General features: G+C 65.2%; 54 protein-coding genes and 2 pseudogenes (2 of these 56 only partly in view). 25 read left to right on the top strand and 31 right to left on the bottom strand.

Annotated features, from left to right (window positions below):
• Window positions 1-402, top strand: the final stretch of a protein-coding gene (locus JQ566_RS01835) for a malate/lactate/ureidoglycolate dehydrogenase (RefSeq protein ID WP_212368907.1). The gene continues 672 nt to the left of window position 1, outside the view; only the last 402 of its 1,074 coding nucleotides appear in the window; its start codon lies off the left edge, out of view; it ends in the stop codon at window positions 400-402.
• A gap of 183 nt (window positions 403-585) precedes the next feature.
• Here JQ566_RS01835 and JQ566_RS01830 read toward each other — a convergent pair whose 3' ends face one another.
• Window positions 586-1,659, bottom strand: coding sequence for a tartrate dehydrogenase (locus JQ566_RS01830; protein ID WP_212368905.1), 1,074 nt, complete (start codon window positions 1,657-1,659; stop codon window positions 586-588).
• A gap of 155 nt (window positions 1,660-1,814) precedes the next feature.
• Between JQ566_RS01830 and JQ566_RS35015 the strand changes: the two are divergent.
• From JQ566_RS35015 to JQ566_RS01815, 3 genes and pseudogenes are all read left to right on the top strand, one after another.
• Window positions 1,815-1,898: pseudogene (locus JQ566_RS35015) on the top strand (short-chain dehydrogenase); the annotation flags it as partial.
• Between the two features lie 9 nt (window positions 1,899-1,907).
• Window positions 1,908-1,988: pseudogene (locus JQ566_RS01820) on the top strand (short-chain dehydrogenase); the annotation flags it as partial.
• 119 nt (window positions 1,989-2,107) lie between these two features.
• On the top strand, window positions 2,108-3,526 hold the full coding sequence (locus JQ566_RS01815) for an amidase (protein ID WP_249139159.1): 1,419 nt from the start codon (window positions 2,108-2,110) through the stop codon (window positions 3,524-3,526).
• A gap of 309 nt (window positions 3,527-3,835) precedes the next feature.
• Here the strand turns inward: JQ566_RS01815 and JQ566_RS01810 are convergent, their stop codons facing one another.
• The 3 genes from JQ566_RS01810 to JQ566_RS01800 all read right to left on the bottom strand — a co-directional run bounded on the left by JQ566_RS01810 (window position 3,836) and on the right by JQ566_RS01800 (window position 7,669).
• Entirely contained in the window at window positions 3,836-5,272 is a 1,437-nt protein-coding gene (locus tag JQ566_RS01810; protein ID WP_212368899.1) for an extracellular catalytic domain type 2 short-chain-length polyhydroxyalkanoate depolymerase, read from the bottom strand.
• Between the two features lie 100 nt (window positions 5,273-5,372).
• Complete coding sequence (locus JQ566_RS01805; protein ID WP_212368896.1) at window positions 5,373-6,482, bottom strand: amino acid ABC transporter permease; 1,110 nt, start codon at window positions 6,480-6,482, stop codon at window positions 5,373-5,375.
• 2 nt (window positions 6,483-6,484) lie between these two features.
• Window positions 6,485-7,669: an amino acid ABC transporter permease gene (locus tag JQ566_RS01800; RefSeq protein WP_212368893.1), complete on the bottom strand. Its 1,185-nt coding sequence runs from the start codon at window positions 7,667-7,669 to the stop codon at window positions 6,485-6,487.
• A gap of 87 nt (window positions 7,670-7,756) precedes the next feature.
• Here JQ566_RS01800 and JQ566_RS01795 point away from each other — a divergent pair, with 87 nt between their 5' ends.
• The 4 genes from JQ566_RS01795 to JQ566_RS01780 all read left to right on the top strand — a co-directional run bounded on the left by JQ566_RS01795 (window position 7,757) and on the right by JQ566_RS01780 (window position 11,789).
• A complete protein-coding gene (locus JQ566_RS01795; RefSeq protein WP_212368890.1) occupies window positions 7,757-8,629 on the top strand; it encodes a MurR/RpiR family transcriptional regulator in 873 nt (290 codons plus the stop codon).
• Between the two features lie 3 nt (window positions 8,630-8,632).
• Window positions 8,633-9,982 carry an aspartate aminotransferase family protein gene (locus tag JQ566_RS01790; RefSeq protein ID WP_212368887.1) on the top strand — a complete coding sequence of 450 codons (1,350 nt, stop codon included), beginning with the start codon at window positions 8,633-8,635 and terminating at the stop codon, window positions 9,980-9,982.
• 12 nt (window positions 9,983-9,994) lie between these two features.
• On the top strand, window positions 9,995-11,005 hold the full coding sequence (locus JQ566_RS01785; RefSeq protein ID WP_212368884.1) for an amino acid ABC transporter substrate-binding protein: 1,011 nt from the start codon (window positions 9,995-9,997) through the stop codon (window positions 11,003-11,005).
• Window positions 11,006-11,138: 133 nt separating this feature from the next.
• Window positions 11,139-11,789 carry an aspartate/glutamate racemase family protein gene (locus JQ566_RS01780; protein WP_212368881.1) on the top strand — a complete coding sequence of 217 codons (651 nt, stop codon included), beginning with the start codon at window positions 11,139-11,141 and terminating at the stop codon, window positions 11,787-11,789.
• Here the strand turns inward: JQ566_RS01780 and JQ566_RS01775 are convergent.
• Window positions 11,786-12,433: a TetR/AcrR family transcriptional regulator gene (locus JQ566_RS01775; protein ID WP_212368878.1), complete on the bottom strand. Its 648-nt coding sequence runs from the start codon at window positions 12,431-12,433 to the stop codon at window positions 11,786-11,788. The two genes, JQ566_RS01780 and JQ566_RS01775, sit on opposite strands and share 4 nt — an antisense overlap.
• Window positions 12,434-12,570: 137 nt before the next feature.
• Between JQ566_RS01775 and JQ566_RS01770 the strand changes: the two genes are divergently transcribed.
• The 4 genes from JQ566_RS01770 to JQ566_RS01755 all read left to right on the top strand — a co-directional run bounded on the left by JQ566_RS01770 (window position 12,571) and on the right by JQ566_RS01755 (window position 16,058).
• Window positions 12,571-12,780 carry a ferredoxin gene (locus tag JQ566_RS01770; RefSeq protein WP_212368875.1) on the top strand — a complete coding sequence of 70 codons (210 nt, stop codon included), beginning with the start codon at window positions 12,571-12,573 and terminating at the stop codon, window positions 12,778-12,780.
• Window positions 12,781-12,837: 57 nt separating this feature from the next.
• Window positions 12,838-14,061, top strand: coding sequence for a cytochrome P450 (locus JQ566_RS01765; protein WP_212368872.1), 1,224 nt, complete (start codon window positions 12,838-12,840; stop codon window positions 14,059-14,061).
• Window positions 14,062-14,149: 88 nt separating this feature from the next.
• Complete coding sequence (locus JQ566_RS01760; protein WP_212368857.1) at window positions 14,150-14,809, top strand: sulfite oxidase-like oxidoreductase; 660 nt, start codon at window positions 14,150-14,152, stop codon at window positions 14,807-14,809.
• Window positions 14,810-14,834: 25 nt separating this feature from the next.
• Window positions 14,835-16,058: a bifunctional alpha/beta hydrolase/OsmC family protein gene (locus JQ566_RS01755; protein ID WP_212368854.1), complete on the top strand. Its 1,224-nt coding sequence runs from the start codon at window positions 14,835-14,837 to the stop codon at window positions 16,056-16,058.
• A 1-nt stretch (window position 16,059) separates the two neighbouring features.
• Here JQ566_RS01755 and JQ566_RS01750 read toward each other — a convergent pair whose 3' ends face one another.
• The 16 genes from JQ566_RS01750 to JQ566_RS01675 form a co-directional block, all read right to left on the bottom strand.
• The gene (locus JQ566_RS01750; RefSeq protein WP_212368851.1) at window positions 16,060-17,136 is read right to left on the bottom strand and encodes a YeeE/YedE family protein; all 1,077 of its coding nucleotides are present in this window, start codon (window positions 17,134-17,136) and stop codon (window positions 16,060-16,062) included.
• 2 nt (window positions 17,137-17,138) lie between these two features.
• Window positions 17,139-18,143 (bottom strand): quinone oxidoreductase family protein, encoded by a 1,005-nt coding sequence (locus JQ566_RS01745; RefSeq protein WP_212368848.1) that lies wholly within the window; start codon window positions 18,141-18,143, stop codon window positions 17,139-17,141.
• A 77-nt stretch (window positions 18,144-18,220) separates the two neighbouring features.
• Window positions 18,221-19,552 carry a phenylacetate--CoA ligase PaaK gene (gene paaK / locus JQ566_RS01740; RefSeq protein WP_212368831.1) on the bottom strand — a complete coding sequence of 444 codons (1,332 nt, stop codon included), beginning with the start codon at window positions 19,550-19,552 and terminating at the stop codon, window positions 18,221-18,223.
• 40 nt (window positions 19,553-19,592) lie between these two features.
• Window positions 19,593-20,042, bottom strand: coding sequence for a hydroxyphenylacetyl-CoA thioesterase PaaI (gene paaI / locus JQ566_RS01735; protein ID WP_212368826.1), 450 nt, complete (start codon window positions 20,040-20,042; stop codon window positions 19,593-19,595).
• Window positions 20,043-20,143: 101 nt separating this feature from the next.
• Window positions 20,144-21,226 (bottom strand): 1,2-phenylacetyl-CoA epoxidase subunit PaaE, encoded by a 1,083-nt coding sequence (gene paaE, locus JQ566_RS01730; protein WP_212368821.1) that lies wholly within the window; start codon window positions 21,224-21,226, stop codon window positions 20,144-20,146.
• A gap of 2 nt (window positions 21,227-21,228) precedes the next feature.
• Complete coding sequence (gene paaD / locus JQ566_RS01725) at window positions 21,229-21,732, bottom strand: 1,2-phenylacetyl-CoA epoxidase subunit PaaD (RefSeq protein ID WP_212368817.1); 504 nt, start codon at window positions 21,730-21,732, stop codon at window positions 21,229-21,231.
• Window positions 21,726-22,502: a 1,2-phenylacetyl-CoA epoxidase subunit PaaC gene (paaC, locus tag JQ566_RS01720; RefSeq protein WP_212368812.1), complete on the bottom strand. Its 777-nt coding sequence runs from the start codon at window positions 22,500-22,502 to the stop codon at window positions 21,726-21,728. The genes paaD and paaC overlap by 7 nt, the downstream gene beginning before the upstream one ends.
• Window positions 22,502-22,789: a 1,2-phenylacetyl-CoA epoxidase subunit PaaB gene (paaB, locus tag JQ566_RS01715; protein WP_008136594.1), complete on the bottom strand. Its 288-nt coding sequence runs from the start codon at window positions 22,787-22,789 to the stop codon at window positions 22,502-22,504. Before paaB ends, paaC begins: the two co-directional genes overlap by 1 nt.
• A gap of 9 nt (window positions 22,790-22,798) precedes the next feature.
• On the bottom strand, window positions 22,799-23,791 hold the full coding sequence (gene paaA / locus JQ566_RS01710) for a 1,2-phenylacetyl-CoA epoxidase subunit PaaA (protein WP_212368797.1): 993 nt from the start codon (window positions 23,789-23,791) through the stop codon (window positions 22,799-22,801).
• A 76-nt stretch (window positions 23,792-23,867) separates the two neighbouring features.
• On the bottom strand, window positions 23,868-24,734 hold the full coding sequence (gene paaX / locus JQ566_RS01705; RefSeq protein ID WP_212368794.1) for a phenylacetic acid degradation operon negative regulatory protein PaaX: 867 nt from the start codon (window positions 24,732-24,734) through the stop codon (window positions 23,868-23,870).
• 107 nt (window positions 24,735-24,841) lie between these two features.
• Entirely contained in the window at window positions 24,842-25,612 is a 771-nt protein-coding gene (locus JQ566_RS01700; protein ID WP_212368791.1) for an esterase/lipase family protein, read from the bottom strand.
• Window positions 25,613-25,809: 197 nt separating this feature from the next.
• Complete coding sequence (locus tag JQ566_RS01695; protein ID WP_212368788.1) at window positions 25,810-27,096, bottom strand: DUF445 domain-containing protein; 1,287 nt, start codon at window positions 27,094-27,096, stop codon at window positions 25,810-25,812.
• Between the two features lie 266 nt (window positions 27,097-27,362).
• A complete protein-coding gene (locus JQ566_RS01690; RefSeq protein WP_212368785.1) occupies window positions 27,363-27,818 on the bottom strand; it encodes a phasin in 456 nt (151 codons plus the stop codon).
• A gap of 220 nt (window positions 27,819-28,038) precedes the next feature.
• Complete coding sequence (locus JQ566_RS01685; protein ID WP_212368782.1) at window positions 28,039-28,632, bottom strand: GNAT family N-acetyltransferase; 594 nt, start codon at window positions 28,630-28,632, stop codon at window positions 28,039-28,041.
• Entirely contained in the window at window positions 28,629-29,711 is a 1,083-nt protein-coding gene (locus JQ566_RS01680; protein ID WP_212368778.1) for a PHA/PHB synthase family protein, read from the bottom strand. The genes JQ566_RS01685 and JQ566_RS01680 overlap by 4 nt, the downstream gene beginning before the upstream one ends.
• The gene (locus JQ566_RS01675; protein ID WP_212368775.1) at window positions 29,708-30,088 is read right to left on the bottom strand and encodes a hypothetical protein; all 381 of its coding nucleotides are present in this window, start codon (window positions 30,086-30,088) and stop codon (window positions 29,708-29,710) included. Before JQ566_RS01675 ends, JQ566_RS01680 begins: the two co-directional genes overlap by 4 nt.
• 162 nt (window positions 30,089-30,250) lie before the next feature.
• On the opposite strand from JQ566_RS01675, the gene JQ566_RS01670 reads away from it, so the two are divergent.
• Complete coding sequence (locus JQ566_RS01670) at window positions 30,251-31,165, top strand: alpha/beta fold hydrolase (RefSeq protein ID WP_212368772.1); 915 nt, start codon at window positions 30,251-30,253, stop codon at window positions 31,163-31,165.
• Here JQ566_RS01670 and JQ566_RS01665 read toward each other — a convergent pair.
• The 6 genes from JQ566_RS01665 to JQ566_RS01640 all read right to left on the bottom strand — a co-directional run bounded on the left by JQ566_RS01665 (window position 31,162) and on the right by JQ566_RS01640 (window position 39,021).
• The gene (locus JQ566_RS01665; RefSeq protein ID WP_212368769.1) at window positions 31,162-31,836 is read right to left on the bottom strand and encodes a spermine/spermidine synthase domain-containing protein; all 675 of its coding nucleotides are present in this window, start codon (window positions 31,834-31,836) and stop codon (window positions 31,162-31,164) included. The genes JQ566_RS01670 and JQ566_RS01665 overlap by 4 nt on opposite strands.
• A gap of 129 nt (window positions 31,837-31,965) precedes the next feature.
• Window positions 31,966-35,205, bottom strand: coding sequence for a bifunctional cytochrome P450/NADPH--P450 reductase (locus JQ566_RS01660; protein WP_212368766.1), 3,240 nt, complete (start codon window positions 35,203-35,205; stop codon window positions 31,966-31,968).
• 156 nt (window positions 35,206-35,361) lie between these two features.
• Window positions 35,362-36,357 carry an alpha/beta fold hydrolase gene (locus JQ566_RS01655; protein WP_212368750.1) on the bottom strand — a complete coding sequence of 332 codons (996 nt, stop codon included), beginning with the start codon at window positions 36,355-36,357 and terminating at the stop codon, window positions 35,362-35,364.
• Between the two features lie 10 nt (window positions 36,358-36,367).
• Complete coding sequence (locus JQ566_RS01650) at window positions 36,368-37,918, bottom strand: WS/DGAT/MGAT family O-acyltransferase (protein WP_212368748.1); 1,551 nt, start codon at window positions 37,916-37,918, stop codon at window positions 36,368-36,370.
• Window positions 37,919-37,963: 45 nt separating this feature from the next.
• Window positions 37,964-38,764, bottom strand: a complete 801-nt coding sequence (locus JQ566_RS01645; protein ID WP_212368745.1) for an esterase/lipase family protein — start codon at window positions 38,762-38,764, stop codon at window positions 37,964-37,966.
• Window positions 38,764-39,021, bottom strand: coding sequence for a DUF6489 family protein (locus JQ566_RS01640; RefSeq protein ID WP_018648137.1), 258 nt, complete (start codon window positions 39,019-39,021; stop codon window positions 38,764-38,766). The genes JQ566_RS01645 and JQ566_RS01640 overlap by 1 nt, the downstream gene beginning before the upstream one ends.
• A 304-nt stretch (window positions 39,022-39,325) precedes the next feature.
• Here JQ566_RS01640 and JQ566_RS01635 point away from each other — a divergent pair, with 304 nt between their 5' ends.
• From JQ566_RS01635 to JQ566_RS01580, 12 genes are all read left to right on the top strand, one after another.
• On the top strand, window positions 39,326-40,921 hold the full coding sequence (locus JQ566_RS01635) for an ABC transporter substrate-binding protein (RefSeq protein WP_212368741.1): 1,596 nt from the start codon (window positions 39,326-39,328) through the stop codon (window positions 40,919-40,921).
• A gap of 104 nt (window positions 40,922-41,025) precedes the next feature.
• The gene (locus JQ566_RS01630) at window positions 41,026-42,006 is read left to right on the top strand and encodes an ABC transporter permease (RefSeq protein ID WP_212368738.1); all 981 of its coding nucleotides are present in this window, start codon (window positions 41,026-41,028) and stop codon (window positions 42,004-42,006) included.
• 10 nt (window positions 42,007-42,016) lie between these two features.
• On the top strand, window positions 42,017-42,988 hold the full coding sequence (locus JQ566_RS01625; protein ID WP_212368735.1) for an ABC transporter permease: 972 nt from the start codon (window positions 42,017-42,019) through the stop codon (window positions 42,986-42,988).
• Between the two features lie 13 nt (window positions 42,989-43,001).
• Window positions 43,002-43,988, top strand: coding sequence for an ABC transporter ATP-binding protein (locus JQ566_RS01620; protein WP_212368732.1), 987 nt, complete (start codon window positions 43,002-43,004; stop codon window positions 43,986-43,988).
• Window positions 43,985-44,974 (top strand): ABC transporter ATP-binding protein, encoded by a 990-nt coding sequence (locus JQ566_RS01615; protein WP_212368729.1) that lies wholly within the window; start codon window positions 43,985-43,987, stop codon window positions 44,972-44,974. The genes JQ566_RS01620 and JQ566_RS01615 overlap by 4 nt, the downstream gene beginning before the upstream one ends.
• 87 nt (window positions 44,975-45,061) lie before the next feature.
• On the top strand, window positions 45,062-46,867 hold the full coding sequence (locus JQ566_RS01610) for a gamma-glutamyltransferase family protein (RefSeq protein ID WP_212368726.1): 1,806 nt from the start codon (window positions 45,062-45,064) through the stop codon (window positions 46,865-46,867).
• Between the two features lie 9 nt (window positions 46,868-46,876).
• A complete protein-coding gene (locus tag JQ566_RS01605) occupies window positions 46,877-47,587 on the top strand; it encodes a DUF1028 domain-containing protein (protein WP_212368723.1) in 711 nt (236 codons plus the stop codon).
• Window positions 47,584-48,573, top strand: a complete 990-nt coding sequence (locus tag JQ566_RS01600) for an ABC transporter ATP-binding protein (protein ID WP_212368720.1) — start codon at window positions 47,584-47,586, stop codon at window positions 48,571-48,573. Before JQ566_RS01605 ends, JQ566_RS01600 begins: the two co-directional genes overlap by 4 nt.
• A 175-nt stretch (window positions 48,574-48,748) precedes the next feature.
• A complete protein-coding gene (locus JQ566_RS01595; RefSeq protein WP_212368717.1) occupies window positions 48,749-49,834 on the top strand; it encodes an ABC transporter ATP-binding protein in 1,086 nt (361 codons plus the stop codon).
• Window positions 49,835-49,877: 43 nt separating this feature from the next.
• A complete protein-coding gene (locus tag JQ566_RS01590; RefSeq protein ID WP_212368713.1) occupies window positions 49,878-51,389 on the top strand; it encodes an ABC transporter substrate-binding protein in 1,512 nt (503 codons plus the stop codon).
• Window positions 51,390-51,546: 157 nt separating this feature from the next.
• On the top strand, window positions 51,547-52,488 hold the full coding sequence (locus JQ566_RS01585; RefSeq protein WP_212368710.1) for an ABC transporter permease: 942 nt from the start codon (window positions 51,547-51,549) through the stop codon (window positions 52,486-52,488).
• Window positions 52,489-52,492: 4 nt separating this feature from the next.
• Window positions 52,493-53,383: an ABC transporter permease gene (locus JQ566_RS01580; RefSeq protein ID WP_212368708.1), complete on the top strand. Its 891-nt coding sequence runs from the start codon at window positions 52,493-52,495 to the stop codon at window positions 53,381-53,383.
• 208 nt (window positions 53,384-53,591) lie between these two features.
• Here JQ566_RS01580 and cnbZ read toward each other — a convergent pair whose 3' ends face one another.
• The 4 genes in view from cnbZ to JQ566_RS01560 are tightly spaced (at most 9 nt apart) and all read right to left on the bottom strand, a layout consistent with a single transcriptional unit that may run on beyond the window.
• The gene (gene cnbZ, locus JQ566_RS01575; protein WP_212368680.1) at window positions 53,592-54,338 is read right to left on the bottom strand and encodes a 2-amino-5-chloromuconate deaminase CnbZ; all 747 of its coding nucleotides are present in this window, start codon (window positions 54,336-54,338) and stop codon (window positions 53,592-53,594) included.
• A 9-nt stretch (window positions 54,339-54,347) separates the two neighbouring features.
• On the bottom strand, window positions 54,348-55,598 hold the full coding sequence (locus JQ566_RS01570) for an adenylate/guanylate cyclase domain-containing protein (protein ID WP_212368677.1): 1,251 nt from the start codon (window positions 55,596-55,598) through the stop codon (window positions 54,348-54,350).
• Window positions 55,595-55,984, bottom strand: a complete 390-nt coding sequence (locus JQ566_RS01565; RefSeq protein ID WP_212368674.1) for a response regulator — start codon at window positions 55,982-55,984, stop codon at window positions 55,595-55,597. The genes JQ566_RS01570 and JQ566_RS01565 overlap by 4 nt, the downstream gene beginning before the upstream one ends.
• A protein-coding gene (locus tag JQ566_RS01560; protein WP_212368671.1) for a sensor histidine kinase crosses the window boundary here: on the bottom strand, window positions 55,981-56,447 show its end. 1,579 nt of this gene lie beyond the right edge of the window; 467 of the gene's 2,046 nt are visible here — the last part of the coding sequence; its start codon lies beyond the right edge, outside the window; it ends in the stop codon at window positions 55,981-55,983. The genes JQ566_RS01565 and JQ566_RS01560 overlap by 4 nt, the downstream gene beginning before the upstream one ends.

Genomic DNA, 56,447 nt, shown 5'->3' with positions numbered 1-56,447 from the left:
TACGGCGCCATCCTGCCGTTCGGCGAGCATAAGGGGTCGGGCCTCGCGCTGGTCTGCGAAATCCTTGGCGGCGCCCTCTCCGGCGGACAGGCGGTCAAGGGCCCGTCCGACGGCAAGTACAATGTCCTCAACGGCATGCTGTCGATCATCATCGACCCGACCAAGCTCGGCACCGCCGAAAACCTCGCACGCGAAGTCGAGAGTTTTGTGGCCTGGCACACCGGCTCGCCACCCGCGCCTGGAGTCGACAAGGTCAAGATCGCCGGCGACCCCGAGCGCGAGACCAAGAAGAAGCGCCTCGCCGAAGGCATTCCGGTCGATCCGACCACCTGGCAGGAGATTCTGGAGGCGGGGAAGAAGTTCGGGTTGGATCAGGCGGCGATCGAGAAGATCGTGGGGTAGTTGCGACCGAATCTTATGTTTAGTCGTAGGGTGGGTTAGCCGAGCGGATGCGCGAAGCGCATCTGCTTGGCGTAACCCACCACTTCTGTCTCTGCGGATACGAACAGTGGCGGGTTACGCCCGGCGGACCACGCTTCGCGCGGTCGCAGGGCTAACCCACCCTACGCATTGTCGCGGCCCGCCTCAATCCACCATATCCGCAACCGCCTTGCCGCAGGCGGTCGTATCGGCGTTGCCGCCGAGATCCTTCGTGCGCAGCGTGCGCTCGGCCAGCGTGCGCTCGATTGCGTCGACGATCGACTTGCCGGCTTCCTTCTCGCCGAGATGCTCGAACATCATGGCACCCGACCAGATCATGCCGATCGGGTTGGCGATGCCCTGCCCCGCGATATCGGGCGCCGAGCCGTGAACCGGCTCGAACACCGAGGGGAAATCGCCCTCGGGATTGATGTTGCCTGACGGCGCGATGCCGATCGTGCCGGTGCAAGCCGGGCCGAGGTCGGAGAGAATGTCGCCGAACAGATTTGAGCCGACCACGACGTCGAACCAATCCGGATGCAGCACGAAATTCGCGGTGAGAATGTCGATGTGGTACTTGTCCCACTTCACGCCCGGAAATTTCTTCGCCATCGCCTCCACGCGCTCGTCCCAATAGGGCATGGTGATGGAGATGCCGTTGGACTTGGTCGCCGAGGTCAGGTGCTTCTTCGGCCGCGACTGTGCGAGCTCGAAGGCGAATTTCAGGATACGGTCGACGCCGGTGCGGGTCATCACCGTCTGCTGCGTCACGAACTCGCGGTCGGTGTCGGGGAACATGCGGCCGCCGACCGAGGAATATTCGCCTTCCGTGTTCTCGCGCACCACCCAGAAATCGATGTCGCCGGGCTTGCGGCCCGCCAGCGGCGACGGCACGCCGGGCATCAGCCGCACCGGGCGCAGGTTCACATACTGGTCGAACTCGCGGCGAAACTTGATCAGCGAGCCCCACAGCGAGACGTGATCCGGAATCTTGGCCGGCCAGCCGACCGCGCCGAAATAGATCGCGTCGTGCTTACCGATCTTCTCCTTCCAGTCATCAGGCATCATCTGGCCGTGCTTCTCGTAATAGTCGTAAGACGAGAAGTCGAAATGGTCGAAATGCACGGAGACGCCGTGCTTCTTCGCCGCCGCCTCCAGAACGCGCAGACCCTCCGGCATGACTTCCTTGCCGATGCCGTCGCCGGGAATGACCGCGATCCGGTATTGTTTCTTGCTCATCGAGAACGTCCTTGGTTGGTCCGGCAGCCGCCGCGTTTTAACCGCACTGCAATGGACCAAACGCGGCGGCAGTGCAACGCTGCACTGCAATGTTGACCATGGCGCGGCCGAGCGCCTACTGATTTGATCCTGTTCCCACGAACGAGTACCCCCTCATGGATCTGCATCTGCGTGGCAAGCGCGTCCTGATCGCCGGCGCGTCCAAGGGCATCGGCGCGGCCGCCGTCGAGGCGTTTGCCCGGCGACCGTTCCTGGCGTCAGATCGCGCCGGCTATACCTCGGGCGTGATATATACGGTGGACGGCGGCATCAGCGCGGGGTGGGGTTAACACTATCCTCGTCATTGCGAGCGCAGCGAAGCAATCCAGGAATGCATCCGCGGTGAGAGCCTGGATTGCTTCGCTGCGCTCGCAATGACGAACCAAGAATGGGCAGAGGAGTAAACCAATTGTCTCAAGACCTGATCCGCGAAACCGCATGCGCCGTCGTCGACAAGCTGCGCTCCGGCGACGTCTCGCCGCTCGAGCTGCTGGATGCGCTGGAGAAGCGCGTCAGTGAGGTTGACGGCAAGGTCAACGCGCTGCCGATACTCTGCTTCGATCGCGCACGGGATAGCGCCAAGGCGCTGATGCGGAAGCCGGCCGGCGCGCGCGGGCTGCTCGCCGGCTTGCCGGTCCCGATCAAGGATCTGACCGACGTCGCAGGCGTCTTGAACACGCAGGGCTCGCCAATCTTTAGGGATAACATCCCCGCGAAGTCCGACCTCATGGTCGAGAACCTCGAGGCCAACGGCGCGGTGGTCTACGCAAAATCCAACACGCCGGAGTTCGGCGCCGGCGCCAACACGTTCAACGAGGTGTTCGGCGCGACGCTCAATCCCTGGGACACGACCAAATCGGCAGCGGGCTCCTCCGGAGGCGCCGCGGTGGCGCTTGCGACCGGAATGGCCTGGCTCGCCCAGGGCTCCGATATGGGCGGGTCCTTGCGCAACCCCGCGGCGTTCTGCGGCGTCGTCGGCATGCGGCCGAGCATCGGCCGCGTCGCGCATACTCCCAAGTCAGGTATCGATCGCAATCTCGGCGTGGTCGGCCCGATGGCGCGCAACGTCGCGGATCTCGCGCTGCTGCTGGATGCCATGAGCGGCGACTATGCGGACGATCCGCTGTCGCTGCCAGCCCCCGCAACCTCGTTCCTGTCGGCGGCACAGGCGGGCAAGAAACCGAAGCGCGTCGCCTATTCGCCCGATCTCGGCATCACGCCGGTCGATCCCGAAGTGAAGGCGATCACGCGCAAGGCCGCCGAACGTTTCGCGGAGGCCGGAGCCATCGTGGAGGAGGCGCATCCCGACTGGCGCGAGGCGCATGAATGCTTCCACGTGCTGCGCGCCTTCGATTTCGCGATCACCAAGGCCAATCTGCTGCGCACCAAGCGCGACCTGCTCAAGCCCGAGGTGATCTGGAACATCGAGGAAGGCCTCAAGCTCACGGTCGACCAGCTGGCGCGCGCCGAGGCGCAACGCGTCGGCATGACCGCGCGGGCGGTCGAGTTCTTCAAGAGCTACGATCTCCTGCTGGTGCCGACCACGATCGTGCCGCCCTTCCCGATCGAACATCGCTACGTCGCCGAATGCGCCGGCAAGAGGTTCGAGAATTACGTCGAGTGGCTCGGCATCGTCTACGCCATCACGCTCGCCTGCTGCCCCTCGCTGTCGCTGCCGTGCGGCTTCACGGCGTCCGGCCTGCCTATCGGCGTGCAGGTGGTCGGCGCACCGCGGGCCGACGCCGAGGTGATCGCCGGCGCGAAGGTGCTGGAGGATATCCTAGGCCTGCGCGGCACGACGCCGATCGACCCGAGGGTGAAGGACTAGCCTCACTCTCGTGCCCCGGACGCAGCGCAGCGCTATCCCGGCGATGCGAAGCATCGTCCGGTCAGCGTTGCGCTGCAGAGCCGGGCCCATCTCTCCGCGATTTCCGGTGCTGCCCTGGGTCCCGGCTCTGCGGCGCAGCGCTAGCGCGCTGCCCCTTGTCCGGGACACGAGACCCCACCTCCCGCTGGTCGCCTCCAGGCTGCGACTGTAGCGCGACATCGCAAAGCAAAAGAAAGAGTAGATCGCGGCACGACCTCCCGTCGCACCCTGCCGGTCATCGCGCGGCACGCAGGACGGTTGCTCGGTTCGCTATTTGGCGATCGGGCAGGAGCCGGGATCATCGCAGCGAGGAGGCGTCGATCGCGTGGTGCCGGTCGCATCGTCGGAGCTGGGGCCCGCCGCCCCGTTCAGAATGACCGAGACGCGCCATCGATATGTTGCTTGCGGCGTCAGGCCGGAATCCCCAAAGCTCGCTCCTGTCACGTCGCCAATCGCCTGGAACGCGCCATCTGGCCCCGCACGCGAAACCCGGTAGGTTGTTCCGTCGTCCCCCGGAGACCAGGCCAGGTCAGCGCCGCTATCCGACGTATCGATCACCGTGAGCGACTGCGGTGCCGATAGCGATGGCGCAGTCGCGCCGGCGGGCGCCGCGGCCCCGGCCGTGACCGCATCCAGCATCGCCTTGATCGCCTTGATTTGCGATCCGGACTTCGTCACGTAGCTATCCTGATGGTCGACGTAGCTCCACCAATCCCAACAGGCCTGCGGATTGCTTGGCCAGTATGGGCTGGTCTTGGTCTGCGGATAGAGAATGATCAGGTGGTTCGTGTCCGCCCACTCATTGTAGCCGGCCTCATCCACGAATCTGCGTCCGATATCGGCGACGTCCTGCTTGCATCCGTGGAGCGCGACGTGGACGCGACACGGACTGCCCTGCTCGCAATCCTGAGGTACGAACACATAGCCGGTATCGCCCATGCTCAGCGCGTCGGGCAGATGCGGCGTGGTATAGATCGATTGATCAAAGCTCTTCACCGAGCCTGCAAGCTGCGCGGGACTGGGCGGATTCAGGCGGCCGTAAATATGCTGCAGGATGACGCCGGCCTGGTCATAGCCGCATTGGTCGATATAGGGCTGCGTGTTGGCCTTGCAGTCGTTGAGCCCGGGTACGCCCTGTTTCGTCACGACGAACGAGTGGCCCGCGCCGAGCGTGGCCTGATAGAACAAGTTGCCGCGATTGGCATCCCCCAGATAATGGCGATAGAAATCGGCGGCCGCATCGGTCGCGGCCTTGTCGACGACCGCGTCATTGTAGCCGTGAAAGAGATAGATCTTCTGCCTGCCGACATTGCTGAGGGGGTCGATCTCGCCCGCTGCGGCCTTCGCGTCGGCCTTTGCCGTAAAATCCTTCAGATCCAGATCCGACCCCGGCCCTTTCATGCATGCACCCGTGGCCCGCCAGATCGGCCCCCAGTACCAGGTGGCGGCGTCGAGCGCGTCCGCCTTCGCGCACCAATAAGGGCCGCCCGCGACCACGCCGACGCCCTTGATCACCGACGACCACGCCGTGCCGAACTGAACGGCCATGAACGCGCCCGACGAAATTCCCGAAATCGAACTCTCACCGATCGGCGCGCGATAGCCCCGCAACCCCTCGGCGGCACACGATGACGCGCCGAGAGTGGTTGTGAAGATCAGGACGCAGATCAGGGCGGCGGTGAATTGCCGCAAAACGGCCACGCACATGACAGCCTCGCCAAATCGACCGCAGGAGCAACCTCTGGTATTACAGCTCCAGATCGGCAATCGGTGCAAGCGCAAACAAGCGGCACCAAACGAGGAACCGTCACTTCGGCGTGGTCGGCGCCTCGAGGCTGCGGCTATAGCGCGACATCGCGAAACAGAAGACAAAGTAGATCGCGGCCACGAAGATGTAGACCTCGACCGAAAACTGCTGCCAGGCCGGATCGATGATCGCGGTCTTGGCCGTCGTCAGCAGGTCGAAGATGCCGATGATCAGGACGAGACTGGTGTCCTTGAAGAAGGCGATGAAGGTGTTGACCAGCGGCGGGATGACATGGCGGATCGCCTGCGGCAGGATGATCAGCCGGTGCTTGCGCCAGTAGGACAGGCCCAGCGCGTCGGCGGCTTCATATTGCCCGCGCGGCACGGCCTGAAGCCCGCCGCGGATCACTTCGGCGAGGTAGGCGCCGGCGAACAGGATGATTGCGATCTGTGCGCGCAGCAGCTTGTCGATATTGAATCCGGCGGGCATGAACAGCGGAAACATCACGCTCGCCATGAACAACAGGCTCACCAGCGGCACGCCACGGATCAGCTCGACATAGAGCACGCTGAGCGAGCGGATCGCCGGCAGCTTCGAGCGCCGGCCGAGCGCGACGAGGATGCCGAGCGGAAAGCCGAAGGCGAGACCGAACGTCGCCAGGATCAGCGTCACCGGCAGTCCGCCCCAGCGGTCCTGCGAGACGAAGGACAGGCCGAACACGCCGCCCCACATCAGGACGCTGATCAGCGCCAGCGCGCCGATCCAGAGATAGGCCAGCTCGCGCCGCCACAGCGCGCGGCGGGTCGAGAGGTAGTACAGCGCGATGAACAGCGCGACCGACAGCGCCGGCCGCCACTGCTCGTCGAACGGATAGGTGCCGAACAGGATGAAGCGGTACTTCTCGGGGACGATCGCCCAGCAGGCGCCGACGCCACGCACGGCGCGGCATGCGCTGGAATCGTTCGTCGGCGTCAGCCAGACCGCATTCGCCACGCCCCACTGCAGGAAGCTGAAGATGCCCTTGGCGAGCAACGCCAACAGCACGACCGTCAGGATGCCGTTGGGAATCGACGAGAACAGGTTCTTGCGCAGCCAGCGCAACACCGGATTGCCCGTCTGCGGTCGGCGAGCGGCGCGGGGGGCATCGGGGATGTCCGTGATCGCGGACATGCTCAGCGCTCCACCAGCGCGATGCGCGCATTGTACCAGTTCATGAAGAAGCTGATCGAAAGGCTGATGGTCAGGAACACCGCCATGATCAACGCGATCGCCTCGATCGCCTGCCCGGTCTGGTTCAGCGTGGTGTTGGCGATCGAGACCACGTCCTGGTAGCCGATCGCGACGGCGAGCGAGGAGTTCTTGGTCAGGTTGAGATACTGACTCGTCATCGGCGGCACGATCACGCGCAGCGCCTGCGGCAGGATGATCTGCCGCAGCATGAAGCTGCGGCGCAGGCCGAGTGCGTTGGCAGCATCCCACTGCCCGCGCGGCACCGACTGGATGCCGCTGCGGACGATCTCGGCGATGAAGGCCGAGGTGTAGGTCACGAGCGCGATCAGCAGCGCGAAATATTCCGGCGCGAGCGTCAGCCCACCGACGAAATTGAAGCCGCGCAGCTGCGGCCACTCGATCGTCCAGGACACGCCGAGCACCAGCGAGACCGCCGCCGGCACCACGACAATGAGGCCGAGCGCGAACGGCCAGGCCGGCCGCGGCTTGCCGTCGCGCATCTGCTGCGCGATCAGCCATCGCCGGATGAGATAGAACACCGCGCAACCCAGCACCGCAGTGCCGAGCACCGCGAGCTGCGACGGCCCGAACGGGATCGCCGGCAAAATCAGGCCGCGATTGGACAGGAACACACCCTCGATCGGCCGCCACGCCGCGCGTGCGGCCGGCAGAGCCTGCATCAGCACGTACCAGAACAGGAGTTGGAGCAGCAGCGGGATGTCGCGGAGCGTTTCGACATAGACGGCGGCAAGCCGTGACAACAGCCAGTTGGTCGACAGCCTGGAGATGCCGATCAGCGTACCCAAGATCGTCGCGAGAACGATGCCGATCACGGCGACGCGCAAGGTGTTGGCGACGCCGACGACGAACGCCCAGAAGTAGGTATCCCCAGGATTGTAGGCGAGCAGGCTGTCGGCAATCGGCATGCCGGCCTCACGGCCGAGAAAGGCGAAGCCGGTCGTGATGCGCCGGGCCGACAGGTTGGTGACGGTGTTGGACCAGAGGAAGGCGATTACTGCGACGGCGATTCCGACCACCAGGACCTGCCAGAACAGGCCCTTCAATTCGTTGCGCCCGAGCGCGAAGAGGCGGCGGCGCGGCGGCGGCCTGGGATGATCGGCGGTCACAGCGCAAAAATCCTTCTCAAATGCAGCGATTTCCGGCGGCGCACGTCAACTGTTGCACCAAACTCCAATTCATGCAACAAATGTTTCATGGCCGAGCCCGCGAAATCCTCGCCCCTGAGCGAACTGCGCATCGCATTGCCATCGCTCCCCCTGCGCTTGCAGGAGGTCGGCCGCTTCGTCGCTGCCAATGATTACGACGCCACCACCCGCTCGATGCGCGATCTCGCTGCCGAAGCCGGCGCCGATCCAGCCGCGTTCACGCGGCTTGCCAAGGCGATCGGCTATTCCGGCTGGGACGAACTGCGTGCGGCGCTGACCGAGGCGCGGCGGCCGTCGCAGACCGCGCCCTTCTCCGGCCGCACAAGAGGCCGGCGCCATGGCCCGAACGCCGATGTCGCTCTCGTCATCGACAAGCTCGAGGCCGAGGCCGCCGGCCTTCCGCGCATCCCGGCCCAGCCGATCGCGGAAGCGGCGCGCGCGCTGCACGATGCCAAGCGGATCTGGATCGCCGGCTATCGCAGCTGCCGCAGCGTCGCGGAACTCCTAAACTACGAGCTGCGCTTGTTCCGTCCCGAGCAGGTGCAGATCGTCGGCACGTCCGGGCCCGACGACCTCGATCTCGGCGCGTTCCGTCCCGGCGAAGCCGTCATCGTCATCGGCTTCCTGCCTTACACGCATGTGAGCGTCCGCGTCGCGCAGGCCGCTCATCGCAGCGGCGCGACGTTGATCGCGATCGCCGATAGCCTCGCGGCACCGATGGCCGAGGGTGCCGACCACGTGCTGCTGTTCGAGGCGGCTTCCTCTCCCGGCTTCTTCCCGAGCCTCACCGGCGCGATCGCGATCGCACAGTCGCTCGCGGCGGTCACGTTCTCGCTCGGCGGCGCCGCCGCGAAAACGCGTCTGGAAAATACCGAGGCGCGGCTTGCCGCGGCCTCCACCTACGTCTCGGAGAAAGGTTGACCCATGAGCACTCGCACCAGCCGCGTGCTGCATCGCTCGCTACGCGAAACGCCGCCCAAGGCGATCGGCGGCGAAGGCGTCTATCTCTTCGCCGAGGGCGGCCGCCGCATCATCGATGCCTCCGGCGGCGCGGCGGTCTCCTGCCTCGGCCATCAGCATCCGCGCGTGATCGCGGCGATGGCCAAGCAGGCGTCCACCCTCGCCTATGCGCATACTGCTTTCTTCTCCTCCGAGCCGGCGGAAGCACTTGCTGAAACACTGGTCGGGCACGAGCCGGGCGGGCTCGCCTACGCCTATTTCGTCAGCGGCGGATCGGAGGCGATCGAAGCCAGCATCAAGCTGGCGCGGCAGTATTTCATCGAGCGGGGCGAGTCGCAGCGGCAACACTTCATCGCGCGGCGGCAGAGTTATCACGGCAACACACTCGGCGCGCTCGCCGCCGGCGGTAACGCCTGGCGACGCGCCCCGTATGCGCCGCTGCTCTCTGCCGCCTTCAGCCATGTGACGCCGGCCTTCGCCTATCACGAGAAGCGCGAGGGCGAGTCGGATGCGCAGTTCGTCGCGCGCCTCGCTGCCGAACTCGAAGCCGAGTTTCAGCGACTCGGCCCCGACACCGTGGCGGCGTTCCTCGCCGAGCCTGTCGTCGGCGCCACCGCCGGCGCCGTGACCGCACCGGACGGCTACTTCAAGGCGGTGCGCGAGATCTGCGACCGGCATGGCGCGCTGCTGATCCTCGACGAAGTGATGTGCGGCATGGGCCGCACCGGCACGACGCACGCCTGGGAGCAGGAGGGTGTGGCCCCCGATATCCAGGCGATCGCAAAAGGTCTCGGCGGTGGCTACCAGCCGATCGGCGCGATGCTTGCGAGCGGGAAGATCATCGACACCATCCGCGCGGGCTCGGGCGCATTCCAGCACGGCCATACCTACCTTGCGCATCCCCTCGCCTGCGCGGCGGCGCTCGCGGTGCAGGACGTGATCCGCGAGGACGGCCTGCTCGACCGCGTGAAGGAACGCGGCAAGCAGCTCGAGCAGCGCCTCACCGAACGCTTCGGCAATCACCGCCATGTCGGCGACATCAGGGGCCGCGGCCTGTTCTGGGCGATCGAGCTGGTCGCCGATCGCGCTAGCCGCGCCTCGTTCGATCCGGCGCTCAAGCTGCACCAGAAGATCAAGGCGGAGGCCTTCGCTGGCGGCCTCGGCTGCTATCCGGGCGGCGGCACCGTCGACGGCGTGCGCGGCGACCACGTGCTGCTGGCGCCACCCTACATCGCCTCGGCTGCCGAGATCGATCAGATCGTCGACAAGCTCGGCACCGCCGTCGACAACGTGTTGCGTAGTGTCAATCACTGAGGGGAGAGTAGTATGAGGAAAGTGGTTATCGCAGCGAGCGTGCTCGCGGCATCGACGGTGATCGCGTCGGCGGCGACGCTGGACACGGTGAAGAGCCGCGGCACGCTGGTGTGCGGCGTCAGCGCCGGCTTTGCCGGCTTCTCGGCGCCGGACTCGCAAGGCAATTACAAGGGTCTCGACGTCGACTATTGCCGCGCACTCGCGGCCGGCGTGCTCGGCGACCCCAACAAGGTGCGCTACGTCTCGCTGACGGCTCAGAACCGCTTCACCGCGCTGCAATCGGGCGAGATCGACGTGCTCTACCGCAACTCGACGCAGACCTATTTGCGCGGCGTCACGCTGGGCCTGCGACAGGGCCCGGTCAACTTCTACGACGGCCAAGGTTTCGTGGTGAAGAAGGACCTCGGCGTAAAGGAGCTGAAGGACCTCAAGGGCGCCACCGTCTGCGTCGCGCAGGGCACCACGCACGAGGTCACGCTCGGCGATTACGGACGCGCCAACGGCATCGACTGGAAGCCGCTGGTGTTCGACCGCGTCGACACCATGTACCAGACCTTCTTCGGCGGCCGCTGCGACGCCATGACCCAGGACGCCTCCGCGCTGGCCGGCGCGGTGACCACCGCGGCGCCGACCCCGGCCGACTACGTCGTGCTGCCGCAGACCATCAGCAAGGAGCCGCTCGGCCCCTTCACCCGCAACGGTGACGAGGTCTGGAGCGACATCATCACCTGGCTGCACTACGGCCTGATCGAGGCCGAGGAGCTCGGCGTCACGCAAGCCAATGTGGATGAGATGACGAAGTCGCAGACGCCCGCGATCCAGCGGCTGCTCGGTGCCTCCGGCGACCTCGGCTCGCGGCTCGGGCTCGACAACAAATGGCTGGTCACGGCGATCAAGGCCGGCGGCAATTACGGCGAGATCTACGAGCGCAATGTCGGCAAGGCCAGCCCGCTCAAGCTCGATCGCGGCCTCAACGGCCTCTGGAGCAAGGGCGGCTTGATGTACGCGGTGCCGCTCAAGTAAAGGTGCCCCATGTCCCGGACGCGCTGCTGCGCAGAGCCGGGACCCAGCGACCACAATAGGCCCCGGCTCTGCAGCGCAATACTGCGCATTGCGCTGCGTCCGGGGCACGAGACCTACCAGGTAGTCACTTTCAATGACGACGCCCCCTCGCATCGCCCTCATCCACGCTCTCAAGCACTCCATCGCGCCGATCGAAGCGGCATTCGTGAAGGCGTGGCCCGAGGCGCGGCTGATGAACCTGCTCGACGACAGCCTGTCGGCGGATCTGGCACGCGACGGCCAGCTCAACGCCGCCATGACCGAGCGTTTCCTCGCGCTCGGCGATTATGCGGCGGCAACGGGGGCCAACGCGATTTTGTTCACTTGCTCCGCCTTCGGCCCCTGCATCGAGGCGGTCGCGCGCGCGCATGCGGCGATGCCGGTGCTGAAGCCGAACGAGGCCATGATCGAGAGGGCGGTGACCATGGGTCAGCGCATCGGCCTGCTCTCGACCTTTCCGCCGACGCTGGCGTCGATGCCGCCCGAGTTTCCCGCTTCGGTCCAGATCGTGCCGAAACTTGCCGAAGGCGCGCTGGCCGCGCTCGACCGCGGCGACCGCGCCACACATGACCGGCTGATCGTCGAAGCGTCGATGGACCTGCGCAATTGCGACGTCATCGCGCTCGCGCAATTCAGCATCGCGGCGACTGCGCCGCTGGTTGCGGAGGCCACCGGCCGTCCCGTCGTGACGACGCCGGACAGCGCTGTCGAGAAGCTGATGGGCCTGCTGAAGGCGCAGGCTTAAGCGCCGGCCTTTTTTCGACGCTGGACGTCCTTGATGGCGACCGCAAGCGCAGCCTTCGTCTCGTTGACGAAATCCTCGACCAGCTCCTCGCGCGTGGCGTGCGCCGCCTCACCGGTGAACAGGCCCTGCTCGGCCAGCATCACGACGCCGTGCAGCGCCGCCCAGATCTTGAGCGCCTGCCGTTCGCGCAAGTAGCCGACAGCGGGCGCCTCCAAAGCTTCGATCACGAGCGCAAAGGTCTCCCGCGTCGCCTCGTGCAGCTCGCTGCCCTTGGCCGCGCAGGACACCGTGCGCGAAGCGAACATCAAGCGGTAGATGCCATTTCGGCGCAGACCGAAATCGAGCGTCGCCTGCGCGAGTCGCGAGAGTTTCGACTGCTTCGACGGCCTTGCCATTGCTTCGCGTAAGAGCGCCGAGAGTTGCCGGAACGCCTCCGCGGTGACCGCCGCGAGCAGCGCCTCGCGGTCGGCAAAATGCCGGTATGGCGCCGGCTGCGAGACGCCGAGCTGCTTCGCGAGCGCCTTGATGCTGATCGCCTCGGCGCCGCCCCGCTCCGCCTCGTGCAGCGCAGCCTTGATCAACGCATCGCGAAGATCGCCATGGTGGTAGCTCGTCTCGGGCTTGCGGGCTGTTCGTGAACGCATGTTGAGGCGAAGCCTATAAGTTTGCGCTTGACAGGGGAAGCCCGCCGCGAATGTAATAGGATATAACTTAAATGGAACTCACATGAGGAAACGCGCCGCCTTCGGGCCCTCGCGCGCACACGACCAAGGAAGCCGCAATGGCAGAGCAACTGAAGGTTCACGTCAATCCCGACAAATGCCAGGGCCATGCCCGCTGCAAGGCGCTCGCGCCGGAACTTTTCGAGCTCGACGAATATGGCAACGCGCACGAAGCCGGCGACGGCACTGTCCCGCCGGGGCTCGAGGACAAGGCCTGGCTTGCGAAATCCAACTGCCCGGAAATCGCAATCGATGTGATCGAGGAGTAGCGCGGCCGCAGCCGCCCCGCGTGCTTTCAGCGAACACGAGCCAAGGGATTCCCTGCCATGTCCGACGTCAACCAGCCTGTCGCCCATCCGCCCGTCACCGACTGGGTCCACGATTTCGACCACACCGACCCGCAATGGACGGAGGACCCCTTTCCGATCTGGGATGAGCTGCGGGCCGTAGGTCCCGTGGTGCACACGAAACGGTTCCTCGGCTGCTACCTGCCGACGACCTATGAAGCCGTGCGCGAGATCGCCAACGACACCGAGCACTTCTCCTCACGCCGCATCATCGTCCGTGACGTGCGGCCGGAAATCACCAGCAGGAACGCGGCCCCGCCGATCACGTCCGATCCGCCGGAGCACAAGCCGGCCAAGCAATTGTTGCTGCCGCCGTTCACGCCGGATGCGATGATGAAGCTCGAGCCGCGGGTCCGCGCTATCTGCAACGAGCTGATCGACGGCTTCATCGCCGACGGCAAGGTCGACGCCGCCGCGCGCTACAGCAATTACATCCCGGTTCGGGCGATCGCGCACATGCTCGGCATCCCCGAAAGCGACAGCGACCTCTTCATCAATTGGATTCACATGATCCTCGAGCTCGGCATCAAGGATGAGAGCAAGCTGCTCCAGGCCGTGCAGGAGATGACGGCCTATTTCGGCGACCACATCGAGGCGCGCAAGAACAATCCCACCGACGACCTGATCTCCTACCTGATGAACGCGAGGGACAAGAACGGCAATCCGCTCGAGGACACCCACGTGCTGGGCTCGCTGCGCCTGCTGCTGATCGCCGGCATCGACACCACCTGGAGCGCGATCGGCTCGTCGCTGTGGCATCTTGCGAAGACGCCGGCCGACCGCGAGCGGCTGATCGCCGAGCCCGGGCTGATCCCGACGGCGGTGGAGGAGCTGCTGCGCGCCTATTCGCCGGTGACGATGGCGCGCGAGGTGGTCAAGGAGACGACGATTTCGGGCTGCCCGGTCAAGGCAGGCAACATGGTGCTGTTGTCCTTCCCGGCCGCCAACCGCGACCCCAAGATGTTTCCGGACGCTGACAAAGTCGTGATCGACCGGCGCGAGAATCGCCACGCGGCCTTCGGCCTCGGCATTCACCGCTGTGTCGGTTCCAACCTTGCACGCATGGAAATGCAGGTTGCGCTGGAGGAATGGCTGAAGCGGATTCCCGACTTCCGGCTCGATCCGGCAGGCACGGTGACCTGGTCACAGGGCACGGTGAGAGGCCCCCGCCAGTTGCCATTTCTGCTCGGAAAGGCGATGTAGGCCTTCCCAAGGCAAAGGAAGTGGACAGGCCTTTCATGGCATGCGCGACACCAAGCACGCCTCCGCCATGCATCGCCACGAGTAGGCCATGACCGACGAGACGCCATCCGACAGCAAGCTGACGCGCACCAAGGAGAAGTGGGCGCGCGAGGGCCGCTTTCTCACAGGGAAGATCACGCGGCCGGAGGATCAGCGGCTTCCACCCGGGCAGCATCTCACCAAGGACTGGCCGGTGCTCGATCTCGGGGTCGTGCCGCCGATATCGCGCGAGCGGTGGCGACTCGACGTCTATGGCGCGGTCGAGACTCCCGTGTTCTGGACCTTCGACGAGTTCATCGCACAGAAGCAGGCGCGGTTCACCTCGGACATCCATTGCGTCACGACCTGGTCGCGCTACGACAATGAATGGGAGGGGCTCGCGACGCGCGACCTGCTCGCAGCCTGCCAGCCGCGCGAGGACGCCCGCTTCGTCGTGCTGCATTCCTATGACGGCTACACCACCAATCTCGCGCTGGAGGATTTTGCCGCCGAAGACGCGCTGCTCGCCCACAGCTGGTTCGGCCAGCCGCTGACGGAGGAGCATGGCGGCCCGGTGCGGCTGGTGGTGCCGCACCTTTATTTCTGGAAGAGCGCGAAATGGCTCCAGGCCATCGAATTCCTGACCGAGGACGCGCCTGGTTTCTGGGAAGTCCGCGGCTATCATAACCGCGGCGATCCCTGGGCCGAGCAGCGCTATTCGGGCGACTAGCATTCAAACAGAACGGGGGAATCCCATGCCCACGGAACGCTTTCAGTTCACCGGAGAAGGCGGCCATCAGCTCGCGGCCGCGCTGGAGCTGCCTGACGGCGAGCCCGCGGCTTTCGCGCTGTTCGCGCACTGCTTCACCTGCGGCAAGGATACGCTGGCGGCCAAGCGCATTTCGGTTGCGCTCGCCGCCAAGGGCATTGCGGTGCTGCGCTTCGACTTCACCGGGCTCGGCTCCAGCGAAGGCGATTTCGCCAATTCGACGTTCTCATCCAATGTCGCCGATCTCGTGCGCGCGGCCGATCATCTGCGCGAGACTCGCAAGGCGCCCTCGATCCTGATCGGCCACAGCCTCGGCGGCGCTGCGATTCTGGCCGCTGCCGGAAAGATTCCCGAGGCCAGGGCAGTCGTGACCATCGCAGCGCCGTCCGATCCCGCCCATGTCACCGGTCTGTTCCGGGAGCATCTCGACAACATCCGCACGCAGGGCGAGGTCGAAGTTTCGCTCGCCGGCCGCCCGTTCCGGATCAAGCGCGAATTCCTCGACGATATCGCCGAGCACGAGCTGATGAAGGACGTCACCGGCCTGCACAAGGCGCTGCTGGTGATGCATTCGCCGGTCGACGACACCGTCGGCATCGACAATGCGACGAAGATCTTCGTCGCGGCAAAACATCCCAAGAGCTTCGTCTCGCTCGACCATGCCGATCATCTTCTGACGAAGCCTGCCGACGCGCTCTACGCGGCCGACGTGATCGCCGCCTGGGCGAGCCGTTACATCGATACGGCAAGGGCCGCGAAGGTAATGGATCTCCCGGAGGCGCCGCGCCAGGTCGTGGTGCAGGAGACCCGCAAGAGCAAGTTCAACCAGATCATCACCGTCGGCCCGCATCATCTGGTGGCCGACGAGCCGGTCGCGGCCGGCGGCGAGGATGCCGGTCCCGGGCCCTATGATTTCCTGCTCGCGGGCCTGGGCGCCTGCACGTCCATGACCATGCGCCTTTATGCCGACCGCAAGTCGCTGCCGCTCGAGCGCGTGATCGTCACGCTGAAGCATTCGAAAATCTACGCCAAGGATTGTGCGGAATGCGAGACACGCGAGGGCATGCTCGACCAGATCGAGCGTGACATAGCGATGGACGGCGCGCTCGATGCCGACCAGCGCAAGAAGCTGATGGAGATCGCCGACAAGTGCCCGGTACATCGGACGCTGACATCGGAGATCCGCATCGTGACGAAGACGGTGGAGTAGCTCAAGCGGCCCGTGAGTCGGCTTCGGCGGCCTGGAGCGGCTGAACCCGCAGGGCGCCGCGCAGCCCCGCCGCGGTACCGAGCAGGATGCCGGCGACCGCGACGAACGAGCTCAGCGCGAGGGTGGAGACGCCGGTCAGCCCCTGCCCGATCGAACAGCCGAACGCCATCACACCGCCGATCCCCATCAGCGCAGCACCAGTGCCCGAGCGCAGCATGTGGCGTGGCGATGAATAGCCTTCGAGCTTGAAGCGGCGAGTTGCGAGTGCCGTCACCAGACTGCCGGCGAAGACGCCGGCAACCGTCGCGATGCCGAAATTCAGCGTCAGTCCGGTCGAGAGCATGGCGTATTGTAGGGCATCCGCGATCGGCGCGATGAAGGTGAGCGAGGTCACCGGGACGGGATTGAAGTCGTCGGCGCCGAGATAGCCTGTGACGTGCCAGCCGCCGGCAACGAGGAGACCGACGACGATTCCCGCAACGATCTGACCCAGCGAGCGACGAAACCCAGGATGCGCGAAGGCGAACAGGATCAGCGCGACGACGATCGTCGCAGCGGCAAGCGAACGCGAAAACCCTTCCGTGAGTCCGAGCGTAGCCAGCAAAGACGGCAGCGAATTCGCTTTGACCGTGGTTTGCGAGGCCTGGACCAGCGCGATACGTGCCGGCGCGATCAGGCCCTTGAGCGTCATCTGCGCAGCGATGGCCAGCACGATCACGACGACGAAGGAGCGGAGATTGCCGCGCCCGAGCAGCACCAGCGCCCGCGAGCCGCAGCCGTTCGACAGCACCATGCCGTAGCCGAACAGCAGGCCGCCGAGGAACAGCACTGGGGCGGAGAACGATTGTTGCAGGTAGATCGACTTGCCGAGATCGACCATGCCGCTGCCGGCGAGGAACTGGCTCGCCGCGATCGCAACAGCGATTGCGAGCGCGTAGGTTCGCACCAGCCGCCCGTCGCCCTCCGCCAGAAACCCGCGCATGCTGCTCATCAGGCAGAAACCGCTGAGCAGGCCAACGGCGCCGTAGACGAGACCGATGGCAAGGCCGGCAAGGATGACGAGTTGCGTGGATTCCATCGTTACGGCTTCAGGATCACCCGGTCACGTGACGAGCCGGCGACCGCAACATACGCTTCCTTCGCGCGCTCCAGCGGATAGATCGCATTCGCCTTGATCGGGAACGGCTTCAGATGGCCGCTGGCGAAGCCGGGGCCGAGGTCGCGCAGCACCGCGCCGGTCGCGGCCGACGACAGGCCGAGCGTGTCGATGCCGACATAAGTGTGCTGACCGCGATAGAATTCGAGGATGTCGAACTGCACGATGCGGTCGATCGCGGCGATCAGGATCTGGCGGCCGCGCAAGGCGAGCGACTTGTGCGCGGCCTGGAAATAGGGATCGCCGACCGTGTTGAAGACGATGTCGGCGCCCTTGCCGCTCGTCAGTTCGCGCACGCGCGTGGCGACATCGGTGGCGGAGGCGTCGATCACCTCGATGGGCGCGTTGGCGTGGCCTTCATAGGCTTCCGCCTTGCGTACCACACCGATGACGCGCGCGCCCTGCCAGGTCGCGATCTGCACTGCGGCCTGGCCGACCTTGCCGTTGACGCCGAGCACCAGCACGGTCTCGCCGCTCTTCGGCACGCCTGCGCGGCGAAAGCCTTCCATCGCGGTGACGAAGGGCACGCCGATGCCGGCGGCCTCCTCCCAGGACACCGTCCTCGGCTTCTCCACGACCGCATCGGCTTCGACCACGAGATGGCTCGCATGGGTGCCGTCACGACGGATGCCGAGATCGCCGGAGGAGCCGAACACTTCGCGCCCCACCATGCCGGCGGGCCCGTCGATCACCACGCCGGCGTAATCGCGGCCGGGGGTCCGGGGGAACACGGCATAGGGCATCAGGCCCGTCGCAGCTTTGACGTCGGAGGGATTGACGGCGGCGGCCTTCACCTCGATCAGGAGATCGTTCGGCCCGCGCGCAAGCGTCTGGCGCTCGACGCCAGGTGCAAGCGCCGCGGCGTTTTCAGCTTTGGCGTTGAGGCGCACGCAGCGCGCTTCGACGGTTTTGGCATCGGCTGGTGACATGAAAAGACCCGCGATTTCTCGCGGGCCTTGTCGCCTTTGGAGCCGGTCAAGTCAATCCGTCAGGTCAATCCGTCAAGTCAGTCCTTGGGCCGCTTGTCGTAGAGCCGTTTGGCCTTGCCGAGCGAGCGCTCCAGTGTGGCCGGCGCGACCACCTGAACCCTCGAACTGACGCCGATCGTGTTCTTGATGTGGGTCGAAACCCGGTCCGCATGATCGACGAGCCCGCGATCGTCCCAACTTTCGGGCCGCGCCTCGGCGATGATGGTCAGTTCGTCCATGCGGCCTTCGCGGGTGAGCTCGAGGATGAAGTGGCCGCCGCACCAATCGGTCGCGAGCAGCACTTCCTCGATCTGGGTCGGGAACAGATTGACGCCGCGCAGGATGATCATGTCGTCGGAGCGGCCCGTCACCTTCTCCATCCGCCGCATGCCCTGCCGCGCCGTACCCGGCAGCAGCCGCGTCAGATCGCGGGTGCGATAGCGGATCACAGGAAAAGCCTCCTTGGTGAGCGAGGTGAACACCAGCTCGCCCTTCTCGCCATCCGGCAGCACCGCACCGGTCTCGGGGTCGATCACCTCGGGGTAGAAATGATCCTCCCAGATATGCAGGCCGTCCTTGGTCTCGATGCACTCCTGCGCGACGCCGGGGCCGATCACCTCGGACAGGCCGTAGATGTCGGTCGCGTCCATGTCGAAGGCATCCTCGATCTCGGCGCGCATCGCATTGGTCCAGGGCTCGGCGCCGAAGATGCCGATCTTGAGCGAGCACTGGCGCGGATCCAGCTTCTGGCGCTTGAATTCGTCGAGGATCGCCAGCATGTAGCTCGGCGTCACCGTGATGATGTCGGGCCGGAAGTCGTTGATGAGCTGCACCTGCCGCTCGGTCATGCCGCCGGAGATCGGCACCACCGTGCAGCCGAGCTTTTCGGCGCCGTAGTGCACGCCGAGACCGCCGGTGAAGAGGCCGTAGCCATAGGCATTGTGAATGATCATGCCGGTGCGGCCGCCGGCCGCGCGGATCGAGCGCGCCATCACCTCGGACCATGTGTCGATGTCGCGTTGAGTATAGCCGACGACGATTGGCTTGCCCGTGGTGCCGGATGAGGCATGCACCCGGACCAGCTTCTCGCGCGGCACGGCGAACATGTTGAAGGGATAATTGTCGCGCAGGTCCGTCTTCACCGTGAACGGAAATTTGGCGAGATCGGCGAGTTCGCGAAAGTCGGACGGATGCACGCCCGCCTTGTCGAACGCCTTGCGGTAATGCGCGACATTGTCGTAGGCGTGCTTCAGCGACCAGGCCAGCCGCTGCTTCTGCAGCGCCATGATCTCATCACGCGATGCGCGCTCATGCGCGTCCATCTCGGCGCTATAGGTGTTGCCGCCTTCCTTGAGCTTCGTCAGAGCCATCCTCGTTTCCCCACATTGTCTGTTCTTTTCTTGTTTGATCTTATTGATCTTGCGCCGGCAGCCATTTGCCGGGAACGACGCGCGAATGTCCGCGGAATTCAGCGATGACGGCCTCGCCTGCCGTGACACGCACGTCGTAGATGCCGGACCGGCCGCCGCGGGTGATCTCCCGTGCCTCGGCGATGAGGCGATCGCCAAGCCTGCCGGGCTTGATGAAGGTGATCTGGCCCTGCGCCGCCACCACGCGCTCATTGTGCGAGTTGCACGCGAACGCAAAGGCGGAATCGGCGAGCGTGAAGATGAAGCCGCCATGGGCGATGCGCTGGCCGTTGACCATGTCCGCCCGCACCGTCATGGCGAGCGTTGCGAAGCCCGGGCCGATCTCGACGATCTCCATGCCGAGACCCTTGGACGCATCGTCTTCGGCCCACATCGCATCGGCGCAGGCGCGGGCAATATCCTCAGGCGACAGGGCGGCTTTGACGTTCACGCGCTTCTCCCGGCCAGACGTTTGCTCATGATGTTGTTCTGGTTGGCTCACACTGTCAAATAATGCGACGCATTTGCATTGCGGAGGCGCAGAACGCCTGATCAGACATGATCATAATCGACCACGACCCGCTCCGTGGACGGCTTGGCTTGGCAGGTGAGAACAAAACCGGCCTTGAGCTCCCACGGTTCCAGCGAATAGTTGATATCCATCGGCGCCTCGCCCTCGACCAGCTTGGCGCGGCAGGTCGAGCACATGCCGCCCTTGCAGGCGAAGGGCAGATCGACCCCGGCGCGCAGCGCGGCATCGAGGATCGCTTCGTCCTCGGCAACGGGCACATCGCGGCGCTTGCCGTCGATGATCAACGACGCGATCGCCTTCGGCGGCGCGTCGGGTGCAACGGTCTTCTTCGGGCGCGGCTTGCCGCCGAATTCGGAGACGAAGCGCTCGACGTGAATGCGTTCGTCCGCGATGCCGAGGTCGCGGCAGGTCGCCTCGATCTCCTCGCTCATGCCTGATGGACCGCAGATGAAGACGTGATCGACGCTTGCCGCCGGCACCAGCGAGCGCAGCAATACACTCACCTTCTCGCCGTCGAGCCGGCCGTGCAGGATCGGGATGTCCTGCTCCTCGCCGGAGATGACGTGGAAGATCGAGAGACGATCGATGAACCGGTCCTTCAGCTCTTCGAGCGCTTCGAGGAACATGATGTTGTCGGTGGTCCGGTTGCCGTAAAATAGGAAGAAGCGGCTACCCGGCTCGCGCGCAAGCACGCCCTTGACGATCGACAGGATCGGCGTGATGCCGGAACCTGCGGCAAAGCCGACATGGATGCGCGCCCGATCTGCCGGCGGGACCACGCCGAAGCGGCCCGTCGGCGTCATCACGTCGAGCTCGTCGCCGCATTTGAGATCTTCGGCTGCCCAGCTCGAAAACGCGCCGCCATCGACCTTCTTCACAGCGATGCGAATCTCGCCGTCGTCGGGGCCGGAACAGATGGAATAGGAACGGCGCACCTCTTCACCGTCGAGCGTGGTGCGGAGCGTGAGGTACTGGCCAGGCGTGAAGGCGTAGTCGCCGGCGAGTTCGCCGGGAATGGCGAAGGTCATGGAAATGGCGTCCGACGCCTCGCGGCGGAGGTCGTTGACGGCCAGGCGGTGGAAGCGCGGTGCGGCTGCTGACATGGTCAATGACACTTGAAATAGTCGAAGGGCTCGCGGCAGGACTTGCAGCGCCAGAGCGCCTTGCAGGAGGTCGAGCCGAATTCGGACAGCAGCTCGGTCCTGTCGGAGCCGCATTGCGGGCACGCGACCGATTGCTCACCGAACAGCGCACGGCGCGAGCTCGAGGCTTGCGGCGGCGCAATGCCGTAGGCGCGCAGCTTCTCGCGCCCCTCCTCGCTCATCCAGTCCGTGGTCCAGGCCGGCGACAGCACGGTGCGGACCTTGGGCTGGTGGAAACCGGCGCGCTCCAGCGCGACCTCGATTTCGAGCGCGATCATGTTCATGGCCGGGCAGCCCGAATAGGTCGGGGTGATCGCGACCTCGACATGCTCGCCATCGAGAACGACATCGCGCAGCACGCCGAGGTCGGCGATGGTCAGCACCGGGATTTCGGGGTCGACGACCCCCGCGGCGGCGTCCCAAGCCCGCCGGCGCAGTTCGCTGTCGCGGTCCAGCACGGTCACCATGTCAGCCCCGGAAAAGTTCGCTGCATCGATTGCAGCTCCGACAGGAGATGGCCGAGATGCTCGCTGTGGCGACCGGCGCGGCCGCCCTGCTGCATCCAGTCGTTCTGCGGCAGGACCAGCTTCGCTTCGCCGATGACATCCGAGATCGTCGTCAGCCAGCGACCGCGCAAGGTGCCGGGATCGACGACAATGCCGGCATCGATCAGGGCGCGTTCGCCGTCGTCGACGGCAAACATCTCGCCGGTAAAGGCCCAGAGGTGATTGATCGCTTCTTGCGCGCGGGCATGGCTTTCGTCGGTGCCGTCGCCGAGCCGGATGATCCACTCCGAAGCATGGCGCAGATGATAGGCGCTCTCCTTCTCCGACTTGGCGGCAATCGCCGCCAGCGTCGCATCGCGCGACTTCATCATGGCGCGCCAGTAGATGTCGGCGAAAGCGGCATAGAAGAACTGCCGCACCAGGGTCTGGGCAAAATCGCCGTTGGGCTGCTCGACCAGCAGCAGATTGCGATACTGCCTGACATCGCGCAGATAAGCGAGCTTGTCCTCGTCGTTGTCCTTGCCTTCGACCTTGGCGGCGTAGCTGTAGACCTCGCGCGCCTGGCCGATGAGGTCGAGCGCGATGTTGGAGAGCGCCATGTCCTCTTCCAGCATCGGTGCGTGTCCGCACCATTCCGACAGCCTGTGACCGAGGATCAACGCATCGTCGGCGCGGCGCAGCGCGTAGAGCACCAGCGGCGTTTCGGCGACCTGGATGTTGGCGACCGCCATCACATGTGCCCCACTTCTTCCGGCACCTCGTAGAATGTCGGGTGCCGGTAGATCTTCGACTCCGCCGGCTCGAACATCATGCCCTTCTCGGCGGGATCGCTCGCGGTGATCGCGGTGGACGGCACGACCCAGATCGACAGGCCCTCGCCACGGCGGGTGTAGATGTCGCGGGCGGCCTGTAGCGCCATGGTGGCGTCGCTCGCATGCAGCGATCCCACATGCTTGTGCGCGAGCCCGTTGCGGCTGCGAATGAAGACTTCCCACAGCGGCGTGTTCGGCGTGGCCATATTGGTCTCCTATTCCGCGGCTTGCGCGGTCTGACGCCGCACGCGCTTGGCGGCATAGGCGGCGGCCGCCTCGCGCACCCAGGCGCCCTCCTCGTGCGCCTTGCGGCGCGCGGCCATGCGGTCGCGGTTGCAGGGGCCATTGCCGGCGAGCACCTGCTTGAATTCGGTCCAGTCGATCTCGCTGTAGCGCCAGTGCCCGTCCGCATCCTGAGTCATGCCGGGATCGGGAATGGTGAGGCCGAGATATTGCGCCTGCGGGACCGTCGCATCGACGAATTTCTGGCGCAGCTCGTCATTGGAGAAGCGCTTGATCTTCCATTTCGCCGAGGTGTCGCTGTGCTGGCTCGTGGCGTCCGGCGGACCGAACATCATCAACACCGGCCACCACCAGCGATTCAGCGCGTCCTGCGCCATTGCCTTCTGCTCGTCCGAGCCGCGGCACAGGGTCACCATGATCTCGTAGCCCTGGCGCTGGTGGAACGACTCCTCCTTGCAGACACGGATCATCGCGCGCGCATAGGGCCCGTAGGAGCAGCGGCAGAGCGGGATCTGGTTCATGATCGCGGCGCCGTCGACCAGCCAGCCGATGGTGCCGATGTCGGCCCAGGTCAGCGTCGGATAGTTGAAGATCGAGGAATATTTGGCTTTCCCCGCGAGCATCGCGTCGACCAGCTCTTCGCGCGAGGAGCCGAGCGTCTCGGCCGCGGCGTAGAGATAGAGCCCGTGGCCGCACTCGTCCTGCACCTTGGCGAGCAGCGCGGCCTTGCGGCGCAGCGTCGGCGCGCGCGTGATCCAGTTGCCTTCCGGCAGCATGCCGACGATTTCGGAGTGCGCGTGCTGGGAGATCTGGCGGGTGAGCGTCTTGCGATAGGCCGCCGGCATCCAGTCGTTCGGCTCGATGCGCTCCTCGGCATCGATGCGGGCCTGGAACTGCGCAGCTTTACCTGCGTCCTCCAGACCGCGATCGCCGGTCTCGGCCGTGTTCAGCGCCTGGGTGTACATGCGCATCCTCCCGTTTTATTGGGAGGCAATATATAACAGAAATTAGATCATGCAAGATATTTCTGTAACATAAAGGTCAGGCGCCGAACCTCCGCTCCAAAAGCTTTCGCACCGGCGGCAGCGATCCCTTTTCATTGGTTCCATGGCCGTCAAGCCATTGTTCCGATGGAGCGAGGAGCGCGCGATAGATTTCGCCGCAGAGCGCGCGGGCGGCCCTGCCCGGCCAATCCGCCGGCAGCAGGCTTTCGGGCAACAATGGATCGCGCAGCACGACGCGCCGATAATAGTGGATCAGCAAGATGCGCGCGGTGAAGGCGTCGGCCTCGGACAGATCCGTGCCGCGACCGATCGCGGCGCGCAGCGGCTCGAACGTCTTCATGAATTTCAGATAGGCGTCGGCCGTGCGCTCCAGCGGCCAGCTCGCGCTGAGCAGGCGGCGGCCGCTATCGTCTTCGGCCGAGACTTCGAGACGGATCGCGCCCGCGGCCTCGTCGGGCACCGGCACGCCTGACGGCGCGACCCACACACCCGGCAGCGGGCTGCCGAAGCCGGCATTGCGCAACGCCTCGCGCGAAGCGTCGCGATCCTCGCCGTTGCCGATCAGCAGCAGCTCGAAGCGCCCGGTCCAATCCGATGGCGGCGGATCGTAGATGTGGCGCGTCGCGGCTTCGAAGGTCTGGCGGCCCTTGTCGGCCAGGCGATAGAAACTGTTACGGCCGACCTTCTCGCGCGTCAGCCAGCCGTCGGCGGCAAGCCGCGACATTGCGGTGCGGACAACGCCGCTATCGATGTCGAGACTCTCGAAGAATTCCAGCAGCGTGCCGAGCCACACGGAGCCGCCGCGCGGCACGATGGCATCGCCGAACACGGTGATGACGATGGAGCCGGTGCGCGACGGCTCGCGCTTGAGCTGGTCGATGATGCGGGAAAGCGGATGCGCCATGCCGCGAGGCATAGCGCGTTTGATGCGGGCGCGACAATGGACGGGGACGACGTCTCTTCTCCTTCTCCCCGCTTGCCTCTCCCCGCACGCGGGGAGAGGCAAAGAATTCACCGATGCGGATCGGGATAGGCGAGGCTGCGCCAGCCGCTGCGATCGAACGGGCGCCACTGGCCTTCTTTCTGCGCGAGCCGGTCGGCCACGGCATAGACAGCGGCCGGATGATGCCCCATGCCGCAATGGCTGCTTTCGACCTCGATGCTCTCGGTCTGTGCGCCCGTCTTCTCCATGCAGCCCTGCCAGGCGCAAACGCCATCGGTTCGGCTGTAGATGGCGGTGGTCGGCACCGGCGGCGGCACGGCGAGCTCGCCGCCGAACTGCGGATCGACCTCGTCGGCCTTGCGGCCGCTCGCCCATTCGTAGACGCGCCAGGCGTTGGTCGAGCGCGGATCGCCGGCGAAGGGGCTGCCGAGCGTGATCACCTGGCGCACGCGCTCCGGCATCATCTTGGCGAGCTGGCGCGCGTAGAGGCCGCCAAGGCTCCAGCCGACCAGGCTGATCTTGCGGCCGTGCTCATCGCTGAGCTCCTGGACCAGATCGACCATCGCGTGCTGAACGCCCGGACGCAGGCCATAGTTGCGGCCCTGACGCCAGCCGCTCACCGCGTAGCCCTTGCTCGTCAGAAACGCGCGCAGCGCGCGCGTCGACGCATCGGAAGCCACGAGGCCGGGCAGCACCAGCACCGGATGCCCGTCGCCGCGCGGCGCGAGGCTCAGGAGCGGCAGCGCGCCGAGGAATGCGCCGAACTCGTGGATCGCCCGCCCCTCCAGAAACATCAGGGTGCGGGACGGCGGGCGCAGCGTCTGGGCAGTTGCGGTCATCAATGTTTCCCCCGGGAAGACTTGAGAGGCCGCCGGCAAGATGCCGGCAAATGGGCATGAATTCCAATACGCCGGCTTCTTGAACGTTCCGCAGCGCAACATGAATCAGCTAGGCGGTCGGTTCCGGACATTCAAGCGGGAGAGATGCGAGGCGACAATAGGCTCGCGCGTTAATGCTGACGGCCGTGACGCAAAAGTCACAACAATCGAAGCAGGAATTCTATGGAGTAGAGCGCAAGCCCGGCTAGCCCGCCGATCAGCGAGCCGTTGAAGCGGATGTATTGCAGGTCGCGGCCGATGTTGATTTCGATCAGCGAAATCAGCTGGGTCATATTCCACGCCTTGACCTGGTCGGAGATGAAGGTGGAGACGCCGCTCTTCTGGTCGGCGACGAAGCTGCGCAGCACCGTCACCAGGCCCTTGTTGATCTCGCCGCGCAGCTCCGCATCGCCGGCAAGCGCCTCGCCCGCGGAAACGAACATGCCGGCGAGATGATGCTGCAACACCTGCGTCTCGCCGCTCGCACTGCGCTCGATGAAGGAGCGTGTGTTGGCCCAGACGGTGCGGGCGAGATCGGCAAGCTCGGGGCGCGCCAGCAAATCGCGCTTCAGCCCGGCGATACGGTCGATATAGGCCTGATCGGTGCCGAGCCGGTCGACGAAGCTCAGCACCATGCGGTCGAACTCGCCGCGGAACGGATGCTTGGGATCGCTGCGGACTTCGTTGAAGAAGGCGGTGGCGGAGGCCACGATCTTGTTCACCAGAAACTTGTCGGCGCGATAAAGCTTAAGCAGGGTCGGCAACTCCGCGCGCACCTTCTCGCGGATCATCGCCATCGTCTCTTTCTGAGTTAGCGTCTCGTGCATCACGCGCAGGAGATCGTCGAACAGGATCTGATGCCGCCCCTCAGCGACGAAGCCGCGCAGCGTGCCGGCCGCGAGCGGCGCGAGGTCGATCGCCTGGAGCTGCGAGGACATGCGGCGGATGATGAAGGTCATCAGGCCCGAGCTCTCAGTCGCCGACACAGCCTCCGGCAGCAGGCGCAGCGCGAAGCGCGCGAGGTCGTCACTACGCTTGCGGTCGCGCAGCCAGTCGGCGACGAAGGAGCCGAAATCGATCTCATTCAGCTTGGCCTCGACCGGACCGGCCTCGAGGAAATGCACCTGAATGAATTCGCCGAGCTTGTCGGCGATGCGGGCCTGGTTGCTCTGGATGATCGCGGTGTGCGGGATCGGCAGGCCGAGCGGCCGCTTGAACAGCGCGACGACGGCGTACCAATCGGCGAGTCCGCCGATGGTAGCGGCTTCCGCGAAGGCTGCAATGAAGCCGAACACGGGATGCACGGGCAGCAACCATTTCGCGGCGATGAACAGCAGAAGCGTCGAGGCCAGCACCAGCGTCGCCAGCGCCTTGACGCGCCGCAGTTCGGCCGCGCGTTCGGTATCGCCGGGGGTGTCGAAGGAGAAGGTGGTTTGAATCGTCATGACGCAAGCTTAGCGTGCCGACCTCCACGTGTCCCGGACGCGGTGCGGCGCCATAAGCGCGTTTACGCGCGTCTTCGACGCGCTATGGCGATGCGCCGCAGAGCCGGGACCCAGCAAGCCGATGGACCCCGGATCAGCAGTGCACCACGCCACTGGACGATGCTTCGCATCGCCAGGGGCGCGCTGCACTGCATCCGGGGAACGCAAACCAAAACAAAAGGCCCGCCGAAGCGGGCCTCAAATTCAGTTTTGACTCGGGCGCCGGATCACGCAGTCTTGTTGTAGACCTTGGCGAAATTGTCCTGAGCGGACTTCGCACCGTTGGCCGCGAGCTTGCCGAGATAGTCGGCGGTCGCCTTGGCACGCGAGACGAACACTTCGCCGCGGGCGCGGAGCAGGCTCGACTGGATCTCGACGGCCTCGCTGACCGACTTGGCGGACGCGAGCTTGTCGATGCCCGAGAAGAACGCCTCGGCGTCCTCATAGATCGCCTGCTGGATGTTGCGGCTGATCTTGCCGGCCTCGGTGACGGACTCGGTCACCGCGTTCTCGACGGCGGCGGTCACGCGCTCGGAGCCAGCGAACACCTCGGCGGCACGGTCCTTGGCGGTGTTGGCAGTCTTCTTGACGAATTCGCGGGCGGCCTCGGGAACTTCCAGGTTCTGGATGTTCTTGAAAGCGTCCTTGAAGCCCTCGAAAGCGGTATTGGATTCAGTGGTCATGGGGGTTCTCTCCATCCTCATTGGTCTGAGCTATGGGCTCACCCCGTCCGCATTGGCCCGGGGCACGGCTTATATGGCAAAGTTAATTGTGCGATGCAATATTCATATTGCACTGCGATATCACGAAATTGTGAACAGCCTTAACGAGAGGCATTGTGATGCCTCCCTCGCCAACCGGGTTCCCGAAGCCCCGATCCAAGCCTGGTGCTGGATGGCCCTCTCAGTGCTGGACAGCACCTGGCAGCCCGTAGGCCTCCATCTGGGCCTGGACCTGCGCGACGTTGTGGCCGAGCACGACGATATCGTGGGTCTTGCCGTCGACGTCCCGCACATGGTCCCGCAGCAGCGCTTCGGCCTTGAAGCCGAGGCTCTCGAACAGGGCAATTGCCGCCTGCTGATCAACGGTCATCTGGACCGAGAGCTTCTCCAGGCCCGCCCCGAGCGCGAGGGCAAAGGTTTCCTGCGACAATGCTTTGCCCACTCCCTTGCCGCGGACCTCTGGCGAAACCACCATGCGGATCTCACCGACATGGGGTGACCAGGAGTGCGGATCGCGCACCAGCGTACCGCAGCCGACGACCTTGCCGTCCCTCACTGCCAACAGGCTCTGAATTGCGCCACGCTCGATCTCCTTGACCCAGGCCGACAGCACCTTCGGCTCGCTGATGTTGCGCGGCAGGAACAACAGATCATGGGTCGGCAGGCCCTTACCGAAGGCCAGCACCGCGGCTTCGTCCGCGGGCGACATCAGACGGATCTCGATATCGCCGGCGTCGGTCTGGACGCGGCGCGGATAGGAACGCTGCTCGCTCATGTCGATCTCTTCCCCAGCCAGGAGTCCAGTTTCGGCCACAGCCGCTTCACCGCGTTCGCGCCCGCAACGAGCGAGACGTGACCGCCCTTCAGGATCACCTCTTCCTTGTCAGTCGACCCCACCTTGGCGATCAGATGCCTGGCGGCATCATAGGGCACGATGTGGTCGTGCTCGGCGACCGCATGCAGGATCGGCACCGTGATGTTCTCGAGCCTGGCCGCGCGGCCACCGACCGACATGGTGTCGTTGAACAGCTTATTATCCCACATCAGGTCCTTGGTGATGGCACGGAAGTACTCGCCGGCCAGCGGCAGCGTGTCGGTCGCCCAGCGGTCGAACATGCGGTAGGACTTCACGAATTCGTCGTTCCAGATGTTCTCCCAGAGCTGGACCTGGCTCATCGTGCGCGAGGCCGGGCGCAGCATCTCGAACGAGGACAGGATCATCTCCGGCGGCACGTTGCCGACGCTGTCGACGAGACGGTCGACATCGAAATAGCGGCGGTCGGAGAAATTCGAGAACAGCTTCATCTCGCGAAAGTCGATCGGCGTGGTGAAGCAGATCAAATTCTTCATCGGCCCGTCCTTGTGGATCGAACCGTAGAGCAAGGACAGCACGCCGCCGAAGCAATAGCCGATGATGGAGACGTCCTGCTCCCCGGAATCGGCTTGCACGCGGCGGACGCAATCCGGGATGAAGTCGAGGACATAGTCCTCCATGCGCAGGCCCTTCTCTTCCGGCCGCGGCGCGCTCCAGTCCAGCATGTAGACGTCGTAGCCACGCCTGAGCAGGAACTCGACGAAGCTCTGGCCGGGCACGAGGTCGAGGATGTAGCCGCGGTTGGTCGTCGCCATCACGATCAGCACCGGCACGCGGTAGATCTCGTCCGACATCGGTCGATAGTGATAGAGGCTCATCGTGCCGCGCGAATGCAGCACGTCCTTGGGCGTCGAGCCGAGCGACGGGCCCGAGGTCGAGAAATATTCGACGCCCTTGATGCTGCGCATGATGGCGCGCTGCACCTCGGACTGGATGCGCTCCGGTATCGCGGCGAAATCAAGTCCCGTCGGGGCGTTCATTTTTCGTCTCCGCCTTCGGACGGCGGACGTTTCGTGCGCGGCGGTCGCGGCGCGGCGCCGGGTTGCTGCGCGCCCGAATTGGCCGACATCTGGCTCAGCATCGACTTGATCTCGCCGAGTTGGCCTTCGATCGACTGAAGCCTCTCCGCGATACCGGTCATCTGATCGCGGCTCGGAAGGTTCATGGAGAGCAGGTATTTCTCCATGAGATCGCCGAACTGCTTCTGAGCACCTGCAGCAACGCCGCCGGCGCGGTTCATGGCTTGCGAGAATTCGGGCGTCTCCATCGCCTTGGTCGCGAGGGAGTTGAAACCCTTCTCCATCTCGCCAACCATTTTCTGCCACAAGGCGACCGGATCGGTGATCTTGTCGGTCATCAGGGTCCTCCCAATGTGGAGGGCTTTGCACCCTTCTTTCCACGCCATACCACACCGTCGCGAGGTGCCGGTCAACCGGCAAGCAGCGGGTGTGGCGTCGCGCAGGCGGCTTCTTCGCGGAACGAAACCGTGCGATACAGCATCGATCAGCAGGAGGGACCCGTGACCGCCCATCAGCCGCCCCAGACCGTCCGCGCCAACGGCATCGACATCTGCTACGAGATTTTCGGCAACGACAATGCCGAGCCGCTGCTGCTGATCATGGGTCTAGGCGCGCAGATGATCCATTGGGACGATGCGTTCTGCGAGCAGCTCGCCGCGCGCGGCTTCCGCGTGATCCGCTTCGACAATCGCGACATCGGCAAGTCGAGCCATCTCACGGGCGGCAAGCGCCTGACGCCGCTCGAGCTGCTGAAGCTGCGCTTCTTGCGGATCCCCGTGGCCGCAACCTACAAGCTGATCGACATGGCCAAGGACACGGTCGGCCTGATGGATGCGCTGGGCATCAAGTCAGCGCATCTGGTCGGGGCGTCCATGGGCGGCATGATCGCGCAGGAGGTGACGCTGTCGTTTCCGCACCGCGTGCGCTCGCTGACCTCGATCATGTCGACCACGGGCAATCCGCGCGTGCCGCCACCGACACGCGAGGCCGCAGCGATGCTGATGGCACCGCCGCCGCGCAGCAAGGAAGAGTTCATCGTCCGCTACGGCCAGACCTGGAAAGTGCTGCGCGCCGGGCATTTTCCGGAGGAGGAAGCGCTCGACCCTGGCCGCGCCGAGCGCGTGTTCGCGCGCGGGCTCAATCCGGCCGGCGTCGGCCGCCAGCTCCGCGCCGTGCTTGCCTCCGGCAGCCGCAAGGAGCGGCTGCACGCCGTGAAGGCACCGACGCTCGTGATTCACGGCACCGTCGATCCGCTGGTCCATACCGAAGGCGGCAAGGACACGGCGGCGTCAATCCCGAATGCAAAGCTGTTGATGATCGCCGGCATGGGCCACGCACTGCCGATGCGCTTCTGGCCGGAGATCATCGGCGCCATCGACAAGCACGCGCACGGCGCGGCGGCGCAGGCGGCCTAACCCTTCCGCGCGATCCAGATCACGTGGCGCGCGCCGCCGCCTCTACCGGTCGCGCGGACGTTGACTTCGTTCACATCGAAGCCGGCGCTTCGGAGTCGCCTGGTAAATGCCGGATTGGGTCCCGACGACCAGACGGCCAGCACCCCGCCCTGCCGCAGCGCCGTCTTCGCAGACTGCAACCCGCTCGCGCTATAGAGCGCATCATTGCCCTTCCGGGTCAGCCCTTCGGGTCCGTTGTCGACGTCGAGGAGAATGGCGTCGAAGGCCGACCGCTGCGCCCGAATGATTTCCCCGACGTCAGTCTCCCTGATTTTGACACGGGAATCGTCGAGACTATCGCCGAAGACCTCCGACATCGGGCCTCGCGCCCAGGCGACCACGGAAGGCACGAGCTCGGACACCACGATCTTCGCCTTATCTCCGAGCACGGCGAGCGCCGCACGCAGCGTAAAGCCCATGCCGAGGCCGCCAATCAGAACGACAGGCTTGGCAACCTTCTCGATCTGCTTCGCGGCAAGAGTCGCCAGCGCCGCTTCCGAGCCCGACAGGCGGCTGTTCATCAGCTCGTTGGTGCCGAGCTTGATGGAGAACTCCTTGCCCCGCCGCATCAGGCGGAGCTCTTCGTCGGAGCCGGGGATCTTGGCGGTGTCGATCTTTTCCCAGGGAATCATGGGCGAGCTTTAGCACGATTTACTTCGTAGCCCGGATGGAGTGCAGCGCAATCCGGGAAACTCTCTCATGCGGAAAGACCGCCCCGGATTTCGCTTCGCTCCATCCGGGCTACGGGAGCGCGCCTTGGGCTAACCGCCCGCCCAGACGTCGAGCACGTACCGGTTCTTCGTCCCCATCTCCTCGATCCACCGGGCACCGGCGGCAGCATCGCTGCCACTCTTCTCGCGATGGATCGCAACCAGCGCCGCCTTCACGTCGGGCTCCATTTTCCCGCCATCGCCGCAGACATAGATGATGGCGCCCTGTTCGATCAGCGGCCAAAGCTTGTCCTTCTGCGCGGCGAGCACATGCTGCACATAGGTCTTGGGTCCGTCGGCGCGCGAGAACGCGGTGAAAAGCTCGGTGATACCGCCCGCCGCCAGCGCTTTCAGCTCATTCGCGTAAAGAAAATCCTGATCGGGATGGCGACAGCCGAAGAACAGCATGGCCGGACCGAGCGTGGCTCCTTTCGCCTTGCGCGCCGCGCGCTCCTGGAGGAAGCCGCGGAATGGCGCAAGCCCCGTGCCGGGGCCGATCATGATGATCGGCACGGACGGATCATCGGGCAGGCGGAAGCCGGCCTTGGTCTCGCGCACGGTCGCGTAGATCGTATCGCCCGTGCGCCGGTTGGCGAGATAGTTCGAGCAGATGCCTTTGTAGAGACCGCGCCCCGAGGCGGCTGGACCTTCGACCACGCCGACCGTGACGCTGCATCGCGCCGGGTCGACCGACGGCGAGGACGAGATCGAGTAGTAGCGCGGCGCCAGCAGCGAGAGCATCTCCAGATAGACGTGGAACGGCAACTCACAGGCGGGGTATTCGAGCAGCAGGTCGAATACCGATTTGCGCCCGGCCAGGATCTCGCTGCGGTAGCGCTCGAGGGGCTCGGATTCCTCGCCGACGAAGCCCAGCAGCTTCGGCTTGGTGACCGGGCAGCGGGTGTGCTCGGCCATGACCTGGATCTGCTTGCGGGTCGCCACCTGCTGCAGCTCGACGAACTCGCTGAGCAGACGGCCGACAGACACGGCCTCGCCGACCGGCAATTGCGCGCGGCGGCCTTCGGCGACCTGCAACCTGATCTGGTCGGCCGGCAGGAAGCCGAAGCGGCGGGCAACGGAATCCACCAGCGTCGGATCGTTGCGCGGGACGACGCTCAAATGATCGCCAACGCGGTAGGTGATGTTGGACGGCAGCTGCACCTCGATGTGGCGCGTCGAACGCTCCGACGGATTGGGGCCGCTCTTGTTCTGGAGCTCGTCGTTGGCCAGCACCTTCATCGCCACCGCGCCGCCCTGGGCGACGATGGTGTTGACGGCGGTCACCGCCACCGGCTGGATGGCATAGAGCGGATCGTCCTCCGCCGTGCGGGTGAAATTCCAGTCGATGCCGAATTCCTTGGTGGCAACCTGGGCCGCCGCCGGGAACCATTTCTGGAACTGGCCGTCGAGATCGCTGCGCGCATCGCCCTCGCCGCGCGGATAGACCGCGCGCGCACCATGCTTGGACAATTGCTCGTCGATGAAGCGCGGCACCGACTGATAGGTCGCGGCCCAGTCGCTGTTGCCGCAGCCGAACACGGCGTAGCGCACGCCGGCGAAGGCGTCCTTCGGCAGGTCGTCACCGAGCCATTTGACGAACTGCGTCGCATTGTCGGGCGGCGCGCCGTTGTAGGAGGCGCAAATGATCAGCACGCCGCCCTGCTGCGGCAGCTTGCCGACATAGTCGTCGAGCGGGCCGAGCTGCACGGCAAAGCCGTTGATCTCCGCAAGGTCGGCCATGCGCGTTGCGAGCTCCTCGGCGGTGCCGAGATTGGAGCCGTAGAGCACCAGCATCGGCGTATTGTGGCCGGGCCGGGTGGTGGGCTGGCGCTGCGCCTTCGGCGCCGTGGTCGCAGCCGCAACGGGCCCGCCATAGGCGCCGCGCTCGCGATCGGCACGCGGACGCACCTTGATCTTGAAGCCTTCCGGCTTGATCGTCAGCGTCTCCTTCAGGTGCATCTGATAGCGCTGGTGGTCGATCAGCTTGAAGCGCTGCAGGATCATGCCGAGCGCGAGCGCGGCCTCGTGCATGGCGAAGCCACGCCCGATGCAGGCGCGCTGGCCGTTGCCGAACGGCTTCCAGGCATTGATCGGCCGTTTTGCTTCCGCCTCGCGGCTGAAATTCTCGGGATCGAAGGCGTCGGGATTGGGACCCCACACGCTGGGATCGCGATGCAGCGCCGTCACCAGGATGGTGACGAACGTGCCCTTCCTGAGCTTGTACTTGCCGCCGCCAATGGTCTCGTCGTTCAGCGGCGTGATGCCGTAAGCCGGCGCCGGCGGCCACAGCCGCAACGCCTCTTTCAGGATCTGGGTGATGTAGGTGAGCTGCGTCACCTGCTGGTAGGTCGGCTTCGCGTTGACGTCGGGGCCGAAGACGCGATCGACCTCGTCATAGGCCTTCTTGAGAACGTCCGGATGCTTGAGCAGCGCATAGAGCGTATAGGACAACAGGCCGCTGGTGGTCTCGTGCCCCGCGATCAGGAACGTGTTGATCTGGTAGCGAATGTTGACGTCGTCGAGTTGCTCGCCGGTCACGCGATCGACGCCGGTCATCATCGCGGCGAGCATGTCCCTCTTGTCGTCGATCCCCTCCGCGCTCTTGCGGCGCTCGGCGATGATCTCGTCGACCATCTTGTTCATGAAGGCGACGTCTTCAGCGAGCGTCTTGCGCCGCTTCTGCATCCAGAGCTGCTCGAACGGCAGGCCGCGCGTCATCATGATGGTTTCGAGCGAGCGCACCAGCGACTCGACGAAGGGGTGATAGTCGCGCCGGTAGAACGAATTGAAGCGGTAGTCGAAGCCGCACAGGCCGATCGTATCAAGCGTCAGCGCGGTCATGTCGTGAACGACATCGATCTCGTCGTCGGCGTTGAGCCGCTCCCATTTCTGGACGAGCTGCTCGGCGATATCGACCATGCTTCCGTGATAGGACTGCATGGCGCGGTTGCCGAAGGGCTGGAGCAGGATGTTGTGCGCCTTGCTCCAGTTCGGCTCACGGGTGTCGGCGGTGAAAAGGCCGTCGCCGCCGACCGCACGCACGCGCCGTAGCGCGCCGCGCACCGTCTTGTCGAAGCGCTTCTCGTCGGAGAGCTCGTCGACCAGATCGTGGCCGGAGACGACGACGATCGGCGAGCCCATCATGTCGAGCCAGAAGATCGGACCGAGCTCCTTGGCGAGCCGCGTCAGGTGCTGCACGGGCGCGGCCGGGTCCAGCGACAGCATGTTGCCGACCACCGGCTTGGTCGGCGGATGCGGGATCGGGTCCAGACGGTTCTTGGATGACGTCATTAAATGCGCTTCCCCCTGCCTCGACAGTCACCTCGTCATTGCGAGGAGCCTTGCGACGAAGCAATCCGGAGCGTCTCCGCGGACACATTCCTGGATTGCTTCGCTTCCGACCTTCGCTCTTCGAGCTACGGCGGACAAGTCGCTCGCAATGACGAGCTAGCCAAACCGCCTTCTACGCCATTCGATCAGCTTGGCGCTGACCTCTTCCGGCTTCTCCTGCTGCGTCCAATGGCCGCTGTCCTTGACGAGATATTTCTCGAGATCGGGAATCAGCTTGTCCATGCCATCAGCGGAGGATGGCGGCAACACAGCGTCATTCTCGGCCATGATCATCAGCGACGGCACGCGGACCGTATGATCGAGCCCTTCGGCACGCGCCCAGTTGCGCGACATGTTGCGGTACCAGTTGATGCCGCCGGTGAAGCCGGTTCTGGTGAAGGCATCGACGAAGACTTTCCTCTCTTCCGGCGACAGGATCGGCGTACGCGGATCGTGCTTCGCGTCATAGCCGGCAATCATCTGCGGAAATGCCAGATTGAGCCGCGGCGAAGCGCCGACACCGGCAACCACCTCCTCCGGCGGCGCGTCGGCCGGGCGCGGCACCGGCTTGCGCATGAACGCATCGAAGGTTTGTTCGACGCGGCTACCGAATATCCTGTCGGGCTCGCGCGCGGGATCCTGGAACTGCACGATGTACATCTTGTCGCCGAAGCGTGCGCGCAACAGTTCGATCGGATCGGCCCAGGCCCGGTTGGTATGTGGCGTGTTGATGCCGACCACGCCAGCGACCCGGTCGATGTGCCGCAACGGCATCTGCCAGACGATGAAGCCGCCCCAATCGTGACCGACGAAGATCGCCTTGTCGATCTGCAGATGATCGAGCAGTCCGACGAGATCGCCGGTCAGGTGCTCGATGTCGTAGGCCTCGACCGGCTCGGGCCGGTCGGTCGCACCGTAGCCGCGCTGGTCCGGCGCGATCACACGGATGCCGGCCTCGCTCAACGCCTTGATCTGGTGGCGCCAGGAGAAGGCGAGCTCGGGCCAGCCGTGGCACAGCACGACCGGCGGCTTGTCATCGGCCGGGCCAGCCTCGTAATAGCCCATGCGGATTCCATTCGTCATCGCGAACTTGAGCGGCGGCATGTCAATCATGGCGAACTTCCTACTCAGCAGCGCCCTTGATGTCGGCTGCCGGCGGCGCATAGGCCGCCTCCAGCGCGGAGAACTCCTCCGGCAGCATGTCGCACATCACCTGCACATGCGGAATGATGTTGGCGCCGACGATGAAGCCGAAGTCGAGCTGGTCGCGATAGCTCTGCACGGTGATGTTGAGCGCCTGCCCGTGCGTCGCGATCGACACCGGGAAGATGTGCAACAGCTCGGCGCCGGCGGCATAGAGCGTCTGCCGCGGCCCGGGCACGTTGGACACCGTGATGTTGGCGGCCGGCGGCAGCACGTCCGACAGATTGGAGCGGCTGTAGAGCAGCGCCAGGATCTGCACCATGATCGGTGCGCCCAGCATCGAGATGTTGGAGACCTGCGGCATCAAGGCGCGCAAGGGATGCGACATCTCCTTGGACTTGGTCGATTGCGCGATGATCGCCTCCAGCCGCGCCTTGGGATCAGCGATGTTGGTCGCGATCGAGCAGATCATGCCGAACACCTGGTTGTTGGCCTCCGTGTTGCCTTCCTCGCGCAGCGAGATCGGCACGGCCGCGGTCAGGGATTTGGCCGGCAGCGTGCCATATTGCAGGAGGTAGCGGCGGACGACGCCGGAGGCGAGCGCCAGCACGACGTCGTTGAGCTTGCCGCCGGCCTGCTTGGCCAGCGCCTTCGCCCGCGACAGCGAGATCGACACGCCGGCAAAGCTGCGCTCCGACGAGATCGTCTTGTTCAGCATGGTCGGCGGCGACACCATGCTGGCAAGGCTCTCGCGCGATCTGGGATCGGCGATCTTGCCGAGCACGTCAGAGACGCTCTTGAGCACGGTCGGGATGTTGCCGGCAAAACGAACGGCGCTCTCGATCTGGTACATCGCGTTGTCGAACAGGATCGAGCCGATGTCGCTCTTGCCGGTGCGCGGCAGTTGCAGGTTCTTCGCCGCCTGGGAAGCATCGAGCGGCTGGCTGAACAGCTGCTGATAGGAATCGAGCAGGTTCGCGGCGATGTCGCGCGGCTCCTGTCCGGGCTTGGTTCCACCGGTCGGCGGCTCGACCTTCCGTGGGATCGGCGAGATGTCGTAGATCATGTTGGTCAGTGCTGCGCCGGCGCCGCCATCGATCGCAGCGTGGTGCATCTTGGAATAGAGCCCGACCTCGTTGTCCTTCATGCCCTCGAACACGTAGAACTCCCAGAGCGGGCGGGCGCGGTTCAACAGCTTGGCGTGCATCCAGCCGACGATGCGCTCGAGCGTGGCGCGGTCGCGTGGCTGCGGCAGGCTGGCACGGAAGATGTGACGGTCGATGTCGAACTGGTCGTCCTCGACCCAGGAGGGGTGGTCGATGTCGAGCGGCGCCTTCTCCAGCCGCGCCTTCAGGATCGGCGCGATGTGCAGGCGCGAGACGATCATCGCCTTGAAGTCTTCGAAGAAGTCGCCCTTGTAATCGTCGGGCAGGCGGAAGATCGCCATGCTGCCGACATGCATCGGCATCTCAGGCGTTTCCAGATAGAGAAACGACGCGTCCAGCGACGACAGCTTCTTCCCGTCAGCCATGGTTCCCTCCCGAATATTCGACGGGCGCCTTGGCGGCGCTTCTCGTCAGGCCGATACTGCCTGTTCCGGCGGGGCATATGCAATGGCAAACGGCCCGGCCCGGTCAAATGGCGAAAATTCCCCCTCCGGTTGCGCCAGGCGGTCCGCCACGGCCCACAGCGCCGCCGGGTTCACTCCGAGCCCGATATGGCTCGCCAGGTGCACCTCGATATTCTCGGCGCGGTCGGAGGGGCGGAGCAGACAGGTCCGCCAGTTCACGACGCCGTCAGCGCGTGAATAGATCGACGTCGTCGGCACCGGGAGATCGCCGGCAATCGCCTCGCGCGCTTCCGCGAAATCCTCCACCCTCTCGCCGGACATCGCCTCGTAGAGCCGCGTGGCATTGGTCGCCCGCACGTCGTTGGCAAAAGGGCTGCCGAGCGTGACGACGTAACGGACCTTGTCGGGTGCCCAAAGCGCGAGATCGCGGGCATAGACGCCGCCGAGGCTCCATCCGACCAGGCTGACCTTGCGCCCCGTGGCGGCATGGATTTCGGTCAAACGGGCGCGCAGCGAATCCCGTATCCGCCCGAGCCCGCCGAGATTGCGGCCCATCCGCCAGGCATGTGCCTCATAACCGAGCTCGCTGAGATAACGCCGCATCGGCACCATCGAGAGATCGCTGGCGAGAAAGCCCGGCAGCGCCAACACCGGATGGCCGTCCCCCCTCGGCGCGCGCATCAGGAGTGGCGACAGCAGCAGGCTCGCATTCAACTCTAATAGCCCACGGGCCTCGGCGAGCAGCAGGCCGAGACCCGGCGGACGAAGCCGGCCTGGATCCTGCGACCCGTCCCGCCCGGACTGCACTATTTCTTCTTGTCGCTGCTGCGCGGGCTGCCGAGACCAGCCATGGTGACGAACATGTCCTGAAACCGCTCGGCGATCTTCGGATCGAAGGTGAACCAGCTCTGGATCAGCGATTCCGGCGAGACTTTCTCGATATTGCTGAGGACCTGCTGCTGCAGCTTGTCCATCACCGCCGTCTGCATCGGCGCCACGTCGGGCAGACCGAAGAACTGGCGGGCCTCGAGGGGGGTGCAGTCGATTTCGATGTTAACCTTCATGTCCCCTCCATATGAGATTCGAGCGGCCTGTCGGAGTATCGCCGCGAGTTGTGGCGCAACGCAAGCGACCTGATGCCGGCGCGACCTGCCCGGTCCTGCAATCAGCCGGTATGGTCAACCAATGTCGAAAGGCGCGGTCCTCCATGCCGGGCGACACGGTCAGCATTGCTGCACAGCGGCGCAACTTGGCGCGTTCCTTGCTGGAATGGCGCTTGCACGGGTCAAGAACTCTGGGCAACATGGATCAGTCAGCCTCGCCGAACAATCAAAAATCACCGGCGCGGCAGTGTGGAGAGGGTCAAGAATGTCAGTCGGTCGGAGTCTGTTTGCGGCGACGCTCGCCGCTACGCTTGCGTTGGCGGTCTCGCCGGCATCGAGCCAGACGCTGCGTTATGCCAACCAGGGTGACCTGAAGTCGCTCGATCCCTATACGCTCAACGAGAGCACCACCCACGCCCATCTCGGCCACGTCTATCAAGGCCTCACCGCGCGCGACAAGGATCTCAAGATCATTCCGGCGCTGGCGGAAAGCTGGGAAACTCCGGAACCGACCCGCTGGCGCTTCCATTTGCGCAAGGGCGTGAAGTTCCACAATGGCGACCCCTTCACCGCCGACGACGTGGTGTTCTCGGCCGACCGCGTTCGCAAGAAGGGGTCCAACATGCAGACCCGCCTTGCGCCGGACGTCAAGGTCGTCAAGGTCGACGACTACACCGTCGATTTCGTGCTGCCCTCGCCCAATCCCATCCTGCATAACGCGTGGGATGTCTGGTACATCATGGACAAGAAATGGGCCGAGGAGAATAACGTCGTCGATCCGACGCCGGTGGCGGCGACCACACCGAGCTACGCCTCGCTGCACGAGAATGGCACCGGCCCCTTCATCATCGAAAGTCATCAGCCCGGCGTGAAGACGGTGTTCAAGGCCAACCCCAATTACTGGGGCAAGGTCGAAGGTAATCTGAAGGAGATCATCTTCACCCCGATCGCTTCCGACGCCACCCGCGTCGCCGCGCTGCTCTCGGGCGAAGTCGACGTCATCGAGCCGGTGCCGATCCAGGACATCTCCCGCGTCGATTCCAGCCCAAATGCCCAGGTGCTGAAGGGACCGGAGCTGCGCACCATCTTCATCGCCTTCGACCAGATGCGTGACGAGCTGCTCTACTCCAACATCAAGGGCAAGAACCCGTTCAAGGACGCTCGCGTCCGCGAGGCCTTTTACAAGGCGATCGACATCGAGCTGATCAAGACGCGCGTGATGCGCGGGCTGTCGACGCCCTCGGCGCTGATGATCGCGCCGGAACTGTTCGTGCTGTCCAAGGAGTTCACGCGGCCGAAATTCGATCCTGACGGTGCCAAGAAGCTCCTGACCGAAGCCGGCTACCCCGACGGCTTCGAGGTCACGATGGACTGCCCGAATGATCGTTACGTCAACGACGCCGCGATTTGCCAGGCCGTGGTCGGCATGCTCGCCCGCATCGGCGTCAAGATCAACCTCCTGGCGCAGCCGAAGGCGCAATACTTCGCCAAGGTGCTGAAGCAGGGCGGCTACCAGACCTCGTTCTACCTCCTGGGCTGGACCCCGAGCACGATGGATTCCCACAACGTGCTCTATGACATCATGGGTTGCCGCAACGATGCGAAATCCTCGCGGGGCGAAGCCAATCTCGGCGGCTACTGCAACAAGGAGTTCGACGCCATCACCGACAAGGTGCTGGTCGAAGCCGACACCGCCAAGCGCAACCAGCTGATCAAGCAGGCCTACGAAATCGGCAACAAGGACTGGGCCTATATCCCGCTGCACCAGCAGGCGCTGGCCTGGGGCGTCTCGAAGAAGGTCAACCTGCCGCAGCGCGCCGACAATCTCGTCATGTTCCACTGGGCAACCAAGAAGGAATAGCGTCAGTTGAACACGAGGTCCCGGCGGCGTCAGGCTTCCGGGACCTTTCCTTTTCCGGCTGACAAGGACGTCGGCCGTCCGCACACCCAAGGACAGTGGAAGAAATGCTCGCTTTCACTCTTCGCCGCGCCATTCAGGCCATCGGCGTCATGTTCGCTGTCGGCATCATCGCGTTCTCGATGTTCCGCTTTGCCGGCGACCCCGTCAACCAGATCGTCTCCATCGACACGTCGGCCGCCGAACGCGCGCTCGTGCGCAAGTCGCTCGGCCTCGATGACCCCGTGCCGGTGCAGTTCGTCCGCTATTTCGCCGATGCCGCGCAGTTCAAATTCGGCGTCTCCTACCAGTTCCGCCAACCGGTCTCGGCGCTGTTGATGGAGCGTATGCCCGCAACGCTGGAGCTCGCGATCTGCGCGACCGTGTTTGCAATGGTGTTCGGCATCCTGATGGGCGTCTATTCCGCGCTCAAACGCGACACCGTGCTCGCCAAATTATTCCAGGCGGTCTCGCTGATCGGCATTTCGCTGCCGACCTTTCTGATCGGCATCCTCCTGATCTATCTGTTCGCGGTGACATTGGGCTGGTTGCCCTCGTTCGGCCGCGGTGAAGTGGTCAAGCTCGGCTGGTGGACGACGGGCTTGCTGACGCTGTCCGGACTGAAGGCACTGATCATGCCCTCGATCACGCTCGGTCTGTTCCAGATGACCCTGATCATGCGGCTGGTGCGTGCGGAGATGCTGGAAGTGTTGCGAACCGACTATATCCGCTTCGCTCGCGCCCGGGGGCTGACCACCCGCGCCATCCATTTCGGCCATGCGCTGAAGAACACGCTGATTCCCGTGATCACGGTCGCCGGCCTTCAGTTTGGCTCGGTTATTGCATTTTCGATCATCACCGAAACCGTGTTCCAATGGCCGGGCATGGGACTTCTGTTCGTGCAGGCCGTGCAAAACGTCGATATCCCGATCATGGCCGCCTACCTGCTGATGGTTTCGCTGATTTTCGTCACCATCAATCTGGTGGTCGACATCCTCTACACCGTGGTCGATCCGCGCCTGCGCTCGACCGTCGGTCGCGCCGCATAAGGCAGCCTGCATGTCCGACGCAGTCGTTTCCAATTCCGACAAGCAGGGCGCGCAGCCGATGCAGGCCGCCCACAGCTGGTTCAGCCGCGCGCTCGACAGCGACCTGTTCTATTCGTTCCGGCGCTCCAAGCTCACCATGGTGGCAGCGGCCATTACGGTCCTGTTGTTCCTGCTTGCGATCTTCGCATCCGTGCTCGCAGTGCAGAACCCCTTCGATCCGGCACAACTGCAATTGATGAATTCGCGGATTTCACCGCTGTGGACCGCGGACGGTCAGAGCCCGTTCCTGCTCGGCACCGACGAGCAGGGCCGCGACGTGTTCTCCGCCATTCTCTACGGCATGCGCATCTCGCTCGCCGTGGGCGTCGCCGGCGTGATCTTCGCCGGCGCGCTCGGCATCGCGCTCGGCCTCATCGCCGGTTATTTCGGCGGCGCAGTCGACGGCGTGATCATGCGGATCGCCGACGTGCAGCTCACCTTCCCCGCCATCCTGATCGCGCTGCTGGTCAACGGCATCGCAAAATCGATCCTCGGCAACCGGCTGGACGCCACCAGCATGCTGGTGGTGCTGGTGATCTCGATCGGCCTGAGCTTCTGGGTGGGCTATGCCCGGACGGTGCGCAGCTCGGTCATGGTCGAGAAGAACAAGGACTACGTGGCCGCCGCGCAGCTGATCGGCCTGCCCGCGCCGAAGATCATGCTGCGACACGTGCTGCCGAACACGATGGGGCCGATCCTGGTCATCGCCACGATCAACCTCGCGCTCGCCATCATCACCGAGGCGACGCTATCCTTCCTTGGCGTCGGCCTGCCCGATACCATGCCCTCGCTCGGCACGCTGATCCGCATCGGCAACAACTATCTGTTCGCGGGCGAATGGTGGATCGTCGCCTTCCCCGGTCTTGCACTGGCCGCGCTGATCCTGTCGATCAATCTGCTCGGCGACTGGCTGCGCGACGCGCTCAATCCGAAGCTCCGATGAGTACGCCTGGTCCATGACCGAACCCGTCCTTTCCGTACGCGATCTTCACGTGGAGTTCGCCTCCCGCCGCGGCACGCTGCGCGCCATCGACGGCGTCTCCTTCGACATCGCCAAGGGCGAGGTGCTGGGCGTGGTCGGCGAATCCGGGGCCGGCAAATCCGTCACCGGCCTCTCGGTGATCGGCCTGATCGATCCGCCCGGCCGCATTGCCGGCGGCGAGATTCATCTGGCGGGCCTGCGCATCGACAATCTGCCGCCGGAGGAGATGCGCCGTATCAGGGGCAAGCGCATCGGCATGATCTTCCAGGATCCGCTGACATCGCTCAATCCGCTGTACAAGGTCGGCGACCAGATCGTGGAGACGATCCGCACCCATCTCAATCTGTCCGAGGCGGCCGCACGCCGCCGCGCCATCGACCTCTTGGCCGAAGTCGGCATTCCCGCGCCGGAAAAGCGCATCGACGGCTATCCCCACGAGTTCTCCGGCGGCATGCGCCAGCGGGTCGTGATTGCGCTGGCGATCTGCGCCGAGCCGGAACTGATCATCGCGGACGAACCAACCACCGCACTCGACGTCTCCGTGCAGGCGCAGATCATCTCGCTGATCAAACGGCTCGGACGCGATCACGGCACCGCCGTGATGCTGGTGACGCACGACATGGGCGTGATCGCCGAGACATCCGACCGTGTCGCGGTGATGTATGCGGGCCGCGTCGCCGAGATCGGTCCGGTGCAGGACGTCGTGAAGAACCCGTTGCATCCCTACGCCAAGGGCCTGATGGGCGCGATCCCGACACTCGCCGCGGACGATAAGCGCCTCGTGCAGATTCCCGGCTCGATGCCGCGCCTGTCGGCGATCCCGCGCGGCTGCTCGTTCAATCCGCGCTGCGCCTTCGCCTTCGATCGTTGCCGTGTCGAGCGGCCGGAGCCGCTGCCGCGCGGCGCGCAATCCGTCGCCTGCCATCTCTATGACAATGTGCCGGCGGAGAGCGCGGCATGAGCGCTCCCTTCGTCCAGGCCAGAAACCTGCGCCGCGTCTTCGACGTCTCGAAACCATGGCTCAACCGTGTGCTCGAAGGCGGTCATCTCGAATATCTCAAGGCGGTCGATCACGTCACCTTCGATATCCGGAAGGGCGAGACGTTTGCCCTGGTCGGCGAATCCGGCTCCGGCAAGACCACGGTGGCACGCATGGTCGTCGGCCTGTTGCCGCCGAGCTCCGGCGACGTGCTGATCGACGGCGTCTCGATGACGGACCCGCGGCAAGCGCCCGCACGCCGAAAGCTGCGCCGCCGCATTCAGATGATCTTCCAGGATCCCTATGCGAGCCTGAACCCGCGCTTCCGGGTCGATGCCATCATCTCCGAGCCGATCCGCGCCTTCGACCTGATCCAGGGCGAGCGCGACATCCAGGCCCGCGTCGGCGAGCTGCTCAGCCTCGTCGGCCTGCACCCCGACGACCGGCTGAAATACCCGCACGAATTCTCCGGCGGCCAGCGCCAGCGCATCGCGATCGCACGCGCGCTCGCATCCGACGCCGAATTCATCGTCTGCGACGAGCCGACCTCGGCGCTCGACGTCTCCGTGCAGGCGCAGATCCTCAATCTGATGCGCGATCTCCAGGACAAGTTCGGCCTGACCTATATGTTCATCAGCCACAACCTCGCCGTGGTCCGTCACATGGCGAGCCGCGTCGGCGTGATGTATCTCGGCCGCATCGTCGAGATCGCGGAGGGACGCGAGCTGTTCGCCCGCCCGCGCATGCCCTACACCAAGATGCTGCTCGGCGCCGTGCCGGATCTCGCCATGAGCGGCCGCCAGCGCATTCCGGTGAAGGGCGAGATCCCGAACCCGATCAATCCGCCGCCCGGCTGCGCCTTCAATCCGCGCTGCCCGCTGGCGTTCGATCTCTGCCGCAAGGAAACGCCGGAACTGATCGACGGCGTCGCCTGCCACGCGGTCAACACCGCGCCGGTCCCGGCGTGACGCGCGCGTGCCATGCGGCCTGCGCATTGGCGGCGCGGCATCGGCTGTGATCAATTGCGCGCGCCGGAAATAAGGTGGTGAAGTCCCATGGGCAGCAAAATCAATCCCGATCCGTTCACGACGAGGCCCGAGATCGAGGGCACGTTCGGGGTCGTCGCCACCACGCACTGGATCGCAACTGCCGTCGGCATGGGCATTTTGGAAAAGGGCGGCAATGCCTTCGATGCCGGCGTCGCCACCGCCTTCACGCTCCAGGTGGTCGAGCCGCATCTGAACGGCCCCGGCGGCGATGTCCCTGTTATCGTGCATGACGTCAAACGCGGCCGCACCGAGGTGATTTGTGGCCAGGGCCCGGCGCCGGCGCGGGCCACCATCGCGCATTACAAGAGCGAAGGCCTCGACATGGTGCCGGGCACCGGCCTGCTCGCCGCCTGCGTCCCCGGCACGTTCGAATCCTGGATGATGCTGCTACGCGACTACGGCACGATGCGCGTGCGCGACGTGCTGGAGCCCGCGATCTCCTACGCAAGCGACGGCTATCCTCTGGTCGAGCGCGCCTGCGCCACGATCCAGACCGTCGAGCAGCTGTTCCGCAAGCACTGGCCGACCTCGGCCGCGGTCTATCTTCCGAATGGCGAGGTGCCGAAGCCCGGCACGCTCTTCACCAACAAGACGCTGGCCGCGACCTACGCCCGGATCCTGAGCGAGGCGGAAAGCGGTGGTGGTGGCCGCGATGCCGAAATCGAGCGCGCGCGAAAAGCCTGGTCGCAAGGTTTTGTCGCCGAAGCCATCGACAAGTTCTGCCGCACCCAGGAGGTGATGGACGTCAGCGGCTCGCCGCATCGCGGCGTGCTCTCCGCCGACGACATGGCGCGCTGGCAGCCGACCATCGAAGCGCCGCTCACCTATGATTACGGTCGCTACACCGTCTGCAAGGCCGGCGTCTGGAGTCAGGGCCCGGTGACGCTGCAGCAGCTCGCGCTGCTGAAGGGTTTTGCGCTCGACGGGCTCGATCCGACCGGCCCGGAGTTCATCCACCTCCAGATCGAATGTGCCAAGCTTGCCTTCGCCGACCGCGAAAAATTCTACGGCGATCCCAAGTTCACGGAGATCCCGATCGGAACGCTGCTGTCGGACGCTTACAACGACGAACGCCGCAAGCTCGTCACCGACAAGGCCTCGCTCGATTTCATTCCCGGTTCGGTCGAGGGCTTTGGCGGCGTGGTCAAGCTGCGCCGCGCGGAAGGCCAGCGCGAGGCGGTCGGCGCGCTCGGTGCCGGCGAGCCGACAGTGGGGCGCTTCGGCGAGGTGCGCGGCGATACCGTGCATTTCGACATCATCGACAAGGCGGGCAACATGGTGTCCTCGACGCCGTCGGGCGGCTGGCTGCAATCCTCGCCGATCATTCCCGAGCTCGGCTTTTGCCTGGGCAGCCGCGCCCAGATGTTCTGGCTGGAGGAAGGCCATCCGGCCGCGCTCGCGCCGGGCAAGCGGCCGCGCACCACGCTGTCGCCGAGCATGGCGCTGCGCGACGGCGAGCCTTACCTCGCCTGGGGCTCGCCGGGCGGCGACCAGCAGGATCAGTGGATCACGCAGTTCTTCCTGCGCCACGTCCACTGCAATCTCAACCTCCAGGAGGCGATCGACGCGCCGGCCTGGCACTCCGAGCACTTCCCAATCTCGTTCTGGCCGCGCACCGCGCGCCCCGGCGTGCTCGTGGTCGAGAACCGCGTGCCCAAGGCGACGATCGAGAATTTGCGCGAGCGCGGGCATATCGTCGAGGTCGGCCCCGACTGGTCGGAAGGCCGCCTTACCGCGGCCTCACGCGTAGGTCGGCGCCGCCGCGCCGCCGCCAATCCGCGCGGCATGCAGGGCTACGCCGCGGGACGCTGAAGGCAGCACATGACCTGGTCGATCATCGCGCGCGATCCTGCCACCAGCCAGTTCGGCATCGCGGTCGCGACCCGCTTCTTCGCCGTCGGCGCGTGTGTGCCCTACATCGCGGCCGGCCTCGGCGCCATCGCGACCCAGGCTTTCGTCAATCCCTATTACGGCATCGACGGCGTCAAGCTGCTGCGCGAGGGCCTCAACGCCCACGACGTGCTCGCCACGCTGCTGGCGGCCGATGACGGCCGCGAGAGCCGCCAGATCCACATCATGGACGGCAGCGGCGAGATCGCGGCGCATACCGGGCGCGACTGCGTCGATTGGTGCGGCCACGTCGCAGGCAGCGGCTTCTCGATCGCCGGCAACATGCTCACTGGGGCCGACGTGCTCGACGAGACGGCCAAGACCTACATCGCCAATGACAGCCAGCCCTTCCCGCGCCGCCTGCTTGCGGCGATGCGCGCAGGCGAAGCCGCCGGCGGCGACAAGCGCGGCAAGCAGTCGGCCGCGCTGCTGATCCACGGCGAAGAGGAATGGCCGGCGCTCGACATCCGCGCCGACGACCATCCCGATCCGATCAGTGAGCTCGAACGGCTCGAGCGCGTCAGCCACGAGCTCTGGGTGCACTTCCGCTCTTCCATGCCGACGCGGCAGAACCCGGCCGGCAACACCGATCGCAGCGTCATCGACGCCAGCATCGCTGCGGCGCGCGTGAGAGAATCATGAGCGCCAGCCCCCTCATCGAGATCAAAGATCTGCGTATCCGCTTCCATGGCGACGACGGCCGCGTCACCCACGCGGTCGACAGCGTCGATCTCAGCGTCGCCAATGGCGCGACGCTCGGCCTCGTCGGCGAATCCGGCTGCGGCAAGAGCGTGACGTCGCTGGCGATCATGGGCCTGCTGCCAAAGCAGAGCGCCGAGATTACTGGCGCGATCCGCTTCGATGGTTTTGATCTGCTGACGACGCCGGACCAGACCCTGCGCGATCTGCGCGGCAACCGGCTGGCGATGATCTTCCAGGAGCCGATGACCTCGCTCAACCCGAGTTTTACGATCGGCGACCAGATCATCGAAACCATTTTGCGCCACCGCGGCGGTTCGCGGAAGAGCGCGCGGGACCGCGCGATCGACCTCCTGCGCCGCGTCCACATTCCCTCGCCCGAGCGGCGCATCGACGAATACCCGCACAAGCTCTCCGGCGGCATGCGCCAGCGCGTCATGATCGCCATGGCACTCGCCTGTGACCCGCGCCTCCTGATCGCGGACGAGCCGACCACCGCACTCGACGTCACCCTGCAGGCCCAGATCCTTGAGCTGATGCGCGAGCTGAAGGCCGCGAGCGGCGCCGCGATCATCCTGATCACCCACGATCTCGGCGTCGTCGCCGAGGTCTGCGACGAGGTCGCGGTGATGTATGCCGGCGAGATCGTCGAACGCGCGCCGGTGGATGAGCTCTTCTCCGCGCCGCAGCATCCCTACACGGTGGGCCTGCTTGGCTCGATCCCACGGCTCGACCACCGTGCCGAGCAGCTCGCCACCATCGAGGGCATGGTCCCGAACATGGCACAGCCGCCCGCTGGCTGCCGCTTCGCCGCGCGTTGTCCCTTCGCGCTCGACGCCTGCACCAGGGCGCCACCGCCGCTTCTTGAGGTCAGCCCCGGCCACCTCTCGCGCTGCATCCGCGCGCCACTCGAACTGTTGGTGTCGTGATGGCGTTGCTATCTCCCCTCGTGCCCCGGGCGCAGCGCAGCACAAGCGCAGCGCGGTGGTGCGCTGCTGAACCGGGGCCCATGTGGCAACAGACTGGGTCCCGGTTCAGCGTCACAACCCTTCGTGTTGCGCCGCGCCCGGGACACGAGACCTGTATCCGCGAGGAGCAGACACGATGACCACGCTCCTCGAAGTCAACGGCCTGGTCAAGCACTTCGTCGCTGAGCGCTCGCTGCTCGGGCGGGCGCTGGCGCATGTCAAGGCGGTCGATGGCGTGTCCTTCTCGCTGGAAGCCGGCAAGACGCTGGCGCTCGTCGGCGAATCCGGCTGCGGCAAGTCCACCGTCAGCCGTCTGGTGCTGCGGCTGATCGAGCCGGATGCAGGGACAGTTCGTTTCGACGGCCGCGATCTGCTCTCGCTCGACGCCAACGCGCTTCGCGCCTTCCGCCGCGAGGCGCAGATCATCTTCCAGGATCCCTACGCCTCGCTCAATCCGCGCATGACGGTTGGCCAGATCCTGACCGAGCCACTGGCCCTGCACGATCTGGTGCCGCCGGCGCGGCGGACCGAGCGCGTCGCCGAGCTGCTGCGGCTGGTCGGGCTGGAGCCGCGCCTCTCCCGCCGCTATCCGCACGAATTCTCCGGCGGCCAGCGCCAGCGCATCGCCATTGCCCGCGCGCTCGCGGTCGAGCCGAAACTGATCATCTGCGACGAGCCGGTCTCGGCGCTCGATGTCTCGATCCGCTCGCAGATCCTCAATCTCCTGCGCGAGCTCCAGGACCGGCTCGGCCTCGCCTACATCTTCGTCTCGCATGACCTCGCCGTGGTCAAGCACATCGCCGACCATGTCGCGGTGATGAATCTCGGCCAGATCGTCGAGACCGCCGAGGCGGATGCGCTGTTCGCCGCGCCGCGCCATCCCTATAGCCGCGCGCTGCTGTCCGCGATCCCTGTGCCCAAACCGCAGGCAAAGCGCAGCCGGATTGTGCTGCAGGGCGAGATTCCCAGCGCGCTCAATCCGCCGCCGGGATGCCGCTTTCACACCCGCTGCCCCTATGTGATCGAGCGTTGCCGCAGAGAAATGCCGCAGCTCATGCCGGATGGCACCGGACATGCAACGGCCTGCCACCGAACGTCGGACGTGCCGTCCTCGGCGGCGATCGTCCCGATGGATGGCGGCTTCTCGCCGGTCCTGGAAAAATTGGTCGCCGCCTTCAGCGGCGGCTCGGAAGCAGCACGCAGCGGCGGGGTTAGTTCGTAGTGGACGACGAGACCCGGCAGCCATAGAACTGAGGTTGAGAGCGATGAGCTTCATGCGTTTGACAATCCTGGCGTCGGCCTTGCTGACGTCGCTCGCGGGCACCGCCCAGGCCCAGACCACCCTTCGCATCGGCATCGCCGAAGACCCCGACATTCTCGATCCCAGTGTCGGCCGCACCTATGTCGGCCGCATCGTGTTCTCCGCCTTCTGCGACAAGCTGTTCGACATCGACGAGAAGCTCAACATCGTGCCGCAGCTCGCGCTGTCCCATGAGACCTCGGCCGACGGCAAGGAGATGACGATCAAGCTCCGGCCGGGCGTCAAATTCCACGACGGCGAGCCGCTGGATGCGGAGGCTGCAAAATTCTCGCTCGAGCGTCACATGACGCTGCCGACCTCGTTCCGCAAGTCCGAGCTTGCCAGCGTCGATCATGTCGAGGTGGTCGATCCCCTCACCATCAAGCTGGTGCTGAAGACGCCCTACTCGCCCCTGATCGCCCAGCTCACCGACCGCTCCGGCATGATGGTCTCGCCCAAAGCGGCAAAGGAAGCCGGCGACAAGTTCGGCCTGCATCCGGTCTGCGCCGGCCCCTACAAGTTCGTCGAGCGCGTCCAGCAGGACCGCATGGTGTTCGAGAAATTTGCCGATTACTGGAACAAGGACAACATCCATATCGACCGCGTCGTGTTCCAGCCGATCGTCGACGCCACCGTGCGCCTCGCCAATCTGAAATCCGGCGCGCTCGACCTGATCGAACGCGTGCTCGCCACCGACATCAAGGACGTGCGCGCCGATTCCCGGCTCGTGCTGTCGACCGCACCCGAGCTCGGATATTACGGCCTCACCGTCAACGTCGGCAACGACAAGAACAAGGGGCCACTGAGCCAGTCGGCCAAGGTCCGCCAGGCGCTCAGCCTGTCGATCGACCGCGAAGCCCTCAATCAGGTGGTCTTCAACGGCGAGTTCACGCCCGGCAACCAATGGGTCAGCCCGACGCATCCATATTACCAGAAGGCATTTCCGGTCCGCGGCCGCGACATCGCGAAAGCGAAGGCGCTGTTGAAGGAAGCTGGCGTCACCGCGCCGGTGACGGTGGACTACATGATCCCCAAGGGCGCCGAGAACGAGGCCGTCGCCCAGGTCGTTCAGTCGATGGCGGCGGAAGCCGGCTTCGACATCAAGATCCGTGCCGTCGAGTTCGCGACCACGTTCAAGCAGGCGCAGGCTGGCGAGTTCCAGGTGTTCCAGATCAACTGGAGCGGCCGCATCGATCCCGACGGCAATTCCTACATCTTCATGCGCAGCAAGGCGCCGCAGAACGACGGCGGCTATTCCAACCCCGAGGCCGACAAGCTGATGGAAGAGGGCCGAGCCACCTCCAACGTCGAGGAGCGCAAGGCGATCTACGCAAAGCTGGCCAAGATCCTGCTCGACGATTTGCCGATCATCTACATCTATCACCGCACGCTGCTGATCGCGCACACCAAGAAGCTCGATGGCTACCGGCAGATGCCCGACGGCCTCGTGCGCGTGGTCGGGTTGAAGTTCAAGTGATGGAGCTGACGATGCGCTTGTGTCCCGGACGCGGCGCAGCGCACAAGCGCTGCACCGCTGAGCCGGGACCCACGGCAACAGCGAACCGCGGCCGCTGGGTCCCGGTTCAGCTGCGCAACATTGCAAGTTGCGCAGCGCTCGAGACACGTGTGGCATCATGCTGAACTTCCTCGCCCGCCGGATCGCGCAGATCGTGCCGACGCTGTTCTTCGTGTCGGTACTGATCTTCTCGCTGCAGCAATTGCTGCCGGGCGATCCCGCCCTGGTGATGGCCGGCGAGGAGCGTGATCCCGCCGTGATCGAGCAGATCCGCCAGCAATACAAGCTAGATCAGCCGATTCCCGTGCAATTCGTCTATTGGCTCAAGGGCGTTCTGTCGGGCGATTTCGGCGAATCCCTGCGCAACAAGATGCCGGTGCGCGAGCTTATCGCGCAGAAGCTGCCGGTCACGCTCCAGCTCGGCTCGATGGCGATCCTGATCGCGTTCTGTATCGGCATCCCCGCCGGCATCGTCTCCGCCGTCAAGAAGGGCACGGCCTGGGACTACGGCGCCAATCTGTTCGCGCTGTGGGGCATCTCGACGCCGAACTTCTGGCTCGGAATCCTCTTGATCTTCCTGTTCTCGATCGAGCTCGGCTGGCTGCCGGCCTCGGGCTACGTCCCGCTCAGCGAGAACTGGCGCGCAAGTCTCGCCGCCACCATCATGCCGGCCTTCGTGCTCGGCAACGCGATTTCCGCGATCCTGATGCGGCATACCCGCAGCGCCATGCTCCAGGTGCTGGAAAGCGACTATGTCCGCACCGCGCGCGCCAAGGGCCTGTCGGAGCGGTCCGTCATCCTCAAGCACGCGATGCGCAATGCGCTGACGCCCGTGATCACGCTCGGTGCGCTCGAGCTCGGTACGCTCTTGTCGGGCGCCGTGCTGACGGAGCAGATCTTCTCCATTCCCGGCTTCGGCAAGCTGATCGTCGACGCCGTGTTCAACCGTGACTACGCCGTGGTCCAGGGCGTGGTGCTGGTGACCGCCACGGTCTACATCACGCTGAACCTCGTTGCCGATGTCGCCTATGTCCTCGTCAATCCGCGGCTGCGGGGCTAGCGCCATGACCGACGCCGCGTTGCCCGCCGCCCCCGCTACCACGCAAGCCTACGAGCTCGACAGCCCGGCGCGCCGCGCAAGGCGGCGGCTGTTCAAGCGCAAGGCGGCGGTGTTCGGGCTCGTCGTGATCACAGCCTTCATCCTTCTTGCGGCCCTTGCGCCGCTGGTCGTGCCCTATGATCCCATCGCCACGAGCTGGAGCCTGGTACGCAAGCCGCCGACTGCGGCGCACTGGTTCGGCACCGACGAGCTCGGCCGCGACATCCTGAGCCGCGTCGTCTACGGCGCGCGCGCCTCCCTGCTCGCAGGTCTGATCTCGGTCGCGATCGCGCTCGGCATCGGTGTGCCGCTCGGCCTGCTCGCCGGCTATCGCGGCGGCTTCACCGACGCGCTGATCAGCCGCATCACCGATGCGATGCTGGCCTGCCCGTTCCTGATCCTGGCGATCGCACTCGCCGCGTTCCTCGGTCCCAGTCTCGGCAATGCCATGATCGCGATCGGCATCTCGGCGACCCCGATCTTCATCCGCCTGACCCGCGGCCAGGTGCTTGTCGTCAAGGCCGAAGACTATGTCGAGGCCGCGCGTGCGCTCGGCAACCCGCCGTGGCGGATCGCGTTCTCGCATATCCTGCCGAACATCCTGCCGTCGCTGCTGGTGCAGGCGACGCTCTCGATCGCCGCCGCCATCATCGCCGAAGCGGCATTGTCGTTCCTGGGCCTCGGCCAGCAGCCGCCCGCGCCATCCTGGGGCAGCATGCTCAATGCCGCGCAACGCTTCCTGACCCAGGCGCCCTGGATGGCGGTCTGGCCAGGCCTTGCAATCTTCCTCGTCGTTCTGTCGCTGAACCTGCTCGGCGACGGCCTGCGCGACGCGCTCGACCCAAGGCAGCGTTGAAGCGGAGGCGTCCGCTTTTGACCTCGCCCCGCTTGCGGGGAGAGGTCGGAATTCAAGCGCAGCTTGAATTCCGGGTGAGGGGGACTCTCCGCGAATCCAACTCTCACCGCCCCTGTGGAGACTCCCCCTCACCCCAACCCTCTCCCCGCAAGCGGGGCGAGGGAGCGCACCTCCGTTGCCGCGACGGCTTCGCCACTGATGCGCCCCCTTAGATCACCACCTCCCGCATCACGCGGCGGCAATCCATTTCGTATTCGAGATCGACCACCGGCGGCCGGGCGAAATGCCAGGTCAGGCCGGAGCGCAGCGCGCCGCGGCGGACCAGCTCGTCAACCAGCGCATGGTGGAAGTCGTGCACGGAATAGGCCTGCACGCCGGTCGTGTCCTTCCAACCGAAGCCGAAGGCCGCCATCCGGTTTTCCATCTGCGACGTGGTGGTGAAGCGCACCTTCTCGCGCAGCCCCTCGGGGCTGAGGTCGCGGTAGCGCACCGTGCGCTCGACATAAGTACCGCTGCCCTCGCGTGCCTCGGCGCCGCCTGCAATGACGAAGCTGGGCGCGTTTGATTGCGTCGGGCGCGTGAAGGAGAATGCGTAGAACGACGGCTCGGACGGCGGATCGATCTCCGGACAGACATTGCTGCGCGCCACCGGATTGGTGGTGCCGTCGAAGATGCCCCATTCGGACAGCGTCTTCACATAGTGCAGGTTGAACGCGCGAAAGCCCTCCTCGCTGAAGGCCGCCGGCGAGCGCAGCTCGCAGGCACAGAATGCCGCCAGCGGACGCCCCGCCTCCTGGATGAACTTTGCGGCCAGCGCAAATCCCTCCGCGAGCGGCACCAGGCGGTCGAAGCGGACGCGCTCGATCTCGTAGCCCTCATCCGCGGCCGCTCCGGCCGAATACTGGAACACGGACGGAATGAAACGGTAGTTACCGGCGGAGAATTCGCGCGTCATGACGGACTCCTATTCCAATTGCATGCGAGTGCCCTTGGCGCCGTTGAGCAGGCGCTTCAGGTGAAAACCGGCCAGGGGATCGTCGGCGTGCATGCCGACCAGCGCGGCAAAAGCCGGCATGGCCGCGGCATCGCCGGCCTCCATTTTGGCAAAAGCTTCGGCATATTGCGCCGTCGCCGGGGCTTCGAACTTCGCCTGGGGCAGCGGTTCGAACGCGCGCAGCGGCTCGCTGCGGCCGCGCAGCATCAGGTCGCCCACGGGACGACCATGGAAGTTCGCAGCCCCCTTGGCCACGCTGGCACTGACGCAGATCCGCGTTCCCAGATGCTTGTTGGCGGCCTCCAGCCGCGCCGCAATATTGATGGTGTCGCCATAGGCCGTGTAGTCGAAGAAACGGTTGCCGCCGAAATTGCCGACCAGCGCCGGACCAGCATGGGCACCGATGCGGGTGGTCCCGAAATTCACACCTCTCGCCTTCCACCGCGCCGAAAAGTCCTCCGCCCAGGCGTCGAGAGCATGGGCACAGGCGACCGCACGCGTCGCATAGTCCGGCTGATCCCCGGGTGCGTTGAAAAGCACCTGGATCGCATCGCCGATGATCTTGGCGACCGTCCCCTCATGAGCGAACACGATCTCGGTCATGCCGCCGACATATTCGTTGAGGAGCTCGCCCAGCGTCTGCGGCGCCGCGGTCTCAACCAGCGAGGTGAAGCCGGTGATGTCAGTGAAGAGGGTGGCGACATCGCGCCACTGCACCTCCATGCCGTCGCCGTCGACATCCGCCGCCAGGCGTCTTGCGATCTCCGGCGAGAAGAAGCGCGACAGCGAGGCATGGGCACGCTCGGCTTCCATCTGGCGCCGCCGCACGTCGCGCAGCATCTCCACATGGCGGATGGTCTTCTCGATCGTGGCTTCCAGATCGGCGAAGTCGATCGGCTTGGTCAGGAAGTCGAACGCGCCGCGGTTCATGGCGATGCGGATGTTGCTCATGTCGCCATAGGCCGAGACGATGATGGTCGACTTCTTGTCTTCGGCCTCCTGGAGCTTCGCCAGCAGCGACAGCCCGTCCATCCGCGGCATGTTGATGTCGGAGACCACCATGTCGACATGCGGATTCTGCTCGAGCGATTGCAGCGCCTCCAGGCCGTCGCGCGCGAAGATGAGCGCGAGCTGCCCCTCGCGGATCTGCCTGCGGAATTTCTGCAGGATCAGCGCCTCGAGGTCCGGCTCGTCGTCGACGAAGAGGATGGTCGAAGTCATGCGGCTTGCTCGAGCCTCGTGTCGATCTCCTGCCGCAGCAGCGCGAAGTCGATCGGCTTGGTGAGAAGCCCGACCGCGCCGCGCTCGATCGCCTTTCGGCGCGTCTCGGCGTCGCCATAGGCGGTGATCATGATGACGGGAACGTCCGGATGCGCGGCACGCACCTTCGGCAACATGTCGAGGCCGCTCATGCCGGGCATGTTGATGTCGGACAGGATCAGGATCAGCGAGGGATCGCGAATGTCGGCGGCACGCTTGAGCGCCTCGGGCGCCGAGGACGCAAATTCCATCTGAAAGCGGCCGGCGCGCAGGTCGCGCCGGAACTGCTGCCGAAACAGTGCCTCGACGTCGGGCTCGTCATCGACGACCAGGATGTAGACGTTCAAGACTTTCCTCCGGAAGTGTCGCCCGCTGCCATCGTCCGTGGCAGGATGATGATGAATTCGGTGAATACACCGGATGTGGTGTTCACGTCGATCGTGCCGCCGTGTTGTTTCACCACGATGTCGTGGCTCATTGAAAGGCCGAGCCCCGTGCCTTCGCCGGCCGGCTTGGTGGTGAAGAAGGGATTGAACATCTTCTTCTTCACCTCGGCTGGAATCCCGGTGCCGTTGTCGCGGATCCGGATCTCGACCCTGTCGCCAAGGCTCTTCGTTGCAGCGCGCAAGGTGGGCTCGAACGCGTCGCCGGCGCTCTCCTTGCGCTTGGCCGCGGCATAGAAGCCGTTCGAGATCAGGTTGAGGAAGACGCGCGTGATCTCCTGCGGATAGATGTCGACCATGCCGGCAGCGGGATCGAACGCGCGCTGGAGCGTGACGTTGAAGGCCGGCCTCTCGGCGCGCGCGCCGT

Origin of the sequence: Bradyrhizobium sp. SZCCT0231 (genome assembly GCF_018130245.1) — a bacterium.
Classification (GTDB): domain Bacteria; phylum Pseudomonadota; class Alphaproteobacteria; order Rhizobiales; family Xanthobacteraceae; genus Bradyrhizobium; species Bradyrhizobium japonicum_F.
This window is presented reverse-complemented; position numbering and strand designations above follow the sequence as displayed.

Coding starts and splice junctions, on each gene's coding strand:
- JQ566_RS01795 (WP_212368890.1), top strand. CDS start 7,757: ATGGCCGAGCCCGCGAAATCCTCGCCCCTGAGCGAACTGCGCATCGCA.
- JQ566_RS01700 (WP_212368791.1), bottom strand. CDS start 25,612: ATGACCGCAACTGCCCAGACGCTGCGCCCGCCGTCCCGCACCCTGATG.
- JQ566_RS01640 (WP_018648137.1), bottom strand. CDS start 39,021: ATGAAGGTTAACATCGAAATCGACTGCACCCCCCTCGAGGCCCGCCAG.
- JQ566_RS01830 (WP_212368905.1), bottom strand. CDS start 1,659: ATGAGCAAGAAACAATACCGGATCGCGGTCATTCCCGGCGACGGCATC.
- JQ566_RS01615 (WP_212368729.1), top strand. CDS start 43,985: ATGAGCGCTCCCTTCGTCCAGGCCAGAAACCTGCGCCGCGTCTTCGAC.
- JQ566_RS01620 (WP_212368732.1), top strand. CDS start 43,002: ATGACCGAACCCGTCCTTTCCGTACGCGATCTTCACGTGGAGTTCGCC.
- JQ566_RS01680 (WP_212368778.1), bottom strand. CDS start 29,711: ATGAACGCCCCGACGGGACTTGATTTCGCCGCGATACCGGAGCGCATC.
- paaA (WP_212368797.1), bottom strand. CDS start 23,791: ATGTACACCCAGGCGCTGAACACGGCCGAGACCGGCGATCGCGGTCTG.
- paaE (WP_212368821.1), bottom strand. CDS start 21,226: ATGTCAGCAGCCGCACCGCGCTTCCACCGCCTGGCCGTCAACGACCTC.
- JQ566_RS01585 (WP_212368710.1), top strand. CDS start 51,547: ATGCTGAACTTCCTCGCCCGCCGGATCGCGCAGATCGTGCCGACGCTG.
- JQ566_RS01595 (WP_212368717.1), top strand. CDS start 48,749: ATGACCACGCTCCTCGAAGTCAACGGCCTGGTCAAGCACTTCGTCGCT.
- JQ566_RS01750 (WP_212368851.1), bottom strand. CDS start 17,136: ATGGAATCCACGCAACTCGTCATCCTTGCCGGCCTTGCCATCGGTCTC.
- JQ566_RS01685 (WP_212368782.1), bottom strand. CDS start 28,632: ATGAGCGAGCAGCGTTCCTATCCGCGCCGCGTCCAGACCGACGCCGGC.
- JQ566_RS01665 (WP_212368769.1), bottom strand. CDS start 31,836: ATGATTCCCTGGGAAAAGATCGACACCGCCAAGATCCCCGGCTCCGAC.
- JQ566_RS01630 (WP_212368738.1), top strand. CDS start 41,026: ATGCTCGCTTTCACTCTTCGCCGCGCCATTCAGGCCATCGGCGTCATG.
- JQ566_RS01785 (WP_212368884.1), top strand. CDS start 9,995: ATGAGGAAAGTGGTTATCGCAGCGAGCGTGCTCGCGGCATCGACGGTG.
- JQ566_RS01775 (WP_212368878.1), bottom strand. CDS start 12,433: ATGCGTTCACGAACAGCCCGCAAGCCCGAGACGAGCTACCACCATGGC.
- paaC (WP_212368812.1), bottom strand. CDS start 22,502: ATGGCGGTCGCCAACATCCAGGTCGCCGAAACGCCGCTGGTGCTCTAC.
- paaB (WP_008136594.1), bottom strand. CDS start 22,789: ATGGCCACGCCGAACACGCCGCTGTGGGAAGTCTTCATTCGCAGCCGC.
- JQ566_RS01625 (WP_212368735.1), top strand. CDS start 42,017: ATGTCCGACGCAGTCGTTTCCAATTCCGACAAGCAGGGCGCGCAGCCG.
- JQ566_RS01690 (WP_212368785.1), bottom strand. CDS start 27,818: ATGACCACTGAATCCAATACCGCTTTCGAGGGCTTCAAGGACGCTTTC.
- JQ566_RS01635 (WP_212368741.1), top strand. CDS start 39,326: ATGTCAGTCGGTCGGAGTCTGTTTGCGGCGACGCTCGCCGCTACGCTT.
- JQ566_RS01605 (WP_212368723.1), top strand. CDS start 46,877: ATGACCTGGTCGATCATCGCGCGCGATCCTGCCACCAGCCAGTTCGGC.
- JQ566_RS01780 (WP_212368881.1), top strand. CDS start 11,139: ATGACGACGCCCCCTCGCATCGCCCTCATCCACGCTCTCAAGCACTCC.
- JQ566_RS01570 (WP_212368677.1), bottom strand. CDS start 55,598: ATGACTTCGACCATCCTCTTCGTCGACGACGAGCCGGACCTCGAGGCG.
- JQ566_RS01610 (WP_212368726.1), top strand. CDS start 45,062: ATGGGCAGCAAAATCAATCCCGATCCGTTCACGACGAGGCCCGAGATC.
- JQ566_RS01810 (WP_212368899.1), bottom strand. CDS start 5,272: ATGTGCGTGGCCGTTTTGCGGCAATTCACCGCCGCCCTGATCTGCGTC.
- JQ566_RS01790 (WP_212368887.1), top strand. CDS start 8,633: ATGAGCACTCGCACCAGCCGCGTGCTGCATCGCTCGCTACGCGAAACG.
- JQ566_RS01805 (WP_212368896.1), bottom strand. CDS start 6,482: ATGTCCGCGATCACGGACATCCCCGATGCCCCCCGCGCCGCTCGCCGA.
- JQ566_RS01770 (WP_212368875.1), top strand. CDS start 12,571: ATGGCAGAGCAACTGAAGGTTCACGTCAATCCCGACAAATGCCAGGGC.
- JQ566_RS01600 (WP_212368720.1), top strand. CDS start 47,584: ATGAGCGCCAGCCCCCTCATCGAGATCAAAGATCTGCGTATCCGCTTC.
- paaK (WP_212368831.1), bottom strand. CDS start 19,552: ATGGCTCTGACGAAGCTCAAGGAAGGCGGCAACACCTATAGCGCCGAG.
- JQ566_RS01745 (WP_212368848.1), bottom strand. CDS start 18,143: ATGTCACCAGCCGATGCCAAAACCGTCGAAGCGCGCTGCGTGCGCCTC.
- JQ566_RS01765 (WP_212368872.1), top strand. CDS start 12,838: ATGTCCGACGTCAACCAGCCTGTCGCCCATCCGCCCGTCACCGACTGG.
- JQ566_RS01580 (WP_212368708.1), top strand. CDS start 52,493: ATGACCGACGCCGCGTTGCCCGCCGCCCCCGCTACCACGCAAGCCTAC.
- JQ566_RS01655 (WP_212368750.1), bottom strand. CDS start 36,357: ATGATTGACATGCCGCCGCTCAAGTTCGCGATGACGAATGGAATCCGC.
- paaD (WP_212368817.1), bottom strand. CDS start 21,732: ATGGTGACCGTGCTGGACCGCGACAGCGAACTGCGCCGGCGGGCTTGG.
- JQ566_RS01755 (WP_212368854.1), top strand. CDS start 14,835: ATGCCCACGGAACGCTTTCAGTTCACCGGAGAAGGCGGCCATCAGCTC.
- JQ566_RS01590 (WP_212368713.1), top strand. CDS start 49,878: ATGAGCTTCATGCGTTTGACAATCCTGGCGTCGGCCTTGCTGACGTCG.
- JQ566_RS01650 (WP_212368748.1), bottom strand. CDS start 37,918: ATGGCTGACGGGAAGAAGCTGTCGTCGCTGGACGCGTCGTTTCTCTAT.
- JQ566_RS01660 (WP_212368766.1), bottom strand. CDS start 35,205: ATGACGTCATCCAAGAACCGTCTGGACCCGATCCCGCATCCGCCGACC.
- JQ566_RS01695 (WP_212368788.1), bottom strand. CDS start 27,096: ATGACGATTCAAACCACCTTCTCCTTCGACACCCCCGGCGATACCGAA.
- JQ566_RS01675 (WP_212368775.1), bottom strand. CDS start 30,088: ATGACCGACAAGATCACCGATCCGGTCGCCTTGTGGCAGAAAATGGTT.
- cnbZ (WP_212368680.1), bottom strand. CDS start 54,338: ATGACGCGCGAATTCTCCGCCGGTAACTACCGTTTCATTCCGTCCGTG.
- paaX (WP_212368794.1), bottom strand. CDS start 24,734: ATGGCGCATCCGCTTTCCCGCATCATCGACCAGCTCAAGCGCGAGCCG.
- JQ566_RS01760 (WP_212368857.1), top strand. CDS start 14,150: ATGACCGACGAGACGCCATCCGACAGCAAGCTGACGCGCACCAAGGAG.